The organism is Halanaerobium salsuginis, assembly GCF_900114545.1.
GTDB lineage: Bacteria > Bacillota > Halanaerobiia > Halanaerobiales > Halanaerobiaceae > Halanaerobium > Halanaerobium salsuginis.
The window spans coordinates 57672-115342 of record NZ_FOTI01000002.1; the positions used below are offsets into that span (position 1 = coordinate 57672).

The 57671-nt window shown below is 33.5% G+C and carries 53 protein-coding genes (1 of these 53 only partly in view); 2 read left to right on the top strand and 51 right to left on the bottom strand.

The window, feature by feature from the left end:
- From BMZ74_RS01255 to BMZ74_RS01280, 6 genes are all read right to left on the bottom strand, one after another.
- On the bottom strand, positions 1 to 276 hold the beginning of the coding sequence (locus BMZ74_RS01255; protein ID WP_089858411.1) for a ribonuclease J. Its footprint begins 1401 nt before the window's first position; the window shows 276 of its 1677 coding nt (coding positions 1-276); the start codon lies at positions 274 to 276; the stop codon falls past the left edge of the window.
- Positions 277 to 502: 226 nt separating this feature from the next.
- The gene (locus BMZ74_RS01260) at positions 503 to 1516 is read right to left on the bottom strand and encodes an aspartate-semialdehyde dehydrogenase (RefSeq protein ID WP_089858413.1); all 1014 of its coding nucleotides are present in this window, start codon (positions 1514 to 1516) and stop codon (positions 503 to 505) included.
- Positions 1517 to 1734: 218 nt separating this feature from the next.
- Positions 1735 to 2874 carry a THUMP domain-containing class I SAM-dependent RNA methyltransferase gene (locus BMZ74_RS01265; protein ID WP_089858417.1) on the bottom strand — a complete coding sequence of 380 codons (1140 nt, stop codon included), beginning with the start codon at positions 2872 to 2874 and terminating at the stop codon, positions 1735 to 1737.
- 73 nt (positions 2875 to 2947) lie between these two features.
- Positions 2948 to 3544 carry a nicotinamidase gene (locus BMZ74_RS01270; RefSeq protein ID WP_089858420.1) on the bottom strand — a complete coding sequence of 199 codons (597 nt, stop codon included), beginning with the start codon at positions 3542 to 3544 and terminating at the stop codon, positions 2948 to 2950.
- 59 nt (positions 3545 to 3603) lie between these two features.
- Positions 3604 to 3885, bottom strand: coding sequence for an acylphosphatase (locus BMZ74_RS01275; protein ID WP_089858423.1), 282 nt, complete (start codon positions 3883 to 3885; stop codon positions 3604 to 3606).
- A 52-nt stretch (positions 3886 to 3937) separates the two neighbouring features.
- Positions 3938 to 5125 (bottom strand): FAD-dependent oxidoreductase, encoded by a 1188-nt coding sequence (locus tag BMZ74_RS01280; RefSeq protein WP_089858427.1) that lies wholly within the window; start codon positions 5123 to 5125, stop codon positions 3938 to 3940.
- Between the two features lie 110 nt (positions 5126 to 5235).
- On the opposite strand from BMZ74_RS01280, the gene BMZ74_RS01285 reads away from it, so the two are divergent.
- Positions 5236 to 5580 (top strand): YlbF/YmcA family competence regulator, encoded by a 345-nt coding sequence (locus tag BMZ74_RS01285; protein WP_089858430.1) that lies wholly within the window; start codon positions 5236 to 5238, stop codon positions 5578 to 5580.
- Positions 5581 to 5686: 106 nt separating this feature from the next.
- On the opposite strand, the gene BMZ74_RS01290 is transcribed toward BMZ74_RS01285, so the two are convergent.
- The 4 genes from BMZ74_RS01290 to pepV form a co-directional block, all read right to left on the bottom strand.
- Complete coding sequence (locus tag BMZ74_RS01290) at positions 5687 to 6904, bottom strand: BaiN/RdsA family NAD(P)/FAD-dependent oxidoreductase (protein ID WP_089858433.1); 1218 nt, start codon at positions 6902 to 6904, stop codon at positions 5687 to 5689.
- Positions 6905 to 6921: 17 nt separating this feature from the next.
- Positions 6922 to 8136 (bottom strand): MalY/PatB family protein, encoded by a 1215-nt coding sequence (locus BMZ74_RS01295; protein ID WP_089858436.1) that lies wholly within the window; start codon positions 8134 to 8136, stop codon positions 6922 to 6924.
- Positions 8137 to 8246: 110 nt separating this feature from the next.
- Complete coding sequence (locus BMZ74_RS01300; RefSeq protein WP_089858439.1) at positions 8247 to 9548, bottom strand: M18 family aminopeptidase; 1302 nt, start codon at positions 9546 to 9548, stop codon at positions 8247 to 8249.
- Positions 9541 to 10956, bottom strand: coding sequence for a dipeptidase PepV (gene pepV, locus BMZ74_RS01305; protein ID WP_089858442.1), 1416 nt, complete (start codon positions 10954 to 10956; stop codon positions 9541 to 9543). The genes BMZ74_RS01300 and pepV overlap by 8 nt, the downstream gene beginning before the upstream one ends.
- Before the next feature lie 206 nt (positions 10957 to 11162).
- On the opposite strand from pepV, the gene BMZ74_RS01310 reads away from it, so the two are divergent.
- The gene (locus tag BMZ74_RS01310) at positions 11163 to 11990 is read left to right on the top strand and encodes an alpha/beta hydrolase (RefSeq protein WP_089858445.1); all 828 of its coding nucleotides are present in this window, start codon (positions 11163 to 11165) and stop codon (positions 11988 to 11990) included.
- Here the strand turns inward: BMZ74_RS01310 and pepF are convergent.
- The 41 genes from pepF to dprA all read right to left on the bottom strand — a co-directional run bounded on the left by pepF (position 11982) and on the right by dprA (position 57648).
- Positions 11982 to 13778, bottom strand: coding sequence for an oligoendopeptidase F (pepF, locus tag BMZ74_RS01315; RefSeq protein ID WP_089858448.1), 1797 nt, complete (start codon positions 13776 to 13778; stop codon positions 11982 to 11984). The genes BMZ74_RS01310 and pepF overlap by 9 nt on opposite strands.
- Positions 13771 to 14301 carry a methylated-DNA--[protein]-cysteine S-methyltransferase gene (locus BMZ74_RS01320; protein WP_089858451.1) on the bottom strand — a complete coding sequence of 177 codons (531 nt, stop codon included), beginning with the start codon at positions 14299 to 14301 and terminating at the stop codon, positions 13771 to 13773. The genes pepF and BMZ74_RS01320 overlap by 8 nt, the downstream gene beginning before the upstream one ends.
- 1 nt (position 14302) lies before the next feature.
- Complete coding sequence (locus tag BMZ74_RS01325) at positions 14303 to 16141, bottom strand: FAD-dependent oxidoreductase (RefSeq protein WP_089858454.1); 1839 nt, start codon at positions 16139 to 16141, stop codon at positions 14303 to 14305.
- A gap of 8 nt (positions 16142 to 16149) precedes the next feature.
- Complete coding sequence (asnS, locus tag BMZ74_RS01330) at positions 16150 to 17541, bottom strand: asparagine--tRNA ligase (RefSeq protein ID WP_089858457.1); 1392 nt, start codon at positions 17539 to 17541, stop codon at positions 16150 to 16152.
- Between the two features lie 197 nt (positions 17542 to 17738).
- Entirely contained in the window at positions 17739 to 17864 is a 126-nt protein-coding gene (locus tag BMZ74_RS01335; protein WP_089858461.1) for a desulfoferrodoxin FeS4 iron-binding domain-containing protein, read from the bottom strand.
- An 87-nt stretch (positions 17865 to 17951) separates the two neighbouring features.
- Complete coding sequence (locus BMZ74_RS01340) at positions 17952 to 19175, bottom strand: aspartate kinase (RefSeq protein ID WP_089858464.1); 1224 nt, start codon at positions 19173 to 19175, stop codon at positions 17952 to 17954.
- Positions 19176 to 19208: 33 nt separating this feature from the next.
- Complete coding sequence (locus BMZ74_RS01345; RefSeq protein WP_177181333.1) at positions 19209 to 20501, bottom strand: homoserine dehydrogenase; 1293 nt, start codon at positions 20499 to 20501, stop codon at positions 19209 to 19211.
- Positions 20494 to 21414, bottom strand: coding sequence for a homoserine kinase (thrB, locus tag BMZ74_RS01350; protein ID WP_089858470.1), 921 nt, complete (start codon positions 21412 to 21414; stop codon positions 20494 to 20496). Before thrB ends, BMZ74_RS01345 begins: the two co-directional genes overlap by 8 nt.
- Positions 21415 to 21453: 39 nt before the next feature.
- Entirely contained in the window at positions 21454 to 21894 is a 441-nt protein-coding gene (gene dut, locus BMZ74_RS01355) for a dUTP diphosphatase (protein WP_089858474.1), read from the bottom strand.
- Positions 21884 to 22726 (bottom strand): polysaccharide deacetylase family protein, encoded by an 843-nt coding sequence (locus tag BMZ74_RS01360; protein ID WP_245750776.1) that lies wholly within the window; start codon positions 22724 to 22726, stop codon positions 21884 to 21886. Before BMZ74_RS01360 ends, dut begins: the two co-directional genes overlap by 11 nt.
- An 8-nt stretch (positions 22727 to 22734) precedes the next feature.
- Positions 22735 to 23613, bottom strand: coding sequence for a cell wall hydrolase (locus tag BMZ74_RS01365; RefSeq protein ID WP_089858703.1), 879 nt, complete (start codon positions 23611 to 23613; stop codon positions 22735 to 22737).
- A gap of 64 nt (positions 23614 to 23677) precedes the next feature.
- A complete protein-coding gene (locus BMZ74_RS01370; RefSeq protein ID WP_089858477.1) occupies positions 23678 to 26116 on the bottom strand; it encodes a helicase C-terminal domain-containing protein in 2439 nt (812 codons plus the stop codon).
- A gap of 17 nt (positions 26117 to 26133) precedes the next feature.
- Positions 26134 to 26973 carry a deoxyribonuclease IV gene (locus BMZ74_RS01375; RefSeq protein WP_089858480.1) on the bottom strand — a complete coding sequence of 280 codons (840 nt, stop codon included), beginning with the start codon at positions 26971 to 26973 and terminating at the stop codon, positions 26134 to 26136.
- Between the two features lie 28 nt (positions 26974 to 27001).
- Positions 27002 to 29092: a polyribonucleotide nucleotidyltransferase gene (locus BMZ74_RS01380; protein ID WP_089858483.1), complete on the bottom strand. Its 2091-nt coding sequence runs from the start codon at positions 29090 to 29092 to the stop codon at positions 27002 to 27004.
- A gap of 62 nt (positions 29093 to 29154) precedes the next feature.
- Positions 29155 to 29421, bottom strand: a complete 267-nt coding sequence (rpsO, locus tag BMZ74_RS01385; RefSeq protein ID WP_089858485.1) for a 30S ribosomal protein S15 — start codon at positions 29419 to 29421, stop codon at positions 29155 to 29157.
- Positions 29422 to 29520: 99 nt separating this feature from the next.
- Positions 29521 to 30444: a bifunctional riboflavin kinase/FAD synthetase gene (locus tag BMZ74_RS01390; RefSeq protein WP_089858490.1), complete on the bottom strand. Its 924-nt coding sequence runs from the start codon at positions 30442 to 30444 to the stop codon at positions 29521 to 29523.
- A gap of 17 nt (positions 30445 to 30461) precedes the next feature.
- On the bottom strand, positions 30462 to 31355 hold the full coding sequence (gene truB / locus BMZ74_RS01395) for a tRNA pseudouridine(55) synthase TruB (RefSeq protein ID WP_089858494.1): 894 nt from the start codon (positions 31353 to 31355) through the stop codon (positions 30462 to 30464).
- A complete protein-coding gene (locus BMZ74_RS01400; RefSeq protein WP_089858498.1) occupies positions 31348 to 32322 on the bottom strand; it encodes a DHH family phosphoesterase in 975 nt (324 codons plus the stop codon). The genes truB and BMZ74_RS01400 overlap by 8 nt, the downstream gene beginning before the upstream one ends.
- Positions 32312 to 32689 (bottom strand): 30S ribosome-binding factor RbfA, encoded by a 378-nt coding sequence (gene rbfA, locus BMZ74_RS01405; protein WP_089858501.1) that lies wholly within the window; start codon positions 32687 to 32689, stop codon positions 32312 to 32314. Before rbfA ends, BMZ74_RS01400 begins: the two co-directional genes overlap by 11 nt.
- 15 nt (positions 32690 to 32704) lie before the next feature.
- Positions 32705 to 34738, bottom strand: a complete 2034-nt coding sequence (infB, locus tag BMZ74_RS01410) for a translation initiation factor IF-2 (RefSeq protein WP_089858707.1) — start codon at positions 34736 to 34738, stop codon at positions 32705 to 32707.
- A 30-nt stretch (positions 34739 to 34768) separates the two neighbouring features.
- Positions 34769 to 35029 carry an RNase P modulator RnpM gene (gene rnpM, locus BMZ74_RS01415; RefSeq protein WP_089858503.1) on the bottom strand — a complete coding sequence of 87 codons (261 nt, stop codon included), beginning with the start codon at positions 35027 to 35029 and terminating at the stop codon, positions 34769 to 34771.
- A gap of 81 nt (positions 35030 to 35110) precedes the next feature.
- Positions 35111 to 36265 carry a transcription termination factor NusA gene (gene nusA, locus BMZ74_RS01420; RefSeq protein WP_089858506.1) on the bottom strand — a complete coding sequence of 385 codons (1155 nt, stop codon included), beginning with the start codon at positions 36263 to 36265 and terminating at the stop codon, positions 35111 to 35113.
- 19 nt (positions 36266 to 36284) lie between these two features.
- Positions 36285 to 36755, bottom strand: coding sequence for a ribosome maturation factor RimP (locus BMZ74_RS01425; RefSeq protein ID WP_089858510.1), 471 nt, complete (start codon positions 36753 to 36755; stop codon positions 36285 to 36287).
- Between the two features lie 177 nt (positions 36756 to 36932).
- A complete protein-coding gene (locus tag BMZ74_RS01430; RefSeq protein ID WP_089858512.1) occupies positions 36933 to 41135 on the bottom strand; it encodes a PolC-type DNA polymerase III in 4203 nt (1400 codons plus the stop codon).
- 31 nt (positions 41136 to 41166) lie between these two features.
- Positions 41167 to 42219, bottom strand: a complete 1053-nt coding sequence (ispG, locus tag BMZ74_RS01435) for a flavodoxin-dependent (E)-4-hydroxy-3-methylbut-2-enyl-diphosphate synthase (protein ID WP_089858513.1) — start codon at positions 42217 to 42219, stop codon at positions 41167 to 41169.
- Between the two features lie 36 nt (positions 42220 to 42255).
- A complete protein-coding gene (gene rseP / locus BMZ74_RS01440; protein WP_089858515.1) occupies positions 42256 to 43332 on the bottom strand; it encodes an RIP metalloprotease RseP in 1077 nt (358 codons plus the stop codon).
- Positions 43323 to 44474, bottom strand: coding sequence for a 1-deoxy-D-xylulose-5-phosphate reductoisomerase (locus BMZ74_RS01445; RefSeq protein WP_089858518.1), 1152 nt, complete (start codon positions 44472 to 44474; stop codon positions 43323 to 43325). The genes rseP and BMZ74_RS01445 overlap by 10 nt, the downstream gene beginning before the upstream one ends.
- A 35-nt stretch (positions 44475 to 44509) precedes the next feature.
- The gene (gene ytvI, locus BMZ74_RS01450; protein ID WP_089858520.1) at positions 44510 to 45571 is read right to left on the bottom strand and encodes a sporulation integral membrane protein YtvI; all 1062 of its coding nucleotides are present in this window, start codon (positions 45569 to 45571) and stop codon (positions 44510 to 44512) included.
- Between the two features lie 5 nt (positions 45572 to 45576).
- Positions 45577 to 46401, bottom strand: coding sequence for a phosphatidate cytidylyltransferase (locus tag BMZ74_RS01455; RefSeq protein WP_089858523.1), 825 nt, complete (start codon positions 46399 to 46401; stop codon positions 45577 to 45579).
- A complete protein-coding gene (locus BMZ74_RS01460) occupies positions 46379 to 47098 on the bottom strand; it encodes an undecaprenyl pyrophosphate synthase (RefSeq protein WP_089858526.1) in 720 nt (239 codons plus the stop codon). The genes BMZ74_RS01455 and BMZ74_RS01460 overlap by 23 nt, the downstream gene beginning before the upstream one ends.
- A gap of 54 nt (positions 47099 to 47152) precedes the next feature.
- The gene (locus tag BMZ74_RS01465) at positions 47153 to 47365 is read right to left on the bottom strand and encodes a hypothetical protein (protein WP_089858529.1); all 213 of its coding nucleotides are present in this window, start codon (positions 47363 to 47365) and stop codon (positions 47153 to 47155) included.
- A gap of 1 nt (position 47366) precedes the next feature.
- The gene (gene frr / locus BMZ74_RS01470) at positions 47367 to 47924 is read right to left on the bottom strand and encodes a ribosome recycling factor (RefSeq protein WP_089858530.1); all 558 of its coding nucleotides are present in this window, start codon (positions 47922 to 47924) and stop codon (positions 47367 to 47369) included.
- Positions 47925 to 47961: 37 nt separating this feature from the next.
- A complete protein-coding gene (pyrH, locus tag BMZ74_RS01475) occupies positions 47962 to 48681 on the bottom strand; it encodes a UMP kinase (RefSeq protein WP_089858532.1) in 720 nt (239 codons plus the stop codon).
- 117 nt (positions 48682 to 48798) lie between these two features.
- On the bottom strand, positions 48799 to 49698 hold the full coding sequence (gene tsf / locus BMZ74_RS01480) for a translation elongation factor Ts (RefSeq protein WP_089858535.1): 900 nt from the start codon (positions 49696 to 49698) through the stop codon (positions 48799 to 48801).
- 160 nt (positions 49699 to 49858) lie between these two features.
- Positions 49859 to 50593 carry a 30S ribosomal protein S2 gene (gene rpsB / locus BMZ74_RS01485; protein WP_089858538.1) on the bottom strand — a complete coding sequence of 245 codons (735 nt, stop codon included), beginning with the start codon at positions 50591 to 50593 and terminating at the stop codon, positions 49859 to 49861.
- Between the two features lie 174 nt (positions 50594 to 50767).
- Positions 50768 to 51550, bottom strand: coding sequence for a GTP-sensing pleiotropic transcriptional regulator CodY (gene codY, locus BMZ74_RS01490; RefSeq protein WP_089858543.1), 783 nt, complete (start codon positions 51548 to 51550; stop codon positions 50768 to 50770).
- A 48-nt stretch (positions 51551 to 51598) separates the two neighbouring features.
- Positions 51599 to 52978: an ATP-dependent protease ATPase subunit HslU gene (hslU, locus tag BMZ74_RS01495; protein ID WP_089858546.1), complete on the bottom strand. Its 1380-nt coding sequence runs from the start codon at positions 52976 to 52978 to the stop codon at positions 51599 to 51601.
- Positions 52971 to 53540 (bottom strand): ATP-dependent protease subunit HslV, encoded by a 570-nt coding sequence (gene hslV, locus BMZ74_RS01500; RefSeq protein WP_089858549.1) that lies wholly within the window; start codon positions 53538 to 53540, stop codon positions 52971 to 52973. Before hslV ends, hslU begins: the two co-directional genes overlap by 8 nt.
- Before the next feature lie 300 nt (positions 53541 to 53840).
- Entirely contained in the window at positions 53841 to 55919 is a 2079-nt protein-coding gene (gene topA / locus BMZ74_RS01505; protein ID WP_089858551.1) for a type I DNA topoisomerase, read from the bottom strand.
- A gap of 31 nt (positions 55920 to 55950) precedes the next feature.
- A complete protein-coding gene (locus tag BMZ74_RS01510) occupies positions 55951 to 56439 on the bottom strand; it encodes a DUF494 family protein (RefSeq protein WP_089858554.1) in 489 nt (162 codons plus the stop codon).
- Positions 56440 to 56502: 63 nt separating this feature from the next.
- On the bottom strand, positions 56503 to 57648 hold the full coding sequence (gene dprA / locus BMZ74_RS01515; protein ID WP_089858557.1) for a DNA-processing protein DprA: 1146 nt from the start codon (positions 57646 to 57648) through the stop codon (positions 56503 to 56505).
- Positions 57649 to 57671 lie beyond the last annotated feature (23 nt).

A 57671-nucleotide genomic window follows, 5' to 3' on the forward strand; every position in this document is an offset into this window, starting at 1 on the left:
TTTTAATTCCTTAAGCAGATAAGGTAATCCACCAATATGATCTAAATGACCATGAGTTAGGACAATCCCATTAACTTTTTCCTTATTCTTTAAAACATAATCAAAATCAGGGATTACTAAATCTATTCCAAGTAAATCATTTTCTGGAAATTTAACTCCCGAATCAATTATTAACATCTCATCTCCAATTTCCAGAACCCACATGTTTTTACCTATTTCTCCAACTCCGCCAAGTGGAGTCATCGAAATATCCTTTATTTTATTTTTGTCATTCATTTAAAAAACAAAACACCTCCATAAATTTTAAAACCTTAATTAATCATAATTTTTTTGACTACCCGAAATCACTTTATTCAAACTTAATTTAATAACTACTTTTATTACTTTAAATTAACATCTTCTTATTTAATCAAACTTAATAAAAAAATAGAAACCCGTGCAAAGCGTTAATACTATTATACATATTTACTTAATAAAAAACAAGTCTAAAAAATTTATTTAGTTAAACTAATTCATTTTCAATCAAATATTCAGCAATCTGAACTGCATTTAAGGCAGCACCTTTGCGAAGATTATTAGCTGTTAGCCAGAGATTAAGACTGTTTTTTAAAGAATTATCACGCCTAATTCTTCCCACTAACACATTATCATTATTCTCGGTAGCAACCTGAAGGGGATATTTCTCTGCAGCTGGTTGATCAACTAACTCCACATTTTTAGTTTTAGCAAATAAAGTCTTAATTTCTCCTAGCTCAAAGTCTTTTAATAACTCAATATTTAATGATTCTCCATGTCCATAAACTACTGGAATCCTGACACAAGTAGCAGTTATAGCCAATTCTGGAGTATGTAAAATTTTCTGTGTTTCATTAACCATTTTCATTTCTTCTTTTGTATAGTCATTGTCCAGAAAAACATCGATCTGGGGAATAGCGTTAAAAGCAATTTGATGATTAAATTTTTCATTTTTTATTGCTTCACCTGCTAAATGAGCTTTTGTTTGAGCAAATAACTCATCAACAGCCTTTTTGCCTGCTCCAGAAACTGCCTGATATGTACTAATTACCAATCTTTTTAAACCATATTTATCAGCAAGTGGTTTTAAAAGCATTACCATCTGAATAGTAGAACAATTAGGATTAGCTATTATTTGCTGATGATTAGCTAAATCTGATCCATTAACTTCTGGCACTACTAGAGGGACATCTGGATCCATCCGAAAAGCATTACTATTATCAACTACGATCCCACCAGCTTTTTTAACCAGAGGAGCTACTTCTTTAGATACATCACTACCTGCACTAAACAAAGCAATATCTATTCCAGCAAAAGTATCAGCCTGAACAGCTTCTACTGTTAATTCCTGATCTTCAAATTTGATTTTCTTACCAGCTGAACGCTGACTTGCTATTACTTTTAAATTTTTAATAGGAAAATTTCTCTGACTTAAAGTTTTAAGCATTTCTCTACCTACTAAACCTGTTGCACCTACTACTGCTACATTGTATTTTTTCATAATTAACTTCTCCTCTCTCTACTACAAAACAGCTGATATATTTGCTTTAGCTGTTTAAATTATGCAAGTTTATATATGATAAAGCAATAATTAATCTTTAAATGAAAACAATTAACTTATGTAAGCTAGACCAATTATTAATAATCAGCCTAGCAAAAATCAAGTTTAAATTTCTATTATTATACCAGTTATTACTAAAAGACTCAAGCAGTGCTGAATTAATTTTTAGGAGGCCATGGTCCATAATATTGATAATACTGTGTTTCTACTCCACCATTATATAGTTTTCTGCGTTTACTAGCTTCTTTACCAAAAATATTTTCAAATTCAGTATAAGAAGTTATAATGTAATAAGACCAGGTAGGCAATTTTAAAAGTTTTTCTCCTAAAAGTTGATATAATTCTTTAATCTCGGCTTCATCCCCCATTCTTTCTCCATAAGGAGGATTAGTAATTACATAGCCATATTTTCTGCTGGTGGAAAATTCTTTAAACTCCTGTTCCTGAAAATGAATAATTTCTTCTACACCTGCTTCACGGGCATGATAACGAGCAATACTAACAGCCTCAGGATCTGAATCATAACCCATAATTAAACGAGGCTCAACATTTATTTTTTTAGCCTTTTTAGCTTCAACTCGAGCTTTTTCCCACTCAAAATCCTGAAAAATAGGCCATTTTTGGGCTGAAAATTTACGTTTTAATCCTGGTGCTTGATTTTTAGCCATCATAGCAGCTTCAATTAAAATGGTTCCGGAACCACAAAAAGGATCTATCAGAATTCGATCTTTATCCCAGCGGCTTAGATAAACTAACCCTGCTGCTAGAGTCTCTTGAATAGGAGCAGTAACACTTAATTTACGGTAACCCCTTTTATGCAGACCTGCTCCTGAACTATCAAGACTTATAATAACTCTATCTTTATAAATTGCAACTTCCACCCCGAAAAGCGGGCCATCTTCAGCAAACCATTTTTGCTGATAGTCTTCTTTTAATTTATCAACAATCGCTTTTTTTACTATTGATTGACAGGTCGGTACACTACTTAATTGAGAGTCAATTGATTTCCCGCTAACTGGAAATTCTGCGCTCTGGGGCAGCCAATCAGCCCAATTAACATCTTTTACGCCCTCATATAGCTGATCAAAATCTAGAGCTTTAAAATCAGCCATTTTAACCAGAACTCTTTCTGCCGTTCTCAGCCAGATGTTGGCCCGGGCAACAGCCATTAGATCACCACTAAATGTAATCCTACCATTTTCAACTTCCTTAATTTCATAACCCAACTCTTTAATTTCTTTTTTAACTAATGCTTCCATACCAAAAGTGCTGGTAGCAATAAGTTCTAATTTAGCCAATAAAAACTCTCCTTCATTATTTACATTATTATTGTAAGATTTATCTAAAATTTAACTTTATTTCAAACAGCTACTATTTAATTATTATACCTGCCTTTTTTAGCTCATCTTTTAATTGAGTTTCCTGCTCTGGAGCAACTGCTTTAGTAGCATTTCCTATAATATTAACTTTAAAATTATTTTTAATTCCATCAAGTGCAGTATATTTAACACAATAATCAAATGCCAAACCACAAATATCAATTTCATCAACCTTCAATGAATTTAATAAACCAGCTAAACCAAGGTTACTCCCATCATTATCAGCAAATGCCGAATAACTATCTACTGTTTTCAACTTACCTTTACGCAGAATATAATCGAATTTTTCTGTATTTATTTCTGGATTGAATTTTGCTCCCTGAGTTTTTTGAACACAGTGTACAGGCCAGAGAAGTGGACCGATTCCTGGTTGATTATCATATGTTACAAATGATTTTTTGTTTTGATGATTAGTAGCAAAACTAAGATGATCAGCTGGATGCCAGTCCTGTGAAGCTACAATTAACTCATATTCCATTGAATTTAATAATTGATTAATTGGCTGATTAATTAAACTTGCTTCTGGAATTGGTAGTTGACCAGATTCATAAAAATCATTTTGTACATCAATTACTAACAGAGCTTTCACTTTCAAATTCACCACTTTCAAATTTAATTATAAATCTAATAAACTAAATTTATTGCAAATTAATAGCGAATACTAAAACCACTAAAGTCATCTGTAGATTCTGAGTTTACTTCTAAGTCATGCACTCGAGCAAAACTTGGTCCTTCTTTTAGTTTAGTAATCATCTGTTCAATTTTATCTAAATTACCAGATATCACAACTTCGACTCGTCCATCCGCTAAATTCTTTGCCCAACCTTTCAAATTAAGATCAGCTGCATTCTGTTGAATAAAATATCTAAAACCTACGCCCTGTACCCGACCAGAAATAAACACATGTTTTTGTACAACTTCAGTCGTCATAGTTCCACCTCCACTTATTTACATTATACACACTAGCCCTGCAGCAGGCAAATTAACAGAGATATTGGTTAACTCGAAGAGCAGCTTTTGCCCCTTCCGCAGCCGAAATTATAATCTGTTTATCTAAAATATTAGTTACATCACCAGCAGCCCAAATCCCTGAAACTCCAGTTTCATTTTGTTCATTAATTACTATTTCCTGCTGCTGATTAACTTCAACTAAATCTTTAACAAAATTACTATTAGCGCTTAAACCAATTTCTACAAAAAGTGCTTTTACAGCTAACTCAACTGTAGAATTATCAGCTTTATTTTCAACTACAATTCCACTCAAACTATCCTCTCCCTGCAGTTTACTAACTTTACTTGCAGTATAAATAGTTATGGCCGAATTTGCTTTAACTTTATCTTGTAAATATTGGTCTCCCATTAGTTCGGCTTGAACTTCAATTAAATTAACCTGACAGTCTAAATTTGCTAGATCAAGTGCTGCTTCTAAGCCAGAATTACCACCGCCTACTACTGCAACTTCTTCTCCTTTATAAAGAAAGCCATCACAACTAGTACAATAGTGAACTCCCTTACTGGTAAATTTATATTCCCGTTCAAGACCAAGCTGACGTTTTTTAGCTCCAGTAGCTATAATTACACTATTAGTTTTATATTTTTTCGCATTATCAGTCACAACTATTTTTTGTTTGTTTTCTGTTTCAATAGCTACTGCTTCTTCCCCAATGACAGTTGCTAGATCATATTTAGCCAGATGCGACCAAAAATCACAAATTAATTTCTCACCTGTAGTTCCTGCTTTGCCAAGGTAATTATCAATTTCATTTGTATTTATTACCTGACCACCAATATCTTTGGTTAACAATAATAATTTAATTCCTTTGCGCGCTGCATAAAGAGCAGCGTTAAGAGCTGCTGGACCAGCCCCCAGGATAATCAATTCCCATTCCTGCTGAGAATAATCAACTGATTCTCGCCCAATTAGAGGGTTAAACTCTCCTTTTTTTTCTAACGCAATAATATCATCATACCCCCCCAGACTTTGACCATTAATAATAATTTGGGGTACAGTCTTATTGCCTGTTCTCTGCTGCATTACTTTATAGTTATCAGCCTGATTAATATCAATTTCCTGATATTCTAAGCCTTTACTCTGTAAAAAAGCTTTAGCTTTTTTACAATATGGACACCATTCTTTGGAATAAACTTCAATTTTTAACTGAATTGACATAGTTAAGTCCTCCTATTTAAGTTAAATTTGACAGAAGTAATTATCAATGTTACCATAGGTATGGTTGTTTACAGGTAAAATTACGAAAATAATTTAATGAGGTGAATTAAATGGCAACAGTAATGGATCAAGCTGAACAATTAGCAGGTGCAATTGTTGATTCGCAAGAATTTAAAGACTTAAAAGCAAAAGAAGAAGTTATGGTAAATGATGAAGAAGCTAAATCAATGCTCGATAACCTGAATGCTAAGTATCAACAAGTACAAATGATGCAGCAAAATGGTAAAGAAATAAGTGATGAAAAGAAACAAGAATTACAAATGCTGGAGCAACAAATGAAGGAAAATGATAAAATATCAGAGTTTTACGAAGCTCAAAATCATTTTAACCAGCTAATGAATTCTGTTAATCAGGTAATTACTAATAAACTTCAAGGTCAAAATCCTGAAGCATAATTTTTATAATAATTAAAAAAACAGATTGTTTAATAACCGCAGCCAATAACAGGCTGCGGTTATTTTTAGTTGAATTTAAATAATCTCAGTCTGTACTTTTATTGTATTATAAATTATTGCCTGCTTTAAAGCCTGTTGCAAAAGCAATTTGCAGATTAAAACCACCAGTTAAAGCAGCTACATCAATTATCTCTCCAGCAAAATAAAGTCCACTAATTAAACTGGACTCCATCGTTTGAGGATTAATTTCTGCTGTAGAGACACCACCTCTAGTAATAATAGCTCGTTTAAAACCTTTTTTTTCTTTTAATTTTAAAGTCAACTTTTTAAATAATTTTAACAGATCTTCTCGTTCAGCTGCAGTTATCTGGTTTACTGTCTTTTGATAATTAATTTTAGAACGAGAAATGATAACCGGAATTAATTTGCTTGGTAATAAATCGGCTAGACTATTTGCAAAATATTTATTACTATATTTTGCAAAGTCCCGCAGCAGACGTTGATCCAGAGTATTATAATCTAAAGCCGGTTTTAGATCTAAAACTAGCTCATACTCAGCTGGATTATGGTCAATAAACATTGAAGCAGTAATAATTAAAGGACCATCAAGATAACCGTCTCTAATCTCTAACTCACCAAAACCACTATAAATTACTTCCGTGTTTCGTAAAAGTTTTAATTCTACATTCTTCAACTTAAGTCCAGCTGCCTGATAGATCCAATCTTCTGCTGTTAAAAGTCCTGTTAAACCTGGCTCTGGCTTAATAATTTGATGGCCAAGCTGTGCTGCAAGTAGGAATCCATTTCCATCAGAACCAGTTTGAGGATATGATTTACCACCTGCTGCTAAAATTATCTTATCTGCTGCTTTAAAGCCTCCATACTTAAGCTGTACTCCTTCAATTTTAGAATCAGAACTAAGTATTTTTACAACTTCATCCTGAATTAAACTAACTTTATTTTTTAGCAGCTCTCGCTCCATAATCTTTAAAACATCAGCTGAACGATTAGAAACCGGAAATACTCGATCTCCTCGTTCAATTTTTAATTTTAGGTCCAGATTCTCAAAAAAATAATAAAGCTGATAAGGATTAAATTCAGCTAATGAACTATACATAAACTCAGGATTATCAATGATATTTCTAATATGTTCTGCTGTATCCGAATAATTGCTTAAATTACAGCGTCCTTTACCTGTTATTAATAATTTTTTACCAGGACGTTTATTTTTTTCAATTATTTCAACTTGATTTTTGGCCCGGGCAGCCTGTAAAGCTGCCATCATTCCAGCTGGACCACCACCAATAATTATTACTTTTTGCACACTAATCCTCCATTCAATTAATTAAGTTCTGACAAGGCTTTTTTTAACTGCTTTAAGGCAGTTTTAATCCGCTGACGAGGGCAGGCCAGATTTAGACGCATAAACATACTGCCAGCTCTGCCAAACCAATTGCCTTGATTCATACCTAAACCAGCCTCTTTAGCTATAAATTTACTTAATTCTTGATCAGATTCAAAAGATAATTGACGAAAATCAAGCCAGGCCAGATAAGTTCCTTCTGCTCTGCTTAATTTAAGTCCCGGTATTTCCTGCTTAATAAAATCACGGCAAAATTGATAATTTGCAGTTAAATAATCAAGCTGAGCTTCTAGCCATTCTTCACCATTTTGATAAGCAGCCTGTAAAGCTAACAAGCCAAAAGGACTATTACCAGTTGCAAATCCTGCTTTAGCAGCTTGATATTTATGTCTTAATTTGGGGTCAGCAATAATGGTATAAGAAGTATGTAAACCAGCAATATTAAAAGTCTTACTGGCAGCCATAAAAGCAACTACCTGATTTTGATAATCTTTTAAATTTTTTTCTTCAGCTAATAATTTTAAAATAGGATAATGTTGGTAACCTCTGTAAATTAAGTCAGCATGAATTTCATCAGTTAATAGATAAATTTTTTCTCGCTGCAGTATTTTAATTAATCTTATTAATTCATCCCTTTTCCAGACTCGACCAACCGGGTTATGTGGACTGCAGAGAATAAAAGCTTTTAAGCTACCCGGTTTTTCCTGCCAATTGGCTATAATCTCTTCCAGACCAGCAAAATCCATTTGATAATAACCATCTTCCTCTACTAAGGTGTTCTCAACCAATAAACAGTCATTATTTTTAACTGATTCAAAGAAAGGTCGATAAACCGGCGGCTGAATAATCACTCCATCACCAGCTTCAGTAATTGCCTTTAAAGTAAAATTAATTGCCGGAACAACTCCAGTATCATATTGCAGCCAATCTGAAGCAACTGTTAAATCAAATCGTTTTTTTAACCATTCCTGGATAGAATTAGTTATCTCTGCTGTAGCAAAACTGTAACCAAAAATCCCTTCTTCTGCCCGGGAAATCAATTCATTTTTTACTGCTGGAGCAGTCTGCCAGTCAGAATCAGCAACCCACATTGGAATAAGGTTCTGAGTGCCAAAAATCGCCTCTCTCTGATCCCATTTAGCAGACATTGTATTTGTTCGATCCTCTAATTTATCAAAATTATAATTATTCATTTTTATTACCTCCACTAAAAAATTCAAAAATAAAATTATTAAAAAGCTGTTTAATCCAGCTGGATTAAACAGCTTAAATATTTAAATTAACTTAATTTAGTAATTTAGTATTACAAAGACCGATAAAATAAGCTCATTAGTTTAATCATAGCTAAATGATCAGCTACTCCTCCTAATTCTCGAGCAGAATGCATTGCTAAAATAGAATTACCAAGATCAAGACTCTTAATTCCAAGCTGAGTTGCACTAATCGGTCCAATAGTAGAACCACCTTTTTTGTCTGTACGATTAGTATAATTTTGATAAGATATCTGATTAGCCTGCATTAAGTTTATTAAAATAGCAGCTGTACTAGCATGAGTTGTATAGTTAAGATTGGCATTATATTTTAGTACAGGACCATGATTCAATTTTACTTTATTTTTAAGATCATATTGATCAGCAAAATTTGGATGAACAGCATGTGCCATATCTGCGGACAGTAAAATAGACTTTTCTAAAAGCTGATAATATTCTTCACTATTAAGCCCAAAATTATCCGCTATTCTTTTAATTAAATTAGTTACAAAAGGTGAATCAGCTCCCTGAGGAGTATTGCTGCCAATCTCTTCATTATCATAAAAAACAGCCATTTGAGTCCATGGTTTAACATCTGCTGAGCTAAGTGCTGTTAAAGCTGTATGAACCATAGCCAAATTATCCTGTCTACCAGCAGCAATATATTCTTTATTACTACCAATTAAACGAGCTTTTTCGACCGGATAAAGATATAAGTCTGCAGCCAAAATTTTATCAGGATCTAATTGGCAAAAATCAGCAATTAATTTATTTATATTCGGTTTATTATCATTTTCAGCTGATTCTACTGCAAGCGGCTGGCTAAAAATGGCACGCAGTCCTTTTATCTTGTCAATTTTAGCTTGATCATTAATTTCTCGATTAAGATGAATTGCCAGGTTAGGAATAACTGCTATTGCTTCTTTAAAATCAACCAATTTTTCTGTAACTGAAAAAGCAGTTTTATCTTTAAGTACAACTTTACCTGCCAGAGATAAATCACGATCATACCAGGTATTAAGAATAGGACCACCATAAACTTCAGTATTTAGTAAATATTGTTCTTCTGCTTCTATAATTGGATCTGGCTTAATCTTTAAAGCCGGACTATCAGTATGAGCAGCAATTATTCTTAATTCTTTAGTTCTAATTTTACTTCCTGGGATAAAAGCAATTAAAGCAGATTTATTTCTTACTACAAAATATTTTCCTCCTGCTTTAAGCTCCCAGTTTACCGCAGGATTAAGTTCTGTAAAACCAGCTTTTTGCAGTCTTCTTTTACTTTCTGCTACTGCATGATAGGCAGTCGGTGAATTATCAAGAAATTCTAAGTAATCAGTAAGATTATTATTCATCACTACTACCTCCAGCAATATCAATTATGGCCTGGGCATAAATTGCTGCACTTTTTACTAAACTATCAATTTCAATATATTCATCACGCTGGTGAGCAAGTTCTGGTTCACCTGGAAATAAAGGTCCAAAAGCAACTCCCTTTTTTACATTTCTGGCATAAGTACCTCCACCAATTGCAATCGGTTGAGCATTATCGCCGGTAAATTCTCGATAAGCATGCATTAACTTAAGCAAAAAGGGATCATCTTCGGCTATATAAAGTGGCGCTGAATCGCTCAGTTGAGTGACTTTTACTAAATTGTCAGCAGTATTTTGTTTAATTGAATTAATTACTTTTGCAGCAGTTGATTTAACAGGGTAACGAATATTAACTATAAATTCAGCTTTATCAGCATCAATTTTTATAACACCTGTATTAAAAGTAAGTTCAGTTGGAATATCATCCTGATCTTTACAACCAATTGATTTACCATCAGTTTCTAAACCAATTTTTTGCCGATAAAAAGCTAAAAATTGATTAAGTTTAGTGTTTTTGAATTCAATTTCTGCCAGTAAATTTAGTAATTGAGAAATAGCATTTTCACCTACTTCTGGAGTACTTCCGTGGGCAGATACACCTTGATAGTTAATTTTTAGACCAGCTGTTGTATTAACAAGCTTTAATTTCTCAGGTTTATAATCAAAGTTTATCAGTTTTTCTTTTAATTCAGCTGCGCTAAGTCCACTCAAAATAGCTTCTGCTGAATCAGGAACCATATTAGCAGCATTACCTCCTCTAAGTGAAATGAGGTCTGGCATTCCTGTTTTAGTCTCAGCTGCAGTCAAATCAGCCGAAAACTTTAAGTTCAATATTCCTTTTTCAGCATTAATCACCGGGAAACTAGCATCAGGGCTAAAAGCTAAATCAGGCATTTCTTCATGTTTTAAATAATATTCTAAAGCAGCCATTCCTGATTCTTCATTAGTTCCTAAAATAATCTGCACCCTTTTTTTCAAATCTATATTCAAAAGATCAACTATTTTGAGAGCATAAAGAGCAGCTACAGCTGGTCCTTTATCATCAATAGTGCCTCTTCCATAAATCTTATTATCATGAATTTCAGCTGCATAAGGTGGATAAGTCCAGTCATCACCTTCAGGAACAACATCAAGATGACAGAGCATAGCTAGAGTTTCTTCGCCACTACCAATTTCTATTTTTGCAGCTTGATTATCTATATTTTTAGTTCTAAATCCTAGTTTTTCAGCTATTTCTAAGGCTTTTTCTAAAGCCAAATAAACATTTTTACCATAAGGATAATTCCCTTCTGCTACAGCTTCAACACTGGGAATTCGGACTAATTCTTGAGTACTTAAAATCATGTTATCTCTTAATGAATCAGCAACTTCAATAATTTTTTCCTTCATAGAACATAGTTTAATAGTTTTAACTATTAAACTTTCACCTCCCCATAATTTATTAAATTATACCTTTGATTATTATTCTATCACTTTTAATTCTAAATTCAAAATAAATAAGCTGACTTTTGTCAGCTCATTTAATAATTTTTGAATTTAATTTTATTTTAAGATAAAATTTACTTAAAGTTAATTTAAATAAAAGGTGGTAAAAAATGAATTATAATCAATTTACAACTACAACTGAGATTAATCCCCTTGGTAAAGAATTAAGATTCGGATTAAGTGATAATAATAAATTAAATAAGAATCAAAAAAGAAATTCAGCTCATCAAAAAGCAGTTTTACTTCTGCATGGTTTTGGAGGGAAAACTACTAATTGGCAGTTTATTGCTAAAAAAATTTATAGTAATTTAGAACTACCAGTATATATTCCCCGCCTGCCAGGACATGGTACCAATTTGAGTGATTTTTTAAATAGTAATGCTGAGCAGTGGTTACGTAAAGTTGTTGATAGTTATCTCTATTTGAAAAGTAATTACACTGAAATTTATGTAGCTGGTTTATCAATGGGAGGATTACTTGCTACTTTACTAGCTGCTAAATTTAAAGTAGCAAAATTAAGTCTAATCGCCCCTGCATTTTTTACTAAAAATAAATTTATTGTTCTAACACCTTTTTTGAAATATTTTCGTTATCAAAGAAAAAGTAATTTTGAGTTACCTGCTGAAGATAAGCTTAGCCCAGAACAATTTAACTATCACCAAAATTATAGTCGTAATTATTATGCTCAAACTCTGGCTGAGCTATATAAAATAATGCGGTTGGCTAAAAAAAATGTTAAAAAAGTAAACTGTCCTACTCAGTTAATTCTTACTCAGAACGATCAGCAGGTAAATACTGCTCAAATCAAAAAATTTCTACACAAAAAAATAGGACAATTTTTGATATCAGAAAAAACATATCAAAAATCATCCCATGTTATTATTAATGATCTAGAAAAAGAGCGCTGTGCAGATGATATAATTAATTTCTTAAAGTAATTCTTTAAATTGAGCTAGATAATCAGCAAATTTGGCAATAGCATTTTCTATTACAGCTGGTTTTTCCATATCAACTCCAGCTTTAGCCATTAAATTGAGTGGATAGTCACTACCACCCGCCTTTAAAAATTCCCGATAATTTGCTGCAGCTGTTTCGCCTTCCTGCAAGATCTTTTCAGCCAGAGCAGTTGCAGCAGAATATCCAGTAGCATATTTATAAACATAAAAGTTATAGTAAAAATGCGGAATTCTAGCCCATTCATAATCAAGCTTTTGATCAATAATTAGCTGTTCGCCAAAGTATTTACGATTAAGCTTCCTATACAGCTGTTTCATTCTTTCAGCAGTCAGACTCTCTCCTTTTTCTACCTCACTATGAATTATTTTTTCAAATTCAGCAAACATTGTTTGCCTGTATACTGTAGCTCTAAACCCTTCTAAAAAGTAATTTAATAGATAAAGTTTTTCTTCTCTAGTAGCTGCATTTTCTAGTAAATAACTAAGCAGCAAATTTTCATTTGTTGTTGAAGCAACTTCAGCCACAAATATTTTATAATCTGCATAGAGATAGGGTTGAGTCTGGTTAGCATAATAACTATGCATCGCATGACCCATCTCATGAACTAAAGTAAAGATATTACTAATATCTTCGGTATAATTTAATAATATATAAGGATGAACTCCATAACATCCGCTAGAATAAGCTCCAGATCTTTTCCCTTTATTTTCATAAACATCTATCCAGCCTGCTGAAAAAGAATCATTAACTATTTTAACATAGTCCTTACCTAAAGGTTTAAGTGCAGCCTTAATAATCTCTTTAGTTTCTTCATATTTAAACTTTAAATCAGTTTCTTTAATTAAAGGTGTATAAATATCATAAACATGAAGCTCATCTAAGTTTAGTGCCTGCTTTTTTAAAGCAATATATTCCTGTAATGGCTCAAGATTAGCGGAAACTGTATTAATTAAATTTTGATAGACATCAGGAGTAATATTATCATTATCCAGAGAAGCTGTCAGGGAGTCAGGATAATTTCTGGCCCGGGCATAAAAAACATCACTTTTAACATTAGTATCAAGTACAGAAGCAAAAGTATTAGCCAGTTTTTCATATTCTGTGTGCATAGCCTTAAAAGCATCCTTACGGAGCCGGCGTTCAGGACTTTTAAGAAAATCAATATACCTACCATGAGTTAAACGTTTTTCATCACCATTCTCTGTTTTAAGCAAAGGAAATTCTAAATCAGCATTATTTAACATACTAAAGATATTTTCTGCTCCCTGAGTAACTTCACCTGCCAGAGCCAATATTTTTTCTTCTCCCTCAGATAAAAAATGAGCTTTTTGTCTTAAAATATTAGCAAAAAAATGATCATAAAATTTAAGTTTTTCTTCCGTCTGACAATATTTTTTTAATTTTTCTGAACCAAGCTTAATTAAAGCTGGCACCATAAAAGAAGTCTGGCTGGAAAGCTGATTATAACACATTAAAGCTTTATTTCTATAACCTTGATACTTATCAAGTGCTGTGTTTTGATCATACTTTAAGTGAGCATAAGTATATAAACGAGCAACTTTTTTTTCTATCTGGATTATTTTTTCTAAAGCAGTCAATAAATTTTGGGCACTAGCAGTAAATTCAGCTTTTAAATCAGCTATATTTTTTACAGCAGCTAGAGCTTCATTTAATTCTGATTCAAAATCAGCATCACTACTATAAATAACAGTTAAGTCCCATTTATATTTTTCAGCAATTTCTTTGCGATCTTTAAGTTCCTTAGACAAAAGACATCTTCCTTTCCAAATTATTAGTTGTATTATTTTCATGCTCAAGAAGCCATCTTTTACGCCAAATCCCTCCTTGATAACCAGTCAACTTACCACTTTTAGCAATTACTCTATGACAGGGAATTATAACTGAGATTGGATTGCGTTCATTAGCCTGCTCCACTGCTTTAACTGCCGTTGATTTACCGATTGCAGCTGCTATTTCAGAACAAGAACTAGTTCTGCCAAAAGGAATACTACTTAAATATTTCCAGACTTTTAAGTCAAAACTACTTCCTTTTAAAGCTAAAGGAATATCAAAATCCGTTCTCTTTCCCATAAAATATTGATTCAGTTGATCAAAGATTAAATTATAAATAGCCAGCAATCTGGGATCTTCATAAAAATTCTGCTGACAATTATTTTTAACTTCACGTAGCTGATCATCAAACTCTACTTTTAAAAGAGACTGCTGATTAAATTCAATTTTCAAAATCCCAATCGGGGAAGGATAATAGGTAAGATAGCTTAAATCATTCAATTTATTCACCCCTGATAAATTTCAGATATTCTGGAGTCGGAAAACGGTCTAAAAAATGAGCAGCTAAAATAATCATTTCACTGCGCTTTAATTTTTTATCATGATTAAATTCAGCCAGCAATGATGGAGGAATTAAATTCAATTCTACTGCTTTTTGATAGTATTCTGCAACTGGTATTTCTAAAACACGCTGACTTTCTGCTGCTAGAAGTAATTTTAAAGCATTAGTTGTAGTTAATAATTTATCTTTGCTGCTTAAAGTTTCCAGACTACCTGGTACCCACTCATAAAGAGTAGCAGCCTCTTTTTTCTGCATTATTTTCAAAATAACTGCTGTAAAATTTCTTTCTGTTGGAACTTCATTTAACTTAAAGTCATTATTATAACCACCAATCATTATTCCCCATGATAAAAGTTTTATTAAATCATCATTAACTTTTTCTAACTTAACAATTGGCAATTTAGCGGGAAGCTCTGTTAAATTAAGTTCTAATTGCTGTTGAATTTTATTAATACTCCTAGAATCAGCTGCCACTGCTAACAAAGGCTTTGCTTTGCTTATTGACTCCGCTGCTGCAACACCTGCTGCCTGCCCAGTATTAATTCCTACTGGTAAAACACGGGCACTTGCTGCTGCTAACGAAGCATAGCCACTACTTCTACCTACAATCATTAAATTATCATGATGCCGAGCAATTAAAGTACGGAGAGGAATTGTATAATAGCCAGGATTAAAAAGCACAAATCCTGGATATTTAATTCCTGCTGCTTGATAATCAAGCGGATAAGAAGCAATGGTTATGGCATCTGAGAAAACTCTCTGTTCAAATAAATCAGCTATTTTAAGCTGGTAGTTAGTTAAAAAGTGACGGCTTTCTCGCCGATATAACTCTGGCGGCATAGCTGCTAATTCTGCATTTTCAAAACCAGCTAGACCTTCTTTTAAATAATTTAAAATATATCGAGCTTCCTGATGAGCAATCTTTTTAGCCTGTTCTCTCGAGTCATCAGAAAGCGGGTTAACTCCAAACAATAACAGGGCATTAATATAAGCAGTATATTTTTGCTCTCCATCTCTTACAAAAACAATATTTAAACCTCGCAAGCGTAGATTAGGATTATGGCTTTGATAGGACTTACCAAAATTAGAAAAACCCCAGGCATGATCATCTTTAAAATAACTCTGCTGATAATTTTTTATTTTTGCTTTTAATTTATTTGGATTAACATGTTCAAACTTCAAAATTTGAGTTGAAGCCATCCAGCTATTTTTAAGATTCATATCAGCTGTACCGACAAAAAAATCTTCCCCAGCTTTATAAGCTAGATCACCGTCCTGAGAAGCATCAATAAAAATATCAGCTTTAACTAAATATTTCTTTCCATTACGTTTAATTAAAAGACCTGTTATATTTTGATCTTTGCTATTTACCTGTTCAAGTCTAACTAAATTAAGTGTTTTTAGATTTTTTTCAGCTTTAATTAAATTAAGAAAAGCATCTTCAGCCTGACGGGGATCAAAAGAAATACCTCCCCCAACTTTCTGGTGCCATTCATGGAAAATCCCCCGATTAATATTACGAGAATAACTATCATAATTTAAATCAAGAAAGTTTAAACCAGCATAAGTCATTAAACCACCAGGCTGTGATCTGCTCAAAAGAAGCAAAGTTTTTTTACCTTCACGAGCTGCAGCTACTGCTGCTGCAACACCTTCCGGCTCTCCTGCATAAATAACTATTTCTGCCTGCAACTTTTCTGGCTGATCAGCTAAAACAGCATTCGAACTTCCTCCTAAAAAAAGAGCGATAATTAAAGTTAATAATATTGTTTTTTTCATTTGCCCCCCTAAAATTTGGCAGAACCAGGAGTTCTAGGAAATGCTATTACATCTCTAATATTTTGCATACCAGAAAGATACATTAGCAATCTTTCAAAGCCAAGTCCAAATCCAGAATGAGGAACTGAACCATATTTTCTAATATCTAAAAACCATTGATATTTTTCCAGGTCCATTTCAAGTTCTTCCATTCTTGCTTTTAAAACATCATAACGTTCTTCCCGCTGACTGCCACCAATAATTTCACCAACTCCAGGCACCAGGCAGTCAACAGCTGCTACTGTTTTTTGATCTTGATTCATTCTCATATAAAAAGCCTTAATTTCTTTGGGATAATCTGTTACCATAACTGGTTTCTTGAAATATTCTTCAGTTAAAAAGCGCTCATGTTCTGACTGTAAATCGATACCCCAACTAACTGGATATTCAAAATCAGCTTTGCTTTTTTCCAAAATATCTACTGCCTCAGTGTAAGTAATCCGTCCAAAATCAGCTTCTACAATATCAGCAATAATTTGCTGTCTACCTTTATCTATCCATTTGTTAAAAAATTCCATTTCTTCTGGTGACTGCTGAAGAGCAAAATTAAACAGATTTTTAATAAAGTCTTCCATTAGTGTCATCATTTCAGTTAAATCGCAAAAAGCCATTTCTGGTTCAATCATCCAGAATTCAGAAGCATGTCGAGAAGTATTAGAATTTTCAGCTCTAAAAGTAGGGCCAAAAGTATAAACATCTCCTAGAGCTGTTGCCATTAATTCAGCTTCAAGCTGACCACTAACAGTTAAACCAGTCTCTTCACCAAAAAAATCCTGAGTATAATCAATAGCTCCCTGATCATTCTGAGGTAAATTTTTAAAATCAAGTGTAGAAACTTTAAAAACTTCTCCTGCTCCTTCAGCATCTCCAGCAGTAATTATTGGAGTATGAATATACTTAAAATCATTCTTGTAAAAATAATCATGAACCGCATAAGACATCTTACTCCGAAAGCGGTTAATAACACCAAAAGTATTAGTTCTTGGTCTTAAATGAGCAATTTCTCTTAAAAATTCAAAACTATGTCTTTTTTTCTGCAATAGATAATCTGCTGGAGCCTCACCAATGATCTCTAACTGCTCTACTTTCATTTCAACAGACTGCTCTCTTCCTTCAACTTTATCAATATAACCTGTAACTTTAATACTTGAACCGGTATTTATCTCAGCCAGAGGAAATTCTTCTGGTTCCAGGATTACTAATTGTAAATTTTTAAGACAACTGCCATCATTAATCTCAATAAAGGCAATGTTTTTAGAAACCCGTTTAGTTCTAACCCAACCCATAACAATGATATCATTATATTGTTCAATTTGATCAGCCAAAATATTTTTTATTTTTTTTCGTGCAAAATAATTCATTCATTCTACCTCCATACAATTAACTTTATTATTAAACTTAATCTTATAATTTCTACTAATATATAAACTTCTCGTAAAGCAGATTAAATCCTGCTCTGAGATTTAATTAAAAATCAAAAAAATAATTTTAAGCAGTTAAAAGCCCGGAGCTTAAGCCCCCGGGCCATTTAAATTATTCTCACTTAATTAAGTAGTAGTTATTTTTCTTCTAAAGTCATTGGTTGTCCACAGCAAACTAATTCGCCACCGCCAACTTCTTTTACTTCAACTACATTTCCACAAACTTCACAGCGATAAACTTCCCCAACTTTTTCTACATTCATAGTTTAGCCTCCTTTGCATGTTAAAATTTGCTAAGCTGAATAAAAGCTCTAAAATAATTATATTGCAAATCTGTAATTATTTCAATCTTAATTATTTATCTGGTTAAGGCGAAATTCCTTATGTAAGATATTTAAAGCCTGATCTGCCTGTTCTTTAGCAATTAAACATGATATTTTTATTTCAGAAGTAGTAATCATTGCTATATTAATATTATTTTTACCAAAAGCAGAAAACATTCTAGCAGCAATACCTGGTGTAGACTGCATTCCAGCTCCTACTATAGAAATTTTAGCTACATCACGATCAATATGATAATTATCAATATTAAGTTCAGGATTAATTTTTTCCAGAACTTTAACTGCCTTTTTTTCCTGCTCCTGATTTATAGTAAAAGTAATATCATTTAATTCATCTCGCTGTAAATTCTGAATAATCATATCAACATTTACCCCTTCAGCAGCAAGAGCATTAAATAGTTTACCAGCAATACCTGGTTCATCAGGAACTCTTTCTACAGTAATTTTTATTTCGCCCAGATCACTGGCCGCACCAACTACATTTTTTTTACCTTCCATCTCCTCATCTCCTCTTACAATTGTGCCTAAAGTATCATTAAAACTTGATGCAATATATAACTCAAGGTTATAACTATTTGCTAACTCCACTGCTCGCGGATGTAAAACATTAGCCCCTAAATTCGCTAATTCCAACATTTCATGATAAGAAATATAATCAAGTTTGCTAGCATCAGTAACTATTCTAGGATCAGCAGTATAAACTCCATCTACATCCGAATAAATTTCACAGCGATCAGCTTCAATAGCAGCTGCAACTGCAACTGTTGTTGTATCAGAACCACCTCGTCCTAATGTAGTAAAATCATGATTTTTATTAACTCCCTGAAAACCAGCGACTATTACAATCTTATTTTCAGCTAATTCCTTTTTTAAACGAGTCGTATCAATGTCTGTTATCATAGCCTGATTATGCTTTTCATCAGTTTTTATTTCAATCTGACTACCAGTTAGAGAAATTGCTGGATAGCCACAGGCATGAATTGCCATTGTCAAAAGAGCAATCGAAACCTGCTCTCCAGTTGTTAATAACATATCTACTTCTCTGGGATCAGGGTCATCTGTAATCTTGCCCATTAAATCAATCAAATGGTCTGTAGTATCACCCATTGCTGAAACTACTACAATCATTTGGTTTCCTGCTTCATAGCCTTTAATTACTCGCCTGGCAACATTTTTAATTAATTCAGGTGTTGCGACAGAACTTCCTCCATACTTTTGTACTATTAGTGACACCTATTTCACCTTCCCTATACTTAGTTAAAATAATTACTTTTCTTTGATTGGAATAATATTATTAACTGTTAAAACTCCTGCCAGAGACTCTATTTTGGTCAGCAATTCCTCCAGATGGCTTTCTTTAATGTTCTTAGTTTTAATTATTAAGGGCAATAAAGGAGTTTCAGTTAAGCTATCTTTTAAAAATAACTCTGCTAAGTCCTGTTTAGTAAAAATTTGTTTTATCTTATTAATAAGTTCATCACTTTTTTCAATCTGCAGTCTAACATAAAAAGACTGCTCTATCTCACAATCAAGATTTTTAATTTGATAAGTATGCTCTTGTTTAGTATATTTATTACCCTGGGGAAGAACACAATCCTGCTGTAAAAATCTTATTGCTCGTATCAGATCGGTAATTATGTTTTGGGCAACTGGCTCACTTGAAGTATTATTAATAGTTAAATTAATCTTTTTACTATATCGAGCCAGTAATTCAATCCCACTGTTATTTCCAGAAACTGAAGCTAAATACTTATCTTTTTTAATCAAACGCGGTCTAACTGCAAGTTCAAGCTTATTATCTACTTTAAGTACAGTAGCCACTAGTTTTATTTTATAACCCAACTCAGCTGCATAAATCAAGTCATAACTAGTTATTCCCTTGATTCCTTTTACTGGTATTAGTTCAGGCTCAACTACTGTATTAAAAAAGCGATTACAGAGTAAAGCCAATCTAGCTGCACTGGCATATCCTTCTAAATCATAATCAGGGTCATTAAGTATATAATTAAATTCTTCTGCCCGGGCCAGAGTTTCCTTTAAGCTAATTGTCTTAGCTTCCATAACTGAAAGAATATAATTAGTAGTTCCATTCAAAATAGCATCAAATTTAATTACCTCATCTGTTAGCAAATATTGATCAAAACTAGTGCTGGCAAAAAAAGTTGGCAGCACACTGTTATCAAAAAACAAATTACTCTGGGCAGCTGTAGATTTTTTCACTAGTTTAACAAAATTATTGGCAATAGCACGGCAATTATTACTCACAACCAATTTATTGTTTTGTAGTGCCTGCTGACAGTAAGTTAAAGATAATTCACTTTTAGCAGTTAAGTCAATTACAATATCCAATTCGGGATCATTAACTATTGTCGAAAAATCATCTGTTAATATTTTACTGCTTTTTAACTCAGGATGCAAGTCTTGTACTGACTCAAATAATAAATATTTTAATTTGATTCCAGATTCAGTTAAATTAGTTAACTCTGACTGCTTTTTTTCAAAAATATTTAAAAATGTTCTAGCAATCTTCCCTGTGCCAAGTAAAGCTATATTAATCACTATCTAGTGCCTCCTCCTGAACTAACTGATAAGTATTTTTATTATATCCTTTTAAGATATAAGAATTAACTGCTATTTTATGCCTTTTAAAAACAGCCTCCATAGCAGCTGCAATTTCAGCTGCTTTACTGCTAGTAATAGCAAGAAAAGTAGGTCCAGCACCACTTAAAGCTGCTCCCCAGGCCCCTGCATTATAAGCATTAGCTATTACCTGCTCAAAACCAGGGATTAATTGCTTGCGATAAGGTTGATGAAGCATATCATCCATACCAGCCTTAAGCAGCTGATAATCAGCAGTTAAAAATGCAGCAGTCAATAAACTAATTCGACCCAAATTAAAAACGCTTTGCTGATAATTTAATTTAGCAGGTAAAACTGATCTTGCTTGAATAGTTTTTAATTCAAAATCAGGAATAACAGTAACAAAATCAAGTTCAGCTGCTAATTTGATCTTTAAATATTTGTCAATATTATTCTGTTTATAGTTAATAATCAGACCACCTATCAGAGCAGGAACTACATTATCAGGATGTTTTTCTAACGCAACTGCTAATTTAATAAATTCACTTTCGGAAATAAAATGTTTTGACATTAGAGCAGCTGCAAGCAGTCCCCCGATTATTGCAGCAGAACTACTGCCTAAACCGCGCGCCAGAGGGGTTTGCATTTTTTCTATAATTAGAGCTGGTACTGGTGGCTCTTTTATGTAATTAAAATAATAATGATAAGCTTTTAAAATCAAGTTATCAGATTGTAAAATATTTATTTCCTTTCCAGTCAGATCAAAAACTTCAATTTTTAACTGCTCACTTTTCTCTACTTTAAAATAATTAAAAAGATTTAAAGCAATTCCTACTGTATCATAACCAGATCCCAGATTAGCTGAGGTAGCTGGTACTTTAAATTCAGGCATAAAAATTTTCCCTTCTTCCTAACATAATTTAAACTTTATCTAGACAGAGCTGACTCCTGTATGACCAAAACCACCTTTTCCCCGTGAACTTTCACTTAAATCATCAACTTCTTCCCATTCGATTAAATTAACCTGCTGAATAATTAATTGAGCAATCCGATCATTAAATTTAACTTTAAAATCAGCCGGACCATGATTAATTAAAATTACTCCTATTTCACCTCGGTACCCGGAATCAATTACTCCATCTGCATTTAAAACAGTTATTCCTTTTTTTAACGCTAACCCACTTCTTGGATAAACAAATGCTGCATATCCACTAGGTACTGCTATTTTTAAACCTGTTTTGATTAATTTATATTCACCAGACTTGATAGTCAATTCTTCTGCTGCATGAAGATCAAGACCAGCGTCTTCACCATAGTGCTGATATTCTGGTAATTTAACTGCTTCATTTACCTTTTCTACTTTAATTTGCAAGATCTTTTGCCTCCTTAAGTTGATATTGTAAACCTGTAACGGAACTTATCCGATAATTATTCTTATAGATTAGCTGATCAATTTTTACAAATTGATATTTTTCTTTTAAAATCGGAATTAATTTATTCAATATCTCTACTACATTAGCAGCATTATTATGAAATAAAATAATATCACCAGCAGTGATATTATTTTTTACTCGTTCAATTATATATTCCGGACCAGGATCCATCCAATCATGTGAATCAAGACTCCATTGTACCACTTGATAACCAAGCTGACGAGCTATTCGAATAACTAAATTATTATATTCACCATAGGGTGGTCGAAAAAGCATTGTTTTTTCCTCTCTCATAACATGTTCAGCCAAAATTTGCTCTGTTTTTTTTAATTCAGATTTAATTTCAACTGCAGTTAAAGAATTAAGATGAGGATGAGTATAACTATGATTATAAACAGCATGTCCAGCTTTTAAGATCTTATCTAATAATACTGGATTTTTTTCTAACCAGATACCAGCAAAAAAGAAAGATACTTTAATATCCTGCTGTTTAAAAAGTTCTAATAGCTGTTCTGTATGTTTGCTTCCCCAGGCACCATCAATTGTTAAAGCAATTTTATTGTCTTTACGCTCAACTTTATAAATAGGTACCAGACGTTGTCCAGTATAATCATTGCTAAAATTAATTGAATCAACAGCTGCAGCTGCTGATTCAGCCTGACAGAAAAACAAATTAAAAGTGAGCATAGTCAATAAAAAGCCCATAATTAAACTGCTCTGAACAAAAATGTTACTCTGCTGCAACTGATAATTAATTGTTTTATTTAACATAAGATCACCTATTTCATAAAGACATGATCACCTATTTTAGTAATTTTACGTCTGCCCCTAAAGAAACTTACCCGGGTAGCTGTCCGGGGATTGTAAAAATAGAGAGCACCTCCGGTAGGATCTATTCCCCGCAAAGCATCTCTTGCAGCACGATAAGCAGTCTGATTAGGAGCTAAATTAATCTGGCCATCCATAACTGCTGAAAACTGTCCCCGCTGATAAATGACTTCTGCAAAGGTGTTAGGAAACTGCCAATTTAAAACACGATTAATAATTACTGCTGCTACTGCAACCTGTCCCTGGTAAGGTTCACCTCTTGCTTCCCCATAAACTGCCCGGGCCAGCAAATCAAGTTCCTTTTTACTTACTCGATGATTAAGAACTTGGTGAGGAGTTAAGTTATTAATCGGCAGTCTAATCCGCTCACCTACACGCAAATAATTATCACTTTTATTATTTAAAGCTAAAATAGTGCCAATAGTAGTACTAAAGTCTCGAGCCAGATCATAAAGAGTATCACCTCTACCAACATAATAGTTAATAATTTTATCAGCCGGTATTTGATCAATATTAACTTTTTGTTTATTGACATTTATTCTGACCGCATAATGAGTATTAAGATCAAAATTTAATTGTTGATCTCTACTACTAAAAGCTGCCATTAAATCAGGTGTTTTTACAGTATTTGGGTCAGTATTTTTAACTGGTATTACCAACTCATCCCCCATTTTGATTGCAGAATGTCCAACTAAATCATTAGCTTTAATCAGCTCACTAACACTTATACCATAGTCAGCAGCTATTTCAGAAAGAGTGTCTCCCTGTTGAATTACATATAATAAATTTAAAGCGGGAGCTGCTGCTGAACTAATTGTTACAGCAATCATTAATAAAAATAAAAAAAAGCAGCTCAAATAAATAGCTCTATTTTTCAAATTTGCTCACTACTCCTTACTCTATTTTTTCGATAATTTTCTGCTGGGTAGTCTCAATAACTGGACAGGAATCTGGTAGTGACTGCAAAAACATTTTACCATATTTTCTATCTTTTAATCGACGATCATATAAAATAATTAGTCCCTTATCTTTTTTAGATCTAATCAATCTGCCAAATCCCTGCCGAAATCTAATCACAGCATCTGGTAAAGCTAAATTAAAAAATGGATTTAGCCCCTGTTTTTCCAACAATTTTTCTTTAGCTTTATAAAGAGGTTCTCCTGGAACTGGAAAAGGAAGTTTTACCATAACTAAATACTTAAGTAAATCACCAGGTAGATCCACTCCTTCCCAAAAGCTAGAAGTACCAAAAATAACTGTATTAGATTCAGTCTGAAACTGCTGTAGAATATAATTACGTGATAACTTAGATTGAGCCAGTAGTCTAATCCCCTGATCTTCTAGATTAGCCTGCAGATTATTATAGCAGTAATTTAGCATATAATAAGAAGTAAATAAAACCATAGTTGAACCAGTGGTCTTCTTTAATAAAGCTGCTAAGCTGCTAACTAATTCTGGTAAAAATTCTTTTTTATTTGGCTCAGGAAAATCTAATGGGATTAGAAGCTGTGCCTGCTTTGCATAATCAAAAGGGGATTCTACTTTCAGCTCAGCAGCCTGTTTAATTCCAGTTTGTTGATAAAAGTAATTAAAAGATCCAGCTGTAGTAATAGTAGCCGAAGTAAAAATAATATTACTCAGACGAGACCAGATTAAATCCGGTAGAAATTTCCCAACATCAATTGGTACTGACTTTTGTACAACTTGAGTATTACCTCTATAATAGCTTGATTCTAGCCAGAAAACATAGTTTTCATCTTCAGCAGCTAAATTAAATTCAACTCGTTTGATTAAATCCTGGCAGCGGCCAATTGTAGATTTTAATTTTAATTCATTCTCATCATTACTCTCAGCTAACTCCAGGTAAAGATTCTCATAAATAATTTGCAGATAGGTAAGTTCATTTTTTAAGTAAGCAGCCAGATCTATTGCTGTCTGAAAAAATTCCTGCCAGACTGCATTATTTTTTACTTTTTCATTAACTGTAATTTTTTTATCTTTAAACTCACCAATTAAATCTTGTAATTCTTTAAAATATTGTGGAATTAGATCTCTAATTTTCTGAGCAGTTGGAATTAAACGTTTATCAAGAATTTCTCTCATTCTAGCTTGATCACAGCCAATTGTAAAAGAAATATCCTCTCTAATTTGAGATAAAAGCGAATTTTTTTCTCCACTTAACCTTTTTAACCAGCGGTCCAGCAATGATTGGTAAAGAGGATAGCCCAGGTGGGCAGTAGCAATCTCACCAATATTATGTGCCTCATCTATAATTAAATGATTAAAATTAGGTAAAATACCCCGACCTGCTGAACCAGTTTCAACTTTAACCCGGGCATCAGATAAAAGTAGATGATGGTTTACAATTAAAATATCAGCTCGATAAACTTCTTTTCTAGCCTGCATAAAATAACATTTATTATAAAAAGGACAGGCTGTTTTTAAACAAAGATCACTTTCAGCAGCTATTTCATTCCAGACAGCTGCTTTAATTTGAAAATCAATTTCTGATTTTTCCCCAGTTTTAGTATTTTCTTTCCAATCATTTAGTTCTTCAAATAACTCAATTGTTATTTCTGTCTCCTGCTGCTGATATTTTTGTTTAAAATTCTTATATTTACGCAAACAAAGATAATTATTTCTTCCTTTAACCAAAACTGCTTTAAAATCAAAGTCAAGGACTCTTTTTAAAATTAATAAGTCTTTATTGACTAACTGTTCCTGTAAGTTAATTGTATTGGTAGAGACTACTATCTTAGCATTATTTAAATTATTATAAAAAAGAGCAGGTATTAAATAAGCAAAAGATTTACCGGTTCCAGTCCCGGCCTCAATAAAATCAATCTGATGCTGATTAAAAGAATCAATTATTTTTTCAGCTGTAATAAGCTGCTCTTTTCTTTCTGAAAAGTTCTCTAATTCCTGATCTAAATTACCCTCTTTTTTAAAATAATTTAAGATTTCTTTTTTGTTTAATTTTTTATTTACTCTGCCAGGTCCAGCTTCAACTACTACATAAATTTGCTCAGCTTGATTATTAATGATAGCAAAACCTATATCCCGCTCAGCTAATTTTGCGGCAAGTCTAATATCAGGTGCTGAAGGAGTTAAATCTCCAGAAGGATGATTATGAACAACCATTTCTCCAGCAGCCAAATTGTTAATTACTGCTGGGGCTGAGTAACTGTTACCCCGGGCTAAAACTTCAAACTCACTAATAATACCAGCTTCATCTAACTGAGTTCTAATAAAAATTTCATTTCCCTGTACTGCATCAATTTCTGCCTTTATATCCTTACCAACCCCGGCCAATAAGTCTCTACTAACAGCCACCTTAGCTCCTCCCTCAATTAATCCCTTAATTTATGTAATAAAATAATATCATCATCTTTGTTACAATCATCAAAACTAGGTGTTTCCAGAATAAAAACTTTATCTTGCAGCTGAGGGTTATTAATAATCCGGGCAATTGCCTTTTTACCTAGCTTTCCCTGTCCAGGATGAGCATGCTCATCTTTTTTACTTCCAGAATCATGTTTTGAATCATTAAGGTGAATAACTTTTAATTTATCTAGTCCAATTTCAGTTTTAAAGTCATCTAAAAGATGTTCAAATTCACTTTTTTTAGTCAGGTTATATTCAGCTGCAAAAGCATGACAGCTATCCAGGCAAACACCAATTTTCTCTGGTTGATCAAGTTTGTCTATTATCTGCCCCAACTGAGAAAATTTCGCTCCAATAGTTGTTCCTGCTCCAGCAGTATTTTCCAATAGAATCATCGTATCACTCTCTACTTCTGCTAAAATATCATTTAACGCCTGACTTATCCTGTTAATACCCGCTTTAAAACCTGATCCTGTATGACTACCAGGATGAAAAACCAGGTATTCAGCTCCTAATCTGTCACAACGTTTATACTCAGATTTGAGAGCTGAAATTGATTTTTCCCAGAGTTCTTGTTTAGGAGAGGCAAGATTAATCAGGTAAGCTGCATGAACTACAACTGGATTAATATTATATTTATTTCGTTTCTGCTTAAATTCTTTAATTTCGGCAGCTGGTAAGTCTTTATTTTTCCAGCCCCTTGGATTACCCACAAAAATCTGCATTGTATTACAGTCAATAGCAGCAGCCCGGGCTGGTGACTCAGCAATTCCTCCAGCAATAGATACATGTTTACCTAAGATCATTTTCTTGAATACTCCTTTTTATTTACTCTTATTCCTTTTTGTCAAGCTCTTGCTTGGCATCTTTTAAAGATAAATTAATCCGGTCCTGTTTATCTATTTCAATAACTTTAACAGGTATTTCATCACCAACTGAAACAATATCACCAACTTCTTTAACATGATGATCAGCTAACTTAGAAATATGAACTAAACCTTCTTTATTAGGCAAAATTTCAACAAAAGCACCAAAATTCATGATTCTTTTAACCTTGCCTTGATAAATTTCTCCAACTTCAACATCTTTGGTTAAACGTTCGATCATCTGTTTAGCTTGTTCGCCTTCGGGCTGATTATCAGTTAAAATAGTTACTGTACCATCATCATCAATATCAATTTTAGCATCAGTCTGGTCAATAATTTCATTAATTGTTTTACCACCTGGACCAATAACAAACCGAATTTTTTCTGGATCAATTTTCATTCTAATCATGGCAGGAGCATTTGGCGATAGTTCTGGACGTGGTTCGGAAATAGTTTCCATCATTTTACCCATAATATGTGCTCTACCCTGATTAGCTTTTTTTAATGCTTCTTCCAGAATATCAAAAGATAAACCCTGCAGTTTCATATCCATCTGCAGTGCTGTAATACCGTTTTCAGTTCCAGCTACCTTAAAGTCCATATCACCATGAAAATCTTCAAAGCCCTGGATATCAGATAAAACAACAACTTTATCATCTTTTTTCATTAAGCCCATTGCAATCCCAGAAACAGGCGCCTTAATTGGTACTCCAGCATCCATTAAAGCAAGAGTACTACCACAAATACTAGCCTGAGAAGAAGATCCATTTGATTCTAATACTTCCGAGACAATTCTAATTGTATAAGGAAAATCTTCTTCTGCTGGAATTACTGGTAAAAGAGCTTTTTCGCCCAGTGTCCCATGACCAATTTCTCTTCTACCAGGAGAACGCATTGGTCCAGTTTCACCAACACAAAAAGATGGGAAATTGTAATGATGCATATAACGCTTAGTTTCTTTTTCTCCTAGCCCAAATAAAATTTGTTCATCACTTTGAGCACCTAAAGTAAGTACACTTAAAGCTTGTGTTTCTCCTCTAGTAAAAACTCCTGAGCCATGAGCTCTAGCTACCAGGCCAACTTCTGACCAAATTGGTCTTACTTCATCAAACTTTCTGCCATCAGGTCTTACACCATCATCAAGGATTAAACTTTTCACAGATTGTTTGATCATTTTTTCAAAAGCCATTGCTAACTGTTTAGCAATTTCTTCATCATCATCAGGATTTAGTTTTTCTTTTAATTCTGCTTTTAATTCATCCAGTTGAGAGTTTCTAGCCTTTTTAGACTGAATTTGAATTACTTCTTTCATTCTGCCGCCCAGAACTTCTGTTACCTGTGTTTTTATTTCTGGACTAACTTTTGGTGATTCAAAAACCATTTTTTCTTTGCCTGCTTCTGCTCTAATTTCTTCCTGAACAGCTATTATTTTTTTGATTTCTTCATGGGCTAATTTCATAGCAGCAAGGATGGTCTCTTCACTTACCTCATTAGCGCTTGCTTCAACCATCATAATAGCATCTTTTGAGCCAGCAATTGTAAGTTCTAAATCACTTTTTTCAATCTGTTCTGCATTAGGATTAACAATTAATTCATCATCTACTAACCCAACTTTAACTCCCCCAATCGGGCCAGCAAAAGGAATATCCGACAGGGTTAAAGCTGCTGAAGCCCCATTTAAAGCAAGGATTTCTGGATCATAATCATCATCTACAGATAAAACTGTAGCTACAATTTGTACATCATTACGAAATCCGTCAGGAAACAAAGGTCTAACTGACCTATCAATTACTCGAGCTGCTAAAGTCGCAGCATCTCTTGGCCTACCTTCTCTTCTCATAATACTGCCAGGAATTTTACCAATTGCATAAACTCGTTCTTCATAATTGACCAGTAGTGGAAAGAAGCTCATGCCTGGTCTTGGATCATCCATAGTAGCTGTAACCAATACTTGAGTATCTCCACTTCTGACTAGTACAGAACCATTAGCTTGTTTTGCCAATTTATTAGTCTGAATATTTAACTCATCACCGGCAAAATCTAATGTCCATTCTTTCATTATTTTACCTCCTTATTTAATTAAAGAGCGGGGAGAATCCCCGCTCTTTTATCGTCTGCATCTTAACCGCGAATTCCTAATCTAGAAATTAGATCACGATAACGCATAATATCATTATTTTTTAAATATCTGAGCAGTTTTCTTCTTTGACCAACCATTTTCAAAAGACCACGTCTTGAATGGTGATCACTTTTATGCTCTTTTAAGTGTTCAGTTAATTCAGCAATTCTGGCTGTTAATAAAGCAACTTGTACTTCAGAAGAACCAGTATCACCTTCCTCTAACTGATATTCCTTAATAATTTCCTGCTTTTTTTCTTTATTTAACATTAAAAAATTCACCTCCTAAAATTCAATTCGCCATTAGCCAAGAAGACGTCGGAGATTCGCAATCCTAGCAAATGGTAACTTAAAACTTACTTTTTAATTTTAACATAAAACCTTTCTTGTGTAAAGAACATCTTTTTTCATCTGTTGACTCAACTCAGTTACGTTATTAAAAGTTTTTTCTCCTCTAATATAAGCAAAAAAATCTACACAGAGACGTTCTCCGTAAAGATCACCTTCAAAATCAAGCAAATAAATTTCAAAAGAAATTTCTTTATTTTTAAAAGTAGGATTATAGCCTAAATTAGCAGCACCAAGATATTGTTGGTCTTCATGATAAACTTTAACTGCATATACCCCCCGGGGAGGAAGTGTATAATTTGTTTCGGTTTTCAAATTAGCTGTCGGGAAACCAAGTTTACGTCCCCGCTTTTTACCATGAATGACCTGACCACAAATTTGATAAGGTCTCCCCAGCAATTTACTGGCTGATTCTAATTTGCCTTTTTTTAATAATCTTCTAATTCTGGTACTAGAAATTCTTTCATCACTGGATTGCAGCTGAGCTAATATTTCAGTTTCAAAACCATTTAATTCAGCTAATTGCTGTAGAATTTCTACATTACCTTCATTTTTACTACCAAAACGAAAATCATCTCCTACAATAACTTTTTTAACTTTTAACTTTTTCACTAATATTTTTTCAACAAATATTTCCGATTTTAAGCCAGCAAACTCAGGCGTAAACTGCTGTTCAAAATAGTAATCAACTCCCATTTTAGCCAGCAGATCAATTTTTTGCTGACGAGAAATAACAGCCGGCGGCGGTGTTTTACCAGGTATAACCTGCTGAGGATGAGGATAAAAGGAAAGCACTCCAGCAGGACAACCGGCTTTTTCTGCTTTTTTTACTGCCTTTTTAATTATTAGCTGATGACCTTGATGAAGACCATCAAAGGCTCCTATAGCTAAAAATGTATTATAATCTTGATAACTATTATAATCTTTACTACTAATTACCTGCATTTTGATTTCCTCCAGAACTAAATGAATACTTTTAACGGCTGATAAATTTCGTAATCATCTTTTATTTGATACTGTCCAATTGCCAGAAAATTGCCTGTTTCTGAGAAAAGTAAAAAATAACTATTCAACTGCAAATCAATTTTGGTTTCAATAAAGTTACTGGCAATAAGATAATTTCCATTTGCTGCTCTATCATAACATTCATTACTTAAAGTTAAACTAGGCAGCGTAAGTGGTGCCTGAGGAGGGAGCAAAATATCACTGCCCTTTTCTTCAATTTCTTCAATTGTAACAGAATTACTTATTGTAAATGGACCAGATCTTGTTCGCAGCAAAAAAGTCATTACTCCTGCACTCCCGAGCCTATCTGCAATATCTCTGACTAAAGATCTAAGATAGGTTCCTCTAGAAACTGCTGCTCGAAATCGGATCAAAGGCAGGTCCACTTTTATAATCTCAAGTTGGTAAATTTCAACTTCCCGGGCTGGCCTTTCAACCTCTATTCCCTGTCTAGCCAGTTGATAAAGTCTTTTTCCTTCATGATGAATTGCCGAATACATTGGTGGAATCTGCATTTGTTTGCCTTTAAAACCTGTTATTACTTCAATTACATCAGCTGGCGTTAAATCAGTCCAATTTTTATCACTGGCAACAACTTCGCCTTCAAGATCAATTGTATCAGTAGCCAGCCCCAGCTTCATTTCACAAATATATTCTTTCTGATCATCTACCAGATAAGGAATTATTTTAGTAGCTTTGCCTAGACAGACCCCTAACACTCCTGCTGCAGCTGGATCAAGAGTTCCTGTATGACCAACTTTCTTTTCTTCCAACAGCCAGCGCAGTTTTTTTATTATAGCAAAAGAAGAAATACCTGGTGGTTTTAATAAATTAGCTACCCCGCTAAACATGTTTTAGAGCTTCCTTAACAACTGACTCTATTGTTGTATTTAATTCCTGTTGAACTGTAGCTCCAGCTGCTCTAGGATGGCCGCCTCCCCCAAATTGAGCAGCAATCTTATTAACAGCAACATAAAAATTAGAACGAAAACTTATTTTTATTTGATGACTTTCTTCTTCAGTAAATAAAATCCCGACTTCTACCCCTTCAATATCCCGCGCCAGGCCAACTAAGCCTTCTGTATAATCAGTTCCTGCTTCATGAATCATTTCTCTGCTTACATAAAGCCAGGCTACTTTTTTATTTTCGCTTCTTTTTAAAGTTGCTAATGCTTTAGACTTTAATAGCAAAGCCGGGTAACTAATTGATCCAAAGATTGCTTTATTAATTCGATAAATACTAACTCCGCTTTCCATTAATTTAGCTAAAATACGCATTACCTGTGGGGTAGTATTTTCATAACGAAGTGCACCTGTATCAGTAATAATCGCAGTTGCAATTGATCTGGCAATATTCTGAGGTAATGTACTTATTAATTTTTCTGCAATTAAATAGATAATTTCTCCAACTGCCGCTCGTTTTGAATCAACAAAATTATATTTAGCAAATAAAGAATTATCTTCATGATGATCAATATTTATTACATATTGGGCAGCATTAAATAATTCTTCTGGTAAGTCAACTCTATCTCGACTGCCGCAGTCAAGTACAAGCAAAATATAGTCCTGATTTTTCAGCTCTACTGCTAAAGATTCAGTTTCAGTAAAAAAACAACTCTCATTAATTTCTAAAAAAGCAAAAGGAGCCAGGGACTCTTTATTTAGATAAGCCCTGGCTGTTTTATTTTTTTTATTTAAAATTCTTGTTAAAGCAGTTACTGAACCTATACAATCACCATCAGCTCCAACATGACCCGCAATTAAAAAATTATCCTCTTTTTCTAAAAGCTCAATAATTTCATTAAGTTTATTCTGCATCAGAGTCAGACTCCTTTATCTCTCCTGATTCTTTAAGCTCATTGATAATTTTAGAAATATGAATTCCATTTTCAATTGAATCATCATAGCGGAATATTATTTCAGGTGTATGATGAATTTTAACTCTTTCACCAACCAACTTTCGGATAAAACCTTTTGCCTGTTCAAGTCCCTGCATGGTTTCAGCTCTCTCTTTTTCACTACCATAAACACTAATAAAAGCTTTAGCATGTCTTAAATCTCCACTTACTACAACATCAGTTACTGAAACAAAGCCAATTCTTGGATCTTTCATTTCCCTAAGAATAATCTGACTTATTTCTTCTTTTAATAATTCTCCTACTCGAACAGCTCTTTTTTTTGACATTTTCACTCACCTCTACTATAAGGATCTCTTAATTTCCCTATAAGTGTAGAATTCTATAATATCTCCCTCTTTAATATCATTATAGTTTTCAATTCCAATTCCACATTCATATCCGGATTGAACTTCTTTAACATCATTTTCGAATCTTTTGAGAGAAGAAATTTTACCCTCATGAATTACAACACCATCTCTAAGCAATCTTGCTTCATAATTTCTATTAACATGACCATCATTAATATAAGCACCTGCAATTATACCGACATCTGGCACTTTAAATGTAGCTCTAACTTCTGCTCGCCCAGTAACTTCTTCTTTTAACTCGGGATCAAGCAGACCAGCCATAGCATCTTTTATGTCTTCCAGCGCTTTATAAATAACTCGATAGGTTCTAATGTCTACTTTTTCCTTTTCAGCTACTTTTAAAGCATTATTATCTGGTCGAACACTAAAACCAATAATTATTGCATTAGAAGCACTAGCCAGATTAACATCAGTCTCATTAACTGCTCCTACTCCAGTATGAATAACATTAACTGTTACTTCATCTGTACCTAAGCGGATCAGAGATGCTTTTAAAGCTTCAATAGACCCCTGAACATCAGCTTTAATAATAATATTAAGCTCTTTTACTTCACCTTCTTGAATCTGCTTATAAAGGTCTTCTAAAGAAACTTTAGCATCTTGCTGTAATTCAGCCTGTCTTTTCTTGGCCTGTCTCTCAGCAGCTATATCACGAGCTTGTTTTTCATCTTCAAGCACTTGAACAAAATTACCTGCGTCTGGTACATCATTAAAACCTAAGACTTCGACGGCTGCAGCTGGTCCAGCTAAATTAACATTCTCACCATATTCATTAAACATTGCTCTAACTCGACCACAAGTTGTGCCAGCCAGTAAAGTATCACCTACTTTAAGAGTCCCATTCTTAATTAAAATTGTTGCAACAGGTCCTCTACCTTTATCAAGTTCTGCTTCAATTACAATTCCTTCGGCCAATCTATCTGGATTTGCTTTTAATTCTTCCATTTCAGCTACTAGAATAACCATTTCTAAAAGCTCATCAATATTTTGTTCCTGTAAAGCAGAAACTGGCACACAAATGGTATCACCACCCCAGTCTTCTGGTACTAAGCCATACTCAGTTAACTCCTGTTTAACTCTTTCTGGCTGAGCATTTGCTTTATCAATTTTATTAATAGCAACTATAATTGGTATCCCGGCAGCTTTAGCATGATTAATAGCTTCTTCTGTCTGAGGCATAATTCCATCATCTGCAGCTACTACTAAAATAGCAATATCAGTTATTTGTGCCCCTCTGGCCCGCATAGCAGTAAAAGCTTCATGACCTGGAGTATCAATAAAAGTTATTTTTTTATTATTTACTTCAGCCTGATAAGCTCCAATATGTTGAGTAATTCCACCAGCTTCACTGCCAGCTACTCGACTCTGTCTAATTACATCAAGCAAAGTTGTTTTACCATGATCAACATGACCCATAACTGTTACAATTGGTGGTCTTAATTTTAAATCTTCTGCTTTATCTGTAATTTCAGGCCCAACACGTTGTGACTCAGTCTGACTAACAGCAGACTTAAACTTAAGTTTAATTTCTGCTTCAGCAGCCAGTAATTCTAAAGTATCTTGATCAAGGTTTTGATTAACATTTGCCATAACTCCCAAGTTCATCAAATCAACAATTAAACTATTCGGAGCTTTATCAATTTTTTCAGCAAATTCTTTAACTGTAATCGGAGTTTCAATTTCAATTATATCTTCTTTAGCTTCAACTTCTTCTGCAGCTTGAACAGAGTCATCTTGCTCTACAGCCTCAGGCTTAGCATCCTCTACTGTTTGCTCTTGTTCAATAGTTTCTTCTGCTCCAGGTGATGTAGCACTATTATACATTTCCTTAACAAGCTCTGCTGTTTCATCGGTAATTGTACTCATATGACTGGAAACCTCAATATCCAGATCATTTAAAATATCTATTATTTCTTTACTATCCATATCCAGCTCATGTGCTAGATTATAAACTCTAATTTTTCCCATACTTGCACCTCCAAAATATTCTACTGTCAATTAACCATGGTTAATCTCCTCCGAAATTTTTTGATAAATTTCATCAGATATTTCTGCCCTTAAAGCTTTCTTTAAAGAATTATTTGCCACCGCTTTATCCAGACAATCCATATTCGGGCAAATATATGCTCCTCTTCCGGGAGTTCTACCACCTGGATCAACCAGGATTTCGCTTTTATTATTAACAATTCTCAATAATTCAATCTTATCCCTTCTGGCACCACAACCCACACATTTACGAATAGGACTTCTGCTTTGCAATCTTCATCCTCCTTAGAAATTAAATGTATTAAAAAACAAATTTTTAAGCTAAACTAAGCTTAAGCTGTTAATTAAAAATTACTAATCATCAATTTCTGACTTAGATTCAGTATCAATAGCTGCCTCTGTATCTTCTGCATCTTCAAATTCAGCTAACTTATTAGTCAAAGTTGCTGCTTCTGACCTGATTTCAGCTATATTTTCAGGTATTTCAGATTCTTTTTTAATATCTACTTTCCAGCCGGTTAATTTAGCAGCCAGACGAGCATTTTGCCCTTCTTTACCAATCGCCAGAGAAAGTTGGAAATCCGGAACTACAACTTCAGCTATCTTTTCTGACTTATTAATATTAACACTAATAACCTCAGCCGGATTTAAAGCATTAGCTACAAAAACTTTGGGATCTTCATCCCACTTTACTATATCAATTTTTTCATTATTTAATTGATCAACTACCGCCTGAACTCTCATTCCTTTGGGTCCTACACATGCTCCAACCGGATCAACCTTACTGTCAGAACTTGCTACAGCCATTTTAGAACGCTGACCTGCTTCCCGGGCAATTGCTTTAATTTCTACCAATCCCTGAAAAATCTCTGGAACTTCTATTTCAAATAATCTCTTTAAAAGTCCGGGGTGAGTTCGAGAAACTAAAATTCTTGGCCCTTTATTGGTAGTACTAACTTCAACTACATATAGTTTAATTTTATTACCAATCTCATAGCGTTCTCCCGCTATTTGTTCTGACGGCGGTAAAAGAGCTTCGGTTTTACCCATATCAATTAAAATATTGTCATTATGAAAGCGCTGAATAGTTGCTGTAATTAATTCATCTTCTTTTTCTTTGAATCTATCAAAAATCACATCTCGTTCAGCTTCTCTAATTCTCTGCATAACAACCTGTTTAGCAGTTTGAGCTGCAATGCGGCCAAAATTAGCTGGAGTAACTTCTATTTCAACTATGTCTCCCAATTCAAACTTATTATCAATTTTTTGGGCTTCAGTTAAAGAAATTTCTGTATTTTCACTCTCAACTTCTGGTACGACTTCTTTCCGTGAGAACACTTTAACTTCTCCTGCAGCTGCTGTGATTTCTACCCTGACATTGTCTTTAGAGCCAAAGTCTTTTTTGTAAGCAGAAACCAGGGCAGTTTCGATTGCTTCCAGAAGTACATCTTTAGCTATACCTTTATCTTTTTCGATATCATCCAGGGCCTGAATGAACTCTAGATTCATATTAATCCCCCTCCATTAATTAAATTTCAAATGTCAAATTTGCTCTGGCAATTAAATCTTTTTTAATTTTTACTGTTTTATCTGTTTTTAGTTTAAGTAAAATTTCATTGTTTTGATAAGCTTCCAAAATACCAACAAACTCTTTTTCTCCCTTTATCTTAGCATAGGTAGTTACAGCTATTAATTCTCCCTGAAAGCGTTCAAAATCAGCTTCTGTTTTAAGTGGCCTTTCCAGACCTGGCGAAGAAACTTCAAGTATATAACTTTTATCAATTGGATCTTCTTCATCAAGAACTGCGCTTAAAGCTCGACTAACTTTTTCACACTCTTCAATAGTTAGATCACCAGCTTGATTTTCAAGAAAGATACGTAAAATCCAATCACTACCTTCTTTAATAAACTCAACATCAATTAAATTTAAATCTTCAGTGTGGGCGATTGGTAACACATAATCAGTCACTATTTCAGCAACTCTCCCCAAAAAAAACACCCCTCTTTCTTATACTATATTTTCCTAAATACTATAATAAAAGAGTGGGAAGACATCCCCACTCCTTAAAATCAACCTAACTATTTATCAAAACCGTTTCCTATATAATTCTATCACAGCTTATTTATAGTTGCAAGTTTTTGCTTTGAAAGCAGTTATAGTAATAACAGTGTGTAATTAACCTCCAAAAAGAGAAAGCTGATTCCTTTCTGGCATACCAGCAAGAGAGCCATGTTCTCTAAGCACTTCAATCACTGTTGAAGTAAGCGAAGTTCGATTGGCAAGCTCTTCAATTGAAGTAAAATCAGATTTCTGTCTTTCTACAACAACACTTTCAGCAGCACTTTTTCCTAATCCCTGTAAACTAATTAAAGGAGGTAAAAGCTGATTATCATTTATTTTAACAAAACGAGTTGCTTTTGATTTATAAATATCCACTGCTAAAAATTCTATTCCTCTAAGCATAGCTTCAAGGACAATTCTCAATACTGTTAAAGTTCCACTTTCTTTAGCAGTTAAATCATTTCCTTTAGCTTCTAATTCTTTAATAGTAAACTTTACTTTTTCTAGGCCATTACAGGCCAATTGAGCATCAAAATCATCTGCTTTTATGGAAAAATATGCTGTATAAAAAGCTGCTGGATAATGTACTTTAAAATAAGCTATCCGATAGGCCATCATAACATAAGCTGCAGCGTGTGCTTTGGGAAACATATATTTTATCTTTTTACAAGAATCAATATACCAACCAGGCACATTATTTTCTCGCATAGCTTTTTCTTCTTCATCAGATAAGCCTTTACCTTTTCTAACATGTTCCATAATCCAGAAAGCTGTTGATGGTTCCAATTTCTTTTGCAATAAATAATTCATAATATCATCCCGAACAGAGATGACCTCGGCTAATTCGGCCTGTCCTTTGCGAATTATATCTTGAGCATTATTTAACCAGACATCAGTCCCATGAGAAAGTCCACTAATCCGGATCAATTCAGCAAAAGTGGTTGGTCTGGTATCCCGCAGCATTTGCTGAACAAAAGAAGTTCCAAATTCAGGAATACCGAGTGTTCCAATATCTGTTCCTAATACTTCAGGATCAACGCCCAGATTATCTGTATTAGCAAAAATACTCATTGTATCAGGATCATCAAGTGGAATATCAGCTGGTTTAACTCCTGTCATATCTTGTAAAATACGAATAGTTGTCGGATCATCATGCCCGAGTAAGTCCAATTTTAAAATTCGACCACTAATAGAGTGATAATCAAAATGAGTTGTCCGAATATCTGTTTCTTGATCATTAGCCGGATGCTGAATTGGACTAAAATCAAAAATATTATTTGCCTTTGGTACAATCATTAAACCACCCGGATGCTGGCCAGTTGTTCTTCGTACTCCTGTACAGCCATTTACCAGTCGATCAATTTCTGCCCGTTTAACTTCTTTGTTTTTTTCATCAAGATAATTTTTAACAAAACCAAAAGCTGTACGATCAGCTATAGTAGAAATTGTTCCCGCTTTATAAACATAATCTCGGCCAAAGAATTCTTCAGTATATTTATGAATTTTGCCTTGATATTCTCCAGAAAAATTAAGATCTATATCAGGTACTTTATCACCTTTAAAACCCATAAAGACTTCAAACGGAATATCAAAACCATCTTTAATATATTTACTTCCACACTCTGGACAAACTTTATCGGGCAGATCAACTCCAGTTCCAGCTGAACCATCTTCAATAAATTCGTAATTAGAACACTCCGGACAGCGATAATGAGGCGGCAGTGGATTAACTTCAGTTATCTCGGTCATTGTTGCGACAAAGGAAGATCCAACTGACCCCCGTGAACCAACTAGATAACCATCGTCAAGTGATTTTTTTACCAACTTGTGGGCAATTAGATAAATTACAGCAAATCCATTTTCAATAATGGAGTTCAGCTCTTTTTCCAGACGATTTATAACAATTTCAGGCAGACTTTCTCCGTAAAATTGATGAGCTCTAGCATATGACATCTGTCTAATTTCTTCTTCAGCACCTTCAATTTCAGGAGTATATAGTCCATCTGGAATTGGTTTAATATTTTCAATTTCTGCTAAAATACGATTAGGATTTTTAACAACAACTTCTTCTGCAATCTCAGAACCAAAATAATCAAACTCAGCCAACATCTCAGCCGTAGTTCTAAAATAAATTGGTGGCTGCTGATCAGCATCATTAAAGCCTTGACCAGTCTGTAATATTTCGCGAAAAATACTATCTTTAGGATCAAGAAAATGGGCATCAGTAGTAGCAACAACAGGCTTATTTAACTCCTGGCCAAGCTGATATATTTTCTTATTTATTTCCTGAAGATCAGTTTTACTATTAACTTTATCTGGAATTAAAAATGCATTATTACCCAGAGGCTGCAATTCTAAATAGTCATAAAGGCGAGCAATCTTTTTAATCTCACTCTTAGGCCTATTATTAACAAAAGCCTGATAAATCTGGCCAGCTTCACAAGCTGAACCAATGATTAAACCTTCTCTATGCTGTAAAAGCTTGCTTTTTAGAATACGAGGTTTTTTATAAAAATTTTCTAAATGGGATATAGAAACTAGTTTATATAAATTTTCTAAACCAGTCTTATTCTTGGCAATAATAATTGCATGAAAAGGGCGTAAATCTTTCCAGTCGATTTTGGAAATTAAGTGATTTATCTCCATTAAACTGCTGCACTGTTCATTTTCTGCCAGCTCCAGTAAATTAGTTAAGACCTCAGCAGTTGCTACTGCATCATCAAGTGCCCGGTGATGATTTTCTAAATCAACTCCAAAATATTTAGCCAGTGTATTAAGTTTATGATTTCTACTATCTTTAACTAGGGCTCTGGCGAGACCAAGGGTATCAAGTACTGTATAATCAGATTTTTCAATTGCCAATTTTTGTAATGCAGAACGAATAAAACCATAATCAAAATCTGCGTTATGTGCTACCAAAACTCCTTGATCTGCAAAGTTAATGAAATCATTAATAACTTCTTTTAAACCTGGGGCCCCTGCAACCATACTTTGATTAATCCCGGTTATTTCTGTTATTTTAGCAGGAATTTTTACTCCTGGATCAATAAACGAATTAAACTCAGCAATTTTTTTCCCATTTTTTATTTTAACAGCTCCAATTTCAATTATTTCATGCTGAGAAGGATTAAGACCTGTAGTTTCTAAATCAAATACAACAAACTCTGTTTCTGTAAAATCAGCCGGATAAGGATTATGAATAATCGGCTCCCCATCATCAACTAAATAAGCTTCCACACCATAAATAATTTGAATACCATGTTTTTTACCCGCTTGATAAGCATCTGGAAATGCCTGCACAACTCCATGATCAGTAATTGCTATTGCTTCATGCCCCCAATCAGCAGCCCGTTTAACAACATCTTTAACATTAATTACAGAATCCATTGCACTCATCTGGGTATGAAGATGCAGTTCAACTCTTTTCTGCTCAGCAGTATCTTCACGTTCAGTTTTGGGAAGAGTAGTAAGATCATTAAAGATAATACCCCATTCTTTACTATAGGGATCAAACGCTACTTTTCCTCTTATTTTAAGATGCTGACCTTTCTTTAAATTATCTAAAAAATCGTCTTTTTCATCACTAAAAGTTTTAGCAGAAATTGAACTATCATAGTCAGTTATTTTTAAAATATAAAGATAACTGCCTTTTCTAGTTTTTCTAACTTCAATATCAAATAAGTCAGCTTCAACTATTACAGAAGGAATTTCAGTATTTAAATCTATTAAATCATGGGTTGACTGTCCTCTAATTACTCGACCATACCTTTTCGACTGCGGCCGTGATCTGCGCTTATTATGAGCAGGTGGCGCTTCTCTTTGAACAGTTTGCTGCCTATTTTGAATTTTTTCTGCTACTAAGTTCGAATTTTCTTCAATCTCAGCCAGAAAATCTCCATTATGCACAGCAACTTTTTTAATTGCTGGTAAATATTTATTAATGTTATTTTCTAAAAATTTGATTACTTTAGGCTGAGATAATTCTTTTTTTGCCATTTTAGTTTCTAATTTAAGATGAAGCTGATCATCTTCCAAAAATAGCTGAGCTCTCTTAAGCCAATTACTACTAAAAGAAAAAGAAGCTTGAAAGTTATTGATAACCTGTGGCCAAATTAAAAATAATTCTTCTTCCAGGCTTAAGTCAGTAATAATTTTAATATCATAGCCCTTTTCAGCCAGTTTTAAGTTATCTTCTATTTTAACTGCTAAATTATGATCAGCTGCATCTGCAACACAATAAACAATTTTATCTCTTTTATTACAGATTAAATATTTAGCTAAACTATTATTTTTTTGCAGAGTTAGGGCTTTAACCATTAAATATTCCTCTCTCTTTCTATATATATTCTTAAAGTTTTTTAATTTCTTTAATTAGCTCTGGTAAAAGATCACTTTCTTTTACTTTTTTAATAATTTTCCCTGATTTAAAAATTAAACCTTCATTTATACCGCCAGCAATTCCTATGTCTGCTCCTCTGGCCTCACCAGGTCCATTAACAGCACATCCCATCACAGCTACTTTTATTTCTTTATTAATTTGGCTTAACTCTCGTTCTACCTGTTCAGCTAAAGCTATCAAATCAATATTAGTCCGGCCACAGGTTGGACATGAAATAATTTCTACACCACGTCTCCTAATCCCGAGAGAGTTCAAAATTTGCCAACCCACCTTAACCTCTTCTACCGGGTCTCCAGTTAGTGAAACCCGTAGTGTATCACCCAGACCTTGAGTTAACAAAGAAGCAATCCCGGCAGCAGACTTTATTGTTCCTCGCCAGGGAGTTCCCGATTCAGTAATTCCAATATGAAAAGGATAAGCAACCTGATCTGCCATTAATTGATAAGCAGCAAGAGTTGTTGCTATATTAGTTGCTTTCAGGGAAATTACAATTTGATCAAAGTCATTAGCTTCTAGAATTCTGACATTCTCCAAAGCACTTTCAACCAACGCTTCTGCTGTTGGTCCACCATATTTTTTTAATAAACTTTTAGCCAGTGAGCCAGAATTACTGCCCACCCTAATTGGTATTTTATTTTCCCGACAGGCAATAGCCACTTCCTTGACTCTCTTTTCATTTCCAATATTACCTGGATTTATTCTTAAAGCATCAACACCATTTTCCACTGCTATTAAAGCAAGCTTATAATCAAAATGAATATCTGCTACTAAAGGCAGACTTATTTTTTCTTTTATTTTTTTTAAAGCAGCTGCAGCTTTTTTATCTGGAACTGCAACCCGGATAATTTCACAACCAGCTGCACTAAGTTTTCTAATTTGTTTTACAGTCGCTTCAACATCTTCTGTTTTAGTATTACACATTGATTGAACAGAAATTGGAGCATCTCCTCCAATTGCTTGTTTACCAAAAAATACTTTTTTACTATTTCTGCGGTTAAACATAATTCACCTCAATCTATTTTGCTAAAAATATAATTACTAATTAAAGAAGCTGCGCATAACATCCTGATAAACTATAAAAATCATCAATACAATTAAAACTGCAAATCCAATCATATGAACATAACTTTCTTTTTTGGGATCAACTGGTTTTCCTCTTAAAAGCTCAATAATTATAAATAAGATTCTTCCTCCGTCTAAGGCTGGGAAAGGCAGCAGATTAATAATTCCTAGATTAATGCTAATTACAGCTGTCCAGGTCATAACATTTAAAAGACCTGTTCTGGCAGCCTGACCAATTATAGAAGCTATCATAATCGGCCCACCTAAATCTTTAGTTGAAGCATCTTTAAAAACTTGAACAAAACCCAGAATAGTCATTTTAAATACATAATAAGTCTGATAAGCTCCCAACTTTATCGCCTTAAAAGGAGAAATTTGCTCTCTAACTAAACGAGGATAAACACCAATTACTCCCCGGCCATCTTCTTCATCAGCTCTAGTCATAACTTCTAGTTGACTAATCTGTCCATTACGCTGATAACTAATAGTTATCTTTTCTGCTGGATGACTAGCAATTATAGATGCCATATCTGACCAGCTGTTTACTTTCTGATCATCAATAGCCAGGATCTTGTCGTTAGGCCGCAAACCAGCTCGAGCTGCTGGCTGTTCCGGGATTATTTCTCCTAAAATTGCTCCCTGTTCAGTTTGAACAGGGATTCCAAAAACTGTAAATGCTAAAATAAAAATAATCAGAGCCAATAAAAAATTCATTACTGGTCCCATAAAAATTACTGCAAATCTTTTCCAGGCAGCTTTTTGAGTAAATAATCGACCAGCTGTTTTGGCTTCTTGATAAGTTTCCTGTTCTGATTCCGGCATGGTCTCATCAGCAGGAAATTCTCCTACCATATTGCAGAAACCTCCCAGAGGAATAATTCTTAATGAATAAACAGTCTCTCCCCATTGACGCGAAATAATTTTAGGACCAAACCCAAGTGCAAATTCCGAAACCATAATATCAGATTTTTTAGCAGTTATATAATGACCAAACTCGTGAATAAAGACAAGGATTCCTAGTACAATTATAAAAGAAACAAAAGTTAAAACCATTCTTTAATTACCTCCACTGCTAAACTCCTTGCTCTATGATCAGCAGCTAAAATAGCTTCTAAATCAGGTTTAGTTATGTTTTGATGTTTATCTAACACACTAGCTACAACTCTGCTGATTGCTAGAAATGGAATCTGCCCTTTTAAAAAACTAAAAACTGCTATTTCATTAGCCGCATTTAAAGCAGTTGGAAAAGTACCGCCGGCTTTACCAGCTGTATAAGCATATTTTAGAGCCGGGAATTTATCACTATCTGTCTGGTAGAATTCCAATGCTGCTACATCTGCCAATGAAAATTCTGCATGCTTATTATTTGCTTTTCTAGCCGGATAAGTTAAACAATATTGAATAGGCATTTTCATATCAGCTGGTCCCAATTCTGCTAGAATTGTACCATCGACCAGACTGATTAAAGAATGAACTACACTCTGAGGATGAACCACAGTATCTATTTTTTCATAAGGACAGTCAAAAAGCCAGTGTGCTTCAATAACTTCTAAGCCCTTATTCATCAAAGAAGCTGAATCTATAGTTATTTTACTGCCCATTTTCCAATTTGGGTGTTGTAAAGCATCTTCAACTGAAACAGATTTAAGTTCTGATTTTGAATAAGCAAAAAAAGGTCCACCTGAAGCTGTTAGTAAAATGCGATCAAGATCGGCTCGATGACCTTCTAAGAGCTGAAAGATTGCATTATGTTCACTATCAACTGGAAGTAATTTAATTCCTTTTTTGCGGACTAAATCCATTAAAATAGAGCCCCCACTGACCAGACTTTCTTTATTAGCTAAGGCAATATCATTACCAGCAGAAGCAGCAGCCAGAGAAGGTTTTAAACCAGCAAAACCTACAATAGCATTTAAAACAAGATCAACACTCTCCGCTGCTGCTGTTGTAAGTTCTGCTTGACCGCTTAAAACTTCAGTATTTGAGTCACTAAGTCTATTTTTTAAGTCGTCAGCTGCAGTTTGATCAGCTACAGCTACAAATTCAGGCTGATAAATTTTAATTTGTTTTTCTAAAAGATCAATATTCTGATTGGCAGTTAAAACTTTAACCTGCCAATTATTAAGCTGACTAATAACAGATAAAGTCTGTGTACCAACAGAACCTGTTGAGCCTAAAATACTTATCGTTTTCATTTTTCCACCTCATATAAATAAAAAATAATCTCAATTTAGTTTTTAATATTAATTAAATCAGAATCAGTAATAGCTTTAATTATTACCAAAAAAGCTGGGCCAACAATAAAACCAATTGTACCCAAAATTCTATAGCCAGCAAAAAGAGCAATCATTGTTGCTAAGGGATGCAGGCCTAAATTTTTACCCATAATCTTACCTTCAGAAGCTGATCTAACAGCTGATAAAAACACATGTAAAAAGAAGAGAGCAATAGCTTGCCCAAAATTTGATGAAAGTATTGAAATAATTATCCAGGGATAAAAAAGCAAAGCAGGTCCAATAATCGGAATTAAATCTAATAAAGCTGCGGCAGCTCCAACAATTAAAGCATATTCATTACCAATAATTTTAACTCCGATTCCAGCTATAATACCTGTAATTGAAATTAACATTAGCATTGCTCTAATATAACCAATTGCGGAAAGATTTAGCTGTGTAAAAACATTGGCGATATTTGGCTGGACATCAGCAGGAAAAAGATCAATTAAAAATTCTTTAATTACATCCCTATCTCTACTAATAAAGAAAGTGGCAATAAAAGCAATAAAAAGTATAGTAAACATACTGGGCAATTTAGTTAAAAAATCAAGTACATAATTAATTATCGAAATCAAACCATCTCTAATCCCGTTATATAAAAGCTGGAAGTTACTATTAATAGCATCTTTTATCTGCTCAGAAATATCCCAATTTTCCAGAAAAGTTTCCAGCTGGTTGTTCTGCTCAGTTAACCAGCGCAGTTGAGTGTCTAAAGAGCGATAATCCGGTAAATTATGTAACAATCTTGTTAATTCAAGATAACCCTGTGCTCCTCCAATAATAATTAAAGTTATTAAAATAACTATAACTAAAATTAAAACTATTAAAACTGAAAAGCCACGATGAAGCGGCAGTCTTTTATCAATAAAATCAACAATCGGATTAATTAAACTTGCTATTACAGCAGCTATTATAAAAGGGGTAAAATAAATAAAAACATGTTTTAAAACTATTAATCCCACCGTTAAAGCCAAAAACATGATAAAATATTTTATATACCACTTATCTAATGTCATTTTGCTCACCCCAGTAAAATGTATAAGATATAATAGGTGAATGGAGCTGTAAAAATAAAGCTATCAAACCTATCTAAAATTCCGCCATGACCAGGAAGTATATTCCCGGTGTCTTTAATTTGAAAATCTCTTTTTAAGCAAGATTCAAATAGATCCCCCATTATTGCTACTATCGGAAACAATAAAGCAAAAAATATAAAATAAAAGTTTAAAATTCCAGTTAATAAACCTACAACAATTATAAAAATAGCTGTAGTTGCTATTCCACCTATAGCTCCAGCAATAGTTTTATTAGGGCTAATTAAAGGCGCCAGAGGGCGACTGCCAAATTTCTTCCCAATAAAATAAGCTCCTGTATCAGTTAACCAGGTTGCAATTAAAACAAACCAGAGAGCTGAAGTGTTAAAAAATGGTTCAGAATTAAAATCTCGTAAAAAGACTGCAAAAGACAGTCCTCCCCCAATATAGATAATACCTAAAAATTGATAACTAATATTTTTAAAAAATTCATCTTGCTGGTAATTAGATATATTATAAAGATAAAGACAAAATAAAGTTAAAAATAAAATAGCACCATAAGGTAGATAATTATAATGATTACTAATTAAATAAGCATTAAAAACTATCAAAACAGCAGTTAGGTTTAATAAAAAATATAAAAGTTTGCTTTTCACTTCAATAATTCTAGAAAATTCTCTAATGCCAAGTATAACCAGAGCAGCAGCAGTCATAAAAAAAGTAAATGAACCTGAAAAAACAAGAATTAATAATAAAACAATTCCAATCACTGCACTAATAACTCTTTTTTTAAGCATGGTTATCACTGGCATTTAAGCCACCAAAGCGACGTTCTCTTGCTCTAAAATCAATAATTGCCTGATTAAAATCATTTTCAGTAAAATCAGGCCAAAATTTTTCAGTAAAATATAATTCAGCATAAGCAGACTGCCAGAGCAAAAAATTACTTAATCTCTGGTCTCCACCAGTTCTAATCATCAGCTCTACTTCCTTCAAATCTGAATTATATAGATATTTTGCAAAAGTAATTTCATCTATTTGTTCAGCTGAAATTTTTCCTGCCTGACTATCAGCTGAAATTTGCTTAACAGCATCAATTATTTCTGCTCTTCCCCCATAATTAAAAGCAATATTTAAAGTAAGCCCATCATTAGAACTAGATTTTGCTTCAATCTCTTCTATTTCATCTATTAACTTTTTAGTTAAAGCATTTTTACGACCTACAAAGTTAACCTTTACATTATTTGCCAGCAAATCGCTAACTTCTTCCTGCAGTGTTCTTCTCATTAAAGCAAGCAAAAAACTCACCTCAGCTTGAGGCCTTTTCCAATTTTCTGTAGAAAAAGCATATACAGTTAGCATCTTCAGCTCAATTTGAGCTGCATATTTTACAATTTTTTTAAGAGTTTTTACTCCTGCTTTATGGCCTTCACGCCGCGGTAACTGTTTTTGCTGTGCCCAGCGGCCGTTGCCATCCATGATTATTGCAACATGTTTAGGCAGATACATTAAACCATTCCTTCCAATTAACTAATTACCCCCTCAAGACAAGGGGGATTAACTTTAACTATTATATTGAAAAGACCAGACTACTTCATAGATCTGATTTTTTAATTTTAATCTAAGTATTCTTTTTTGACCAGGATTCTCTAACTGATCAATACTTTTTAATGGAGGTTTTATCTGAGTAAGGTGATAGTCCAGCTTATTTTTTTCTAAAAATTCAATTAAACTGTCCAGAGGAGCAGCTAAAAATCTTTCTGCTACAAAGTCCATCTTAAACTTCCATTAATTCTTTTTCTTTCTTTTCAACCAAATCATTGATCTTACCAATATGTTTATCAGTTAGTTCCTGAACATTTTCCAGACCACGATGCAGATTATCTTCAGAAATTTCAGCTTCTTCTTCCAACATTTCTAGTTCATCATTGGCATCTCGGCGGATAGCTCTAATTGCGACTCTCCCTTTTTCTGCTTTATCATGCAGAACTTTAACCAGTTCTTTTCTTCTTTCTTCAGTCAACTGTGGAATATTAATTCTAATTACACTACCATCATTACTCGGATTCAAACCAAGATTTTCCTGTAAAATAGCCTTCTCAATTGTTTCAATATTATTTTTATCCCAGGGCTCAATTACAATTTGTCTTGCTTCAGGCGCAACAACCTTGGCCATCTGTTGAATTGGCGTTGGAACCCCATAATTACTTGCCTTGATGTTAGCTACTAAAGAAGGACGTGCTCTTCCTGTTCTAATTGTATTTAAATCCTCTTTAGTTGATTCAATAGCTTTTTCCATCCTATTTTCAGTTTCTTTCATAACTTCTTTAAACATAATTATGCCTCCCCTAAAATATTAATTAAATAATAATTTAACTAACTGAAGTACCAATATTTTCGCCTAAAAGAACCCGCTTAATATTGCCTTCTTTTTTAACTGCAAATACTTTCAAAGGTATTTTATTATCCATACAGAGAGAAACAGCAGTAAAGTCCATTACCCTTAAAGAATTATTTAATAGATCGATATAACTGAGATGTTCATGTTTTTTAGCATCCTCATTTATTGCTGGATCAGAATCATAAATACCATCAACATTTTTTGCCATTAAAATTGCATCAGCTGAAATTTCTGCAGCCCTTAGAGCTGCTGTTGTATCAGTTGAGAAAAATGGATTACCAGTTCCAGCAGCAAAGATGACTACCCGACCTTTTTCCAGATGACGAATTGCTCTCCGTCTAATATAAGGCTCAGCTATCTGGCGCATTTCAATTGCAGATTGGACTCGAGTTTCTATATCAAATTTTTCAATAGCATCCTGTAAAGCCATTGCATTAATAACTGTTGCCAGCATCCCCATGTAATCTGCAGTGCCGCGGTCCATCCCTTTAGCACTACCGGCAATACCTCTAAAAATATTACCTCCACCAACTACAACTGCCATTTCTACAGCGGTTGATTTAACAACATCACTAATTTCAGCAGCTATTTTTTTTATCATTACAGGGTCAATTCCAAAACCATTATTCCCTGCCAGAGCTTCACCACTAATTTTCAGCAGTATTCTTGAGTAAACTGGTTTTTCTGTCATTATTTAATTAACCTCCATTAAATATTATTCTCTAATCTTTAGCTAATTCCTTTATTTATTAAAAACAAATTTACTTAAAAAAAGAGAACACTACTGCCAGTGCTCTCTTTTTAATTATTATTGATTTTTTGTTACAGCAGCTACCTCGGAAGCAAAATCTTCTTCCTTTTTCTCAATTCCCTCACCAATTTCAAAGCGAGCAAATTGTTTAACTTCCATCCCATTCTCAGCAAGAATATCAGCAACTGTTTTATCATCATCTCTAACAAAAGGCTGTTCCAGCAAGCAGACTTGAGTATAATATTTATTAATCTTACCGTCTACAATTTGATCAATGATTTTTTCCGGTTTACCCTCATTAACCATCTGTTCATGATAAATTTTCTTTTCTTTAGCAATTGCTTCTGCATCAACTGAATCACGATCTAAAAATTCAGGATTAATAGCGGCAATATGCATTGCAATATCTTTAGCTGTTTGTTCATTTGCTTCATCATATTCGCCAGCAAAATCAACTAAAACACCAATTTTACCGCCAAGATGAATATAGCCATACAAATAACCATCAGTTTCAAATTTGGCAAATCTTCTTAAATTGATATTTTCACCAATGTTTGCAATTGCAGACTTAATAATATCATTAACTGTCTTACTATCATCTTTAAACCATTTTTCTGCACTAACAGCTTCAACATCTTCACTTGTGCTCTGCATTAAATGTTCTGAGATATCAGAAACTAGATTTTGAAAATTTTCGTTTTTAGCTACAAAATCAGTTTCAGAATTAACTTCAACCAAAATACCTTTTTGATGGTCTTCAGTTATATTTAAACTTACCAGACCTTCAGCAGCGACTCTGCCAGCTTTTTTAGCTGCAGCGGCCATTCCTTTTTCCCGTAAATGTTCAACAGCTGCTTCAATATCTCCATCAACAGCATTAAGTGCTTTTTTACAATCAAGTACTCCAGCACCGGTACGGGAACGAAGTTCTTTAATATCTTTCATTGTAACACCCATTTATTGAAAAACCTCCTTTTAAGATTAACTTAATTTATCGAATCTATTTAGTTCAATCAAGCTTCAGAATTTAACTTTAATGATTAAAAGTAATTAATTTTAAACTACAAAAAAAGCGCTGCAAAGCAAAAACTTTACCAGCGCCCTTTATAATTCTTAATTATTCAGCAGTATTTTCTTCAGCTTCAGTTTCTTCTACTTCAGCTTCCTGTTTACCCTGCTTGCCAGCAAGTACTGCATCAGAAATAACACTGGTGATCAATTTGACAGCTCTAATAGCATCATCATTACCAGGAATGACATAGTCTATTAAATCTGGATCACAGTTTGTATCAAGAATTGATACAATTGGAATATCCAATTTTATTGCTTCAGAAACAGCAATATCTTCTTTTCTGGCATCTGTAATAAAGATTAAATCTGGTAAACCATTCATATCTCTAATACCACCAAGGAATCTTTCGAGTTTATCGTGCTCTTTATTAAGCTCGATAACTTCTTTTTTAGGAAGGACTTCAAATACTCCGTCTTCTTCCATTTGCTCGATTTCTTCCAGACGATCAATTCTTTTTTTGATAGTATTATAATTTGTTAACATACCACCTAACCAACGCTGATTAACATAAGGCATTCCGCATCTTTCAGCTTCTTTTTTTACAGTTTCCTGCGCCTGACGTTTAGTTCCAACAAAAAGAATTTTTTTACCTTGAGCAGCCTGTTCCTTGACAAAATCATGTGCTTTATCAATTAACTTAACAGTCTGTTGTAAATCGATAATATAGATTCCATTTCTTTCAGTGAAAATATATGGTTTCATCTTAGGATTCCATCTTTTAGTCTGATGACCAAAGTGAACACCCGATTCGAGGAGTTGTTTCATATTAACAACTGACATAACTCCTGCACCTCCCTTCTGGTTTTAGCCTCCGACAGCATCTTCTTTAAATACAACTGTAAAAACAGCACCAATATTTAAATCAACTGCCGTGTGTATTTTGCCACAAAAAAGTATACCATAGAACCATTTAATAATCAAGTCTTTTTATAAATACTTTTAAAAATAGCTAATTTATGCTTTTAATTTTTCTAATTCATCTAATAAATTATTATTGAGAACTTTAATATAAGTTCCTTTCATTCCTAAAGAACGTGATTCAATCACACCCGCACTTTCAAATTTACGTAATGCATTAACGATAACTGATCTTGTAATACCAACTCTATCAGCAACTTTACTTGCTACTAGTAAACCTTCTTCTCCATCAAGTTCTTCAAAAATGTGCTCAATAGCTTCTAATTCTGAGTAGGAGAGAGTGTCAATGGCAATTTGAACTGCAGCTTTTTTGCGCGCTTCTTTTTCAACTCTTTCACTACGAGCTCTTAAAATCTCCATTCCAACTACAGAAGCTCCATATTCGACTAACACTAAATCTTCATCTGTAAATTCAGATCCATATCTAGCCAGAACAAGAGTTCCTAATCTATCTCCACCGCCAATAACAGGTACAATAGTTGTTAATTTGTCTTCAAATAGGCAATCTTCACCATCAGAAAATACACAATCACCATGTTTTTGCTCAATATTAGATTTTGTTTCTCTAATTCTTAGCAAACCTTTATTATATTCTTCCGGAAATTCACCATGATCGATTACTTCTTCTTCCATGATATCACATTCAAAATCATCAAGCAGGCTATATCCTAAAATTTTACCTTTTTTGCTAGTAATATAAACATTACATTGAACTGCTTCTTTTAAAACATATGCCATATCAGAAAAATCAACAGCATTACCACCTGTTCTCTGTAATAAACGATTTATTTTTCTACTTTTTTCTAATAAACTACCCATTATTATCTCCTCCATGTTCGGTTTTAATTTTCAGTTATTAAGTTTAATTTATAAAATATATTTACTTAAGTCTTTATCAGCTACAACATCTTTTAATTTTTCATTTACATATTCTAAATCAATTTCAATTGTTTTTTCATCCATCTCTGAAGCATTGAAAGAAAGATCTTCTAATAATTTTTCCATTATTGTATGAAGCCTTCTAGCTCCAATGTTCTCTGTTTCTTCATTAACATCATAAGCGAAAGAAGAAATTTCTTCTACAGCTTTTTCGCTAAATTTAATTTCTATGCCCTCTGTATTTAAAAGTGCTTTGTATTGCTTAATTAAAGAGTTTTGCGGCAGTAATAAAATATCTTGAAAGTTTTGTCTGCTTAAACTAGCCAGATTAACTCTAAGCGGGAATCTCCCCTGCAATTCTGGAATTAAATCGGCAGGAGAAGCAACATGAAAAGCTCCAGCTGCAATAAATAAAATATGATCTGTTTTAACAGACCCGTGTTTTGTAACAACTGTTGAACCTTCTACAATCGGCAAAATATCTCTCTGCACGCCCTGCCTCGATACTTCAGGACCAGATCCCGATTCTCTGCCGGCAATTTTATCAATTTCATCGAGAAATATTATACCATCTTCTTCTACTTTCTCAATTGCTTCTGCTTTTACTTGTTCCATGTCAATTAATTTTTGGGCTTCAGCATCTTTTAAAATTTCCTTTGCCTGAGCTACTTTAACTTTCTTGCTTTTCTTTTTATTAGGAAAAATATTACCTAGCATATCCTGAAAGTTAATTCCCATTTCTTCAACCCCTGAACCAGAAAATACTTCCATCATCTGGGGAGCAGTTTCTTCAACTTCAATTTCAATTAATTGCTCATCAAACTTGCCGGATTCAACTCGTTTAAACATTCTTTGTCGTCTAGCTGCAGTTCTTGCATCTAATTCATTACTTTTTTTATTTACATCATCTACCAGGTTAGAAAAATATTCTTCATCTTTATTTTTCTGAGTAGGAAGCATTGCATCTACTATCCTGGAAATTGCCATTTTTTCAGCTTCAGACTCAACTTCTGCTATTTTATCTTCTTTAATCATTCTAATTGCAGATTCAGTGAGATCTCTCACCATTGATTCTACATCTCTTCCTACATAACCTACTTCAGTAAATTTAGTTACCTCTATTTTTATAAAGGGAGCCCTGGCAATCTTAGCCAGTCTTCTGGCAATTTCAGTTTTTCCAACTCCTGTTGGACCAATCATTAAAATGTTTTTCGGAATAATTTCCTCTTTCATTTTAGGATCAACTAATTTTCTACGATATCTATTTCTTAACGCAATAGCAACTGCTTTTTTAGCCTCTTTTTGGCCTATTATGTATTTATCAAGTTCAGTTACTATTTCTCTGGGAGTTAATTGTTTTTTATTCACTTGCGTCTGGCTCACCTCCTGCTAATTCTTCAACTACGATATTATTATTGGTATAAATACAAATAGAAGCCGCTATTTGTAACGCTTCTCTGGCAATATTTCCTGCCTGCAGCCCCTGACTATGATTAGTCAAAGCAGTAGCTGCTGCCCTGGCATAAGGACCACCAGAACCTATAGCAGTAATATTGGCATCTGGCTCAATTACATCGCCATTACCTGAAATTATCAGAATTTCATCCAGATTTGCAACAATTAGCAAAGCTTCAAGTTTTCTTAAAATTTTATCAGTTCGCCAGTCTTTCGCTAATTCAACAGCAGCTCTTTGCAGACTACCGTGATATTCTTCAAGTTTAGCTTCAAACTTTTCAAATAACGTAAACGCATCAGCAGATGTACCGGCAAAACCAGCTAAAATTTTTCCATTATATAGTCTTCTAACTTTTTTGGCTGTACCTTTCATAATTGTATTACCTAAAGTGACCTGGCCGTCACCAGCCATAGCCATACAATTATCATGTTTAACAGCAACTATTGTAGTTGCTTTAAAGTCTGTGATTGACAATTTAGAACCTCCTTTACTTATAAGCTTATTTTTTAAATTGTCACATGATTCAAAATATTTTATTATATTTATTTTATATATTACCACAATCAAACTAAAAAAGTCAAGTTTTAGCTATTTATTTCACAATTTTTTTAATAATATAATAAAATAGTTAATAAAAATCTATTTTAAATAATCAGTGACTGGAAATCTCTGGAGAAAACGCTTTCTTAAAAAGCATTTTCAAACTTATATAAGTTATAATAATTATTATTTTAAAATACAAATCTTAATTTCCAGTCTTAATTATCAGTCTTATTAATCAGCTTTTTCAATATGTCCACACTCTTTATTTGTACATTTATAATGCTTTCCCTTTGCCTTAGTTGTCTTTTCAACCATTAAACTTCCACAATCAGGACAAGGTTTTTTAACAGGTTTGTTCCAGACCATAAAGTTACAATCAGGATAATTACTACAGCCATAGAAAGTTCGGCCTTTTTTGGTTGTTCTTTCAATAATCTCCCCATCTTCACAATCAGGACAATCAACACCTGTCTTTACCAAATAGGGTTTAGTATTTTTACACTCAGGATAGCTGGAGCAGGCCAAAAACTTGCCATACCTACCATATTTAACTACCATAGGACTGCCGCATTTTTCACATACTTCATCTGTTTCTTCAACAATCTGAATTTTTTCCATGTTTTCTCTGGCATTTTCCAGGCGCTCAAAGAATGGTTCATAAAAATCTCTTAAAACCTTTTTCCATTCTTCGCTGCCATTTTCTATTTCATCAAGCTGTTTTTCCAGACCAGCTGTAAATTCTACATCTGTAACATCTGGAAAATATTCGCTTAATAATTCAGTTACAGTTTCTCCTAATTCAGTCGGTTTTAAATATTTACCTTCTTTTTTTACATAATCACGCGAAACTATAGTAGAAAGAGTTGGTGCATAGGTACTTGGTCGACCAATTCCTTCTTCTTCCAGAGTTTTTACCAAACTCGCTTCCGAATATCTCGGCGGTGGAGTTGTAAAATGTTGTTCTGGATTTGTTTCAGTTAAATTATAAATATCCCCTTCTTTTAACTTAGGAAGATCTATTTCATCTTCTTTTTCTTTGCCAGTTAAAATAAGATGGCCCGGGAATAATAACCGTGATCCACTTACCCTAAATTTATATTTATCTGCAACTAAAAACTGCGCTGAAATACTTTCGTAAAGCGCTGAACTCATCTGACTGGCAACAAATCTTTTCCAAATTAAATCATATAATTTATATTGATCTTCACTTAAAAAGGATTTTATACGAGCTGGAGTTCTTTCAGTATCAGTTGGTCGAATTGCCTCATGGGCATCCTGAGCATTTTTATTGTTTTTGCTTTTTCTTTTACTGCTGCGCAAAAACTTTTCACCGTAATTTTCTAAAATATGGTCGTGTGCTCCGGCCTTAGCTTCTTCTGACAGTCTTGTACTATCTGTTCTAATATAACTTATTAAACCAACTGTTCCTGAACTGCCAACATCAATTCCTTCATATAATTGTTGAGCCAGATACATGGTTTTTTTGGCACTAAAATTAAGCAAACTGGAAGCGCGCTGCTGTAAAGTACTAGTTGTAAAAGGTGCTTTAGGGTTACGACGTCTTTTCCTTTTTTTAACTTTGATTATTTCAAAATCTTGCCCTTTTATTTCAGCAATTATTTCATTTACAGCTGCCTGATTTTCCAATTTATATTTTTTGTTATCAATTCTATATAAATCAGCTTTTAAATTTTCTTTATCTTTTTGCAAAGTAACTTCAAGACTCCAATATTCTTCTTCATCAAAATTTCTGATTTCTTCTTCGCGAGCACAAATTATTTTTACTGCAACAGACTGAACCCTACCTGCACTCAAACCTTTTCTTACTTTTTTCCATAATAAAGGACTCAAACGATAACCAACAAGTCTATCCAAAAGTCTTCTTGCCTGCTGAGCATCAACAAGGTTTTTATCAATGGTTCTGGGATTTTTAATTGCATTTTTAATTGCATTTTTAGTTATTTCATTAAATTCAATGCGATTATTTTCTGCTTCAGACAATTTTAAAGCATGTGATAAATGCCATGAGATCGCTTCTCCTTCGCGATCAGGGTCAGTTGCAAGATAAACTTCTTTGCTTTTTTTAGCAGCTTTACGCAGCTTATTTAAAGTTTTACCTTTACCTCTAATTGTAATATAATTTGGTTCAAAATCATTTTCAAGATCAATGCCTAACTTACTCTTGGGAAGATCAATTACATGTCCCATTGAAGCTTCAACTTTATAGTTCCTACCCAAAAATTTCGCAATAGTTTTAGCCTTAGCTGGTGATTCAACTATAACTAAATTTTTACTTGTTTTTTTTGCCATTAAATTTATACCTCCAGTAAACTTTTATTGCCTAGTTTACCCTTTGATATTTTAAAATACTACTATTAAATTCAGCAATTTCATCAGATATTAAGTAGAGTGTCTCATTATCCTCAACAACATCATTAATAATTTCCCAGACCAGATCAGGTTTGAGTTCATTATAAACTGCAAAATTCATCATTCTAAATATTATAATTTCTAATTGGTCAGCACTTAAAATTCCTAATTTATTTAATTTAAGAATCAGTTTTCTAACATCATTATCAAAATATACTTTTTCAGTTTTAGTAAAAACTCTATTATAACCACTCTTCATGGCATAATCTATATAAAAATCCTGATCACCTGCTGTAATGACTTCGTTAAAAACAACTGTAAAAGCTGCTTTAATATTCTCGATACTATAACCACTATCTTCTAGTTCAATGATAATTTCATCCTGTTCTAACCAGAGATCCTGGTCATTCAACATTTTCTTAATTAAAATACTCAGTATCTCAATAACATCTCTATTCATATAATTCAGGCTTTTTCGCCCGATATACTCCTTTCAAAATAAAAATCTTTAACTAGTATATTATTATATTGGTTTAATTAGATTTTGTAAACCCTTAAAATGATATTTTTTACCTTTTAATCTAATTATAATCTTTAATAACTGTAACTTCAGTAAAATTTTATCAACTTTTCCACTCGATAAACCACTATATCTTAAAATATCATCATAGTATAATTCTACTTCATGTTGAAATAATTTTAAAATCTTAATTTCATCTTTATCTAGGTCTGGGTAAACTTCATTTAATTCTTCTTTGCTTGTTAAATAATTATCATCAACTATTGTCCTTGATTTTAAATAATCAGTTAAATAGTCAATAATATCTTCAATCCCGGTGAAAATTGCTGCCCCTTTTTTTATTAACCTATTTGAGCCAACTGCAGTTGGTCGATCAATATTTGCAGGAACAGCCATAATATCTTTACCTTGATCGAGGGCATAATCAACAGTAATTAAAGTTCCACTTTTCGCTCCAGCTTCAACTACTAAAACTAAATCTGCCAGTCCACTAATCAAACGATTACGGCGAGGAAAATTAGCTGGTTTAGGAGCAACAGCAGGATTAAATTCAGTTAATAAAAGCCCTGAATGAGCAATTTTATTAAAAATAAGTTTATTTTGCGATGGATAGATATAATCAAATCCATTCCCTAAAATAGCAGTTGTAATACCTGAATCAATACTTAAAGCACCTTTATGGGCAGTTACATCAATTCCAGCTGCTAAACCGCTAATTATATTTATCCCTCGCTGAGCTAGAAGACTGGCAGTTCTAAAAGCAACTTTTCTACCATAAATTGTAGAATTTCTAGCTCCAATTATAGCAACTGCTGGCAGCTGAAAGTTTATTTCACCACGATAAAATAAAACTGGTGGAGAATCATAAATTTCTTTTAATTTTGTAGGATATTCATCTTTTAAAATTGTTAAAATATTTATAGAGGATTTTTTTAAACTTCTACTAAGCAGTTCTGGTTGAAAACTATCTCTATTTTTTAGTAAGACTTTTATTTTACGTTTAGTTAAACCTATTTTCTGTAAAGACTGATAATTTAACCGCCATAATTCTGCTAAAGAATTGGTCTTTTCTAATAAATTTAAAATAGTGATCGGGCCAAATCCAGTTAAGTTATTGAGAAAAACTATTCGCAGATCTTCTTTATCCATTTTTTTCCTCCTTAATTTTAAAA

What these genes read in the sequence shown, in the direction of transcription:
- BMZ74_RS01260 (WP_089858413.1), bottom strand. Translation starts at nt 1,516, where the DNA reads ATGAAAAAATACAATGTAGCAGTAGTAGGTGCAACAGGTTTAGTAGGT.
- BMZ74_RS01275 (WP_089858423.1), bottom strand. Translation starts at nt 3,885, where the DNA reads ATGACGACTGAAGTTGTACAAAAACATGTGTTTATTTCTGGTCGGGTA.
- BMZ74_RS01280 (WP_089858427.1), bottom strand. Translation starts at nt 5,125, where the DNA reads ATGTCAATTCAGTTAAAAATTGAAGTTTATTCCAAAGAATGGTGTCCA.
- BMZ74_RS01285 (WP_089858430.1), top strand. Translation starts at nt 5,236, where the DNA reads ATGGCAACAGTAATGGATCAAGCTGAACAATTAGCAGGTGCAATTGTT.
- BMZ74_RS01295 (WP_089858436.1), bottom strand. Translation starts at nt 8,136, where the DNA reads ATGAATAATTATAATTTTGATAAATTAGAGGATCGAACAAATACAATG.
- BMZ74_RS01300 (WP_089858439.1), bottom strand. Translation starts at nt 9,548, where the DNA reads ATGAATAATAATCTTACTGATTACTTAGAATTTCTTGATAATTCACCG.
- pepV (WP_089858442.1), bottom strand. Translation starts at nt 10,956, where the DNA reads ATGAAGGAAAAAATTATTGAAGTTGCTGATTCATTAAGAGATAACATG.
- BMZ74_RS01310 (WP_089858445.1), top strand. Translation starts at nt 11,163, where the DNA reads ATGAATTATAATCAATTTACAACTACAACTGAGATTAATCCCCTTGGT.
- BMZ74_RS01325 (WP_089858454.1), bottom strand. Translation starts at nt 16,141, where the DNA reads ATGAAAAAAACAATATTATTAACTTTAATTATCGCTCTTTTTTTAGGA.
- asnS (WP_089858457.1), bottom strand. Translation starts at nt 17,541, where the DNA reads ATGAATTATTTTGCACGAAAAAAAATAAAAAATATTTTGGCTGATCAA.
- BMZ74_RS01335 (WP_089858461.1), bottom strand. Translation starts at nt 17,864, where the DNA reads ATGAATGTAGAAAAAGTTGGGGAAGTTTATCGCTGTGAAGTTTGTGGA.
- thrB (WP_089858470.1), bottom strand. Translation starts at nt 21,414, where the DNA reads ATGCCTGAATTTAAAGTACCAGCTACCTCAGCTAATCTGGGATCTGGT.
- BMZ74_RS01360 (WP_245750776.1), bottom strand. Translation starts at nt 22,726, where the DNA reads ATGTTAAATAAAACAATTAATTATCAGTTGCAGCAGAGTAACATTTTT.
- BMZ74_RS01365 (WP_089858703.1), bottom strand. Translation starts at nt 23,613, where the DNA reads ATGATTGCTGTAACAATTAGTTCAGCAGCAGCTCCCGCTTTAAATTTA.
- BMZ74_RS01375 (WP_089858480.1), bottom strand. Translation starts at nt 26,973, where the DNA reads ATGATCTTAGGTAAACATGTATCTATTGCTGGAGGAATTGCTGAGTCA.
- BMZ74_RS01380 (WP_089858483.1), bottom strand. Translation starts at nt 29,092, where the DNA reads ATGAAAGAATGGACATTAGATTTTGCCGGTGATGAGTTAAATATTCAG.
- rpsO (WP_089858485.1), bottom strand. Translation starts at nt 29,421, where the DNA reads ATGTTAAATAAAGAAAAAAAGCAGGAAATTATTAAGGAATATCAGTTA.
- BMZ74_RS01390 (WP_089858490.1), bottom strand. Translation starts at nt 30,444, where the DNA reads ATGCAGGTAATTAGTAGTAAAGATTATAATAGTTATCAAGATTATAAT.
- truB (WP_089858494.1), bottom strand. Translation starts at nt 31,355, where the DNA reads ATGTTTAGCGGGGTAGCTAATTTATTAAAACCACCAGGTATTTCTTCT.
- BMZ74_RS01400 (WP_089858498.1), bottom strand. Translation starts at nt 32,322, where the DNA reads ATGCAGAATAAACTTAATGAAATTATTGAGCTTTTAGAAAAAGAGGAT.
- rbfA (WP_089858501.1), bottom strand. Translation starts at nt 32,689, where the DNA reads ATGTCAAAAAAAAGAGCTGTTCGAGTAGGAGAATTATTAAAAGAAGAA.
- infB (WP_089858707.1), bottom strand. Translation starts at nt 34,738, where the DNA reads ATGGGAAAAATTAGAGTTTATAATCTAGCACATGAGCTGGATATGGAT.
- nusA (WP_089858506.1), bottom strand. Translation starts at nt 36,265, where the DNA reads ATGAATCTAGAGTTCATTCAGGCCCTGGATGATATCGAAAAAGATAAA.
- BMZ74_RS01430 (WP_089858512.1), bottom strand. Translation starts at nt 41,135, where the DNA reads ATGGTTAAAGCCCTAACTCTGCAAAAAAATAATAGTTTAGCTAAATAT.
- ispG (WP_089858513.1), bottom strand. Translation starts at nt 42,219, where the DNA reads ATGTTTAACCGCAGAAATAGTAAAAAAGTATTTTTTGGTAAACAAGCA.
- rseP (WP_089858515.1), bottom strand. Translation starts at nt 43,332, where the DNA reads ATGGTTTTAACTTTTGTTTCTTTTATAATTGTACTAGGAATCCTTGTC.
- BMZ74_RS01445 (WP_089858518.1), bottom strand. Translation starts at nt 44,474, where the DNA reads ATGAAAACGATAAGTATTTTAGGCTCAACAGGTTCTGTTGGTACACAG.
- ytvI (WP_089858520.1), bottom strand. Translation starts at nt 45,571, where the DNA reads ATGACATTAGATAAGTGGTATATAAAATATTTTATCATGTTTTTGGCT.
- BMZ74_RS01455 (WP_089858523.1), bottom strand. Translation starts at nt 46,401, where the DNA reads ATGCCAGTGATAACCATGCTTAAAAAAAGAGTTATTAGTGCAGTGATT.
- BMZ74_RS01460 (WP_089858526.1), bottom strand. Translation starts at nt 47,098, where the DNA reads ATGTATCTGCCTAAACATGTTGCAATAATCATGGATGGCAACGGCCGC.
- BMZ74_RS01465 (WP_089858529.1), bottom strand. Translation starts at nt 47,365, where the DNA reads ATGGACTTTGTAGCAGAAAGATTTTTAGCTGCTCCTCTGGACAGTTTA.
- frr (WP_089858530.1), bottom strand. Translation starts at nt 47,924, where the DNA reads ATGTTTAAAGAAGTTATGAAAGAAACTGAAAATAGGATGGAAAAAGCT.
- pyrH (WP_089858532.1), bottom strand. Translation starts at nt 48,681, where the DNA reads ATGACAGAAAAACCAGTTTACTCAAGAATACTGCTGAAAATTAGTGGT.
- tsf (WP_089858535.1), bottom strand. Translation starts at nt 49,698, where the DNA reads ATGGGTGTTACAATGAAAGATATTAAAGAACTTCGTTCCCGTACCGGT.
- rpsB (WP_089858538.1), bottom strand. Translation starts at nt 50,593, where the DNA reads ATGTCAGTTGTTAATATGAAACAACTCCTCGAATCGGGTGTTCACTTT.
- codY (WP_089858543.1), bottom strand. Translation starts at nt 51,550, where the DNA reads ATGGGTAGTTTATTAGAAAAAAGTAGAAAAATAAATCGTTTATTACAG.
- topA (WP_089858551.1), bottom strand. Translation starts at nt 55,919, where the DNA reads ATGGCAAAAAAAACAAGTAAAAATTTAGTTATAGTTGAATCACCAGCT.
- BMZ74_RS01510 (WP_089858554.1), bottom strand. Translation starts at nt 56,439, where the DNA reads ATGAATAGAGATGTTATTGAGATACTGAGTATTTTAATTAAGAAAATG.
- dprA (WP_089858557.1), bottom strand. Translation starts at nt 57,648, where the DNA reads ATGGATAAAGAAGATCTGCGAATAGTTTTTCTCAATAACTTAACTGGA.